The 57671-nt window shown below is 61.2% G+C and carries 51 protein-coding genes, 2 tRNA genes and 2 pseudogenes (1 of these 55 running past the window's edge); 25 read left to right on the top strand and 30 right to left on the bottom strand.

Annotated features, from left to right (window positions below; genetic code table 11):
- Positions 1–537, bottom strand: the 5' portion of a protein-coding gene (locus tag C5748_RS08140) for an ABC transporter substrate-binding protein (protein ID WP_105741681.1). The gene continues 783 nt to the left of window position 1, outside the view; only the first 537 of its 1320 coding nucleotides appear in the window; its start codon is at positions 535–537; its stop codon lies beyond the left edge, outside the window.
- 167 nt (positions 538–704) lie between these two features.
- Here C5748_RS08140 and C5748_RS08135 point away from each other — a divergent pair, with 167 nt between their 5' ends.
- On the top strand, positions 705–1499 hold the full coding sequence (locus C5748_RS08135; protein ID WP_105741448.1) for an IclR family transcriptional regulator: 795 nt from the start codon (positions 705–707) through the stop codon (positions 1497–1499).
- Positions 1500–1675: 176 nt separating this feature from the next.
- On the top strand, positions 1676–2524 hold the full coding sequence (locus C5748_RS08130; protein ID WP_105741447.1) for an amidohydrolase family protein: 849 nt from the start codon (positions 1676–1678) through the stop codon (positions 2522–2524).
- A 1-nt stretch (position 2525) separates the two neighbouring features.
- Here the strand turns inward: C5748_RS08130 and C5748_RS08125 are convergent, their stop codons facing one another.
- From C5748_RS08125 to rplU, 13 genes are all read right to left on the bottom strand, one after another.
- Positions 2526–3050 (bottom strand): RNA pyrophosphohydrolase, encoded by a 525-nt coding sequence (locus tag C5748_RS08125; RefSeq protein WP_105741446.1) that lies wholly within the window; start codon positions 3048–3050, stop codon positions 2526–2528.
- A 32-nt stretch (positions 3051–3082) separates the two neighbouring features.
- Complete coding sequence (locus C5748_RS08120; protein WP_105741445.1) at positions 3083–4237, bottom strand: divergent polysaccharide deacetylase family protein; 1155 nt, start codon at positions 4235–4237, stop codon at positions 3083–3085.
- Between the two features lie 88 nt (positions 4238–4325).
- Positions 4326–5648, bottom strand: a complete 1323-nt coding sequence (locus tag C5748_RS08115; protein ID WP_105741444.1) for a S41 family peptidase — start codon at positions 5646–5648, stop codon at positions 4326–4328.
- Positions 5638–6930 carry a murein hydrolase activator EnvC family protein gene (locus C5748_RS08110; protein WP_105741680.1) on the bottom strand — a complete coding sequence of 431 codons (1293 nt, stop codon included), beginning with the start codon at positions 6928–6930 and terminating at the stop codon, positions 5638–5640. The genes C5748_RS08115 and C5748_RS08110 overlap by 11 nt, the downstream gene beginning before the upstream one ends.
- Before the next feature lie 305 nt (positions 6931–7235).
- Positions 7236–7718, bottom strand: coding sequence for a 23S rRNA (pseudouridine(1915)-N(3))-methyltransferase RlmH (gene rlmH, locus C5748_RS08105; RefSeq protein ID WP_105741443.1), 483 nt, complete (start codon positions 7716–7718; stop codon positions 7236–7238).
- A 61-nt stretch (positions 7719–7779) separates the two neighbouring features.
- Positions 7780–8250 carry a ribosome silencing factor gene (gene rsfS / locus C5748_RS08100; RefSeq protein WP_199194736.1) on the bottom strand — a complete coding sequence of 157 codons (471 nt, stop codon included), beginning with the start codon at positions 8248–8250 and terminating at the stop codon, positions 7780–7782.
- A 71-nt stretch (positions 8251–8321) separates the two neighbouring features.
- On the bottom strand, positions 8322–8909 hold the full coding sequence (locus C5748_RS08095; protein WP_105741679.1) for a nicotinate-nucleotide adenylyltransferase: 588 nt from the start codon (positions 8907–8909) through the stop codon (positions 8322–8324).
- Positions 8910–8965: 56 nt separating this feature from the next.
- Positions 8966–10249 (bottom strand): glutamate-5-semialdehyde dehydrogenase, encoded by a 1284-nt coding sequence (locus C5748_RS08090; RefSeq protein ID WP_105741678.1) that lies wholly within the window; start codon positions 10247–10249, stop codon positions 8966–8968.
- A gap of 16 nt (positions 10250–10265) precedes the next feature.
- A complete protein-coding gene (gene proB / locus C5748_RS08085; protein WP_105741677.1) occupies positions 10266–11420 on the bottom strand; it encodes a glutamate 5-kinase in 1155 nt (384 codons plus the stop codon).
- A gap of 10 nt (positions 11421–11430) precedes the next feature.
- Entirely contained in the window at positions 11431–12462 is a 1032-nt protein-coding gene (gene obgE / locus C5748_RS08080; RefSeq protein WP_105741441.1) for a GTPase ObgE, read from the bottom strand.
- Positions 12463–12574: 112 nt separating this feature from the next.
- The gene (locus C5748_RS08075) at positions 12575–13171 is read right to left on the bottom strand and encodes a GNAT family N-acetyltransferase (protein WP_105741440.1); all 597 of its coding nucleotides are present in this window, start codon (positions 13169–13171) and stop codon (positions 12575–12577) included.
- A gap of 122 nt (positions 13172–13293) precedes the next feature.
- Positions 13294–13563 (bottom strand): 50S ribosomal protein L27, encoded by a 270-nt coding sequence (gene rpmA / locus C5748_RS08070; protein WP_105741439.1) that lies wholly within the window; start codon positions 13561–13563, stop codon positions 13294–13296.
- Positions 13564–13588: 25 nt separating this feature from the next.
- Positions 13589–14071: a 50S ribosomal protein L21 gene (gene rplU / locus C5748_RS08065; protein ID WP_105741438.1), complete on the bottom strand. Its 483-nt coding sequence runs from the start codon at positions 14069–14071 to the stop codon at positions 13589–13591.
- Positions 14072–14415: 344 nt separating this feature from the next.
- On the opposite strand from rplU, the gene C5748_RS08060 reads away from it, so the two are divergent.
- The 13 genes from C5748_RS08060 to C5748_RS08000 all read left to right on the top strand — a co-directional run bounded on the left by C5748_RS08060 (position 14416) and on the right by C5748_RS08000 (position 25902).
- Positions 14416–14505 (top strand) — tRNA-Ser (locus C5748_RS08060).
- Between the two features lie 401 nt (positions 14506–14906).
- Entirely contained in the window at positions 14907–15611 is a 705-nt protein-coding gene (locus C5748_RS08055; RefSeq protein WP_105741437.1) for a lytic transglycosylase domain-containing protein, read from the top strand.
- A complete protein-coding gene (locus C5748_RS28160) occupies positions 15592–15903 on the top strand; it encodes a TrbC/VirB2 family type IV secretion system protein (protein WP_158259826.1) in 312 nt (103 codons plus the stop codon). Before C5748_RS08055 ends, C5748_RS28160 begins: the two co-directional genes overlap by 20 nt.
- Positions 15904–16197, top strand: coding sequence for a VirB3 family type IV secretion system protein (locus tag C5748_RS08045; protein ID WP_105741435.1), 294 nt, complete (start codon positions 15904–15906; stop codon positions 16195–16197). It begins immediately after the preceding gene.
- The gene (locus C5748_RS08040) at positions 16194–18596 is read left to right on the top strand and encodes a VirB4 family type IV secretion/conjugal transfer ATPase (protein WP_105741434.1); all 2403 of its coding nucleotides are present in this window, start codon (positions 16194–16196) and stop codon (positions 18594–18596) included. The genes C5748_RS08045 and C5748_RS08040 overlap by 4 nt, the downstream gene beginning before the upstream one ends.
- Positions 18597–18641: 45 nt before the next feature.
- Positions 18642–19358, top strand: a complete 717-nt coding sequence (locus C5748_RS08035) for a hypothetical protein (RefSeq protein WP_146119492.1) — start codon at positions 18642–18644, stop codon at positions 19356–19358.
- A gap of 277 nt (positions 19359–19635) precedes the next feature.
- On the top strand, positions 19636–20643 hold the full coding sequence (locus C5748_RS08030; RefSeq protein WP_158259825.1) for a TrbL/VirB6 family protein: 1008 nt from the start codon (positions 19636–19638) through the stop codon (positions 20641–20643).
- 64 nt (positions 20644–20707) lie between these two features.
- A complete protein-coding gene (locus C5748_RS08025; RefSeq protein WP_245428891.1) occupies positions 20708–21436 on the top strand; it encodes a VirB8 family type IV secretion system protein in 729 nt (242 codons plus the stop codon).
- 11 nt (positions 21437–21447) lie between these two features.
- The gene (locus C5748_RS08020) at positions 21448–22254 is read left to right on the top strand and encodes a TrbG/VirB9 family P-type conjugative transfer protein (protein ID WP_158259824.1); all 807 of its coding nucleotides are present in this window, start codon (positions 21448–21450) and stop codon (positions 22252–22254) included.
- Positions 22254–23570, top strand: a complete 1317-nt coding sequence (gene virB10 / locus C5748_RS08015) for a type IV secretion system protein VirB10 (protein ID WP_105741430.1) — start codon at positions 22254–22256, stop codon at positions 23568–23570. Before C5748_RS08020 ends, virB10 begins: the two co-directional genes overlap by 1 nt.
- A 10-nt stretch (positions 23571–23580) precedes the next feature.
- Positions 23581–24627, top strand: coding sequence for a P-type DNA transfer ATPase VirB11 (gene virB11, locus C5748_RS08010; RefSeq protein WP_245428889.1), 1047 nt, complete (start codon positions 23581–23583; stop codon positions 24625–24627).
- Positions 24624–25076: a hypothetical protein gene (locus C5748_RS08005; protein WP_105741429.1), complete on the top strand. Its 453-nt coding sequence runs from the start codon at positions 24624–24626 to the stop codon at positions 25074–25076. Before virB11 ends, C5748_RS08005 begins: the two co-directional genes overlap by 4 nt.
- A 55-nt stretch (positions 25077–25131) precedes the next feature.
- Positions 25132–25902, top strand: coding sequence for a class I SAM-dependent methyltransferase (locus tag C5748_RS08000; protein WP_105741428.1), 771 nt, complete (start codon positions 25132–25134; stop codon positions 25900–25902).
- A 6-nt stretch (positions 25903–25908) separates the two neighbouring features.
- Here C5748_RS08000 and C5748_RS07995 read toward each other — a convergent pair whose 3' ends face one another.
- From C5748_RS07995 to C5748_RS07955, 9 genes are all read right to left on the bottom strand, one after another.
- Complete coding sequence (locus C5748_RS07995) at positions 25909–27492, bottom strand: FGGY-family carbohydrate kinase (RefSeq protein WP_105741674.1); 1584 nt, start codon at positions 27490–27492, stop codon at positions 25909–25911.
- Positions 27493–27591: 99 nt separating this feature from the next.
- Positions 27592–28281: an HAD family hydrolase gene (locus tag C5748_RS07990; protein WP_105741427.1), complete on the bottom strand. Its 690-nt coding sequence runs from the start codon at positions 28279–28281 to the stop codon at positions 27592–27594.
- 4 nt (positions 28282–28285) lie between these two features.
- The gene (locus C5748_RS07985) at positions 28286–29062 is read right to left on the bottom strand and encodes an SDR family NAD(P)-dependent oxidoreductase (RefSeq protein WP_105741426.1); all 777 of its coding nucleotides are present in this window, start codon (positions 29060–29062) and stop codon (positions 28286–28288) included.
- A 12-nt stretch (positions 29063–29074) separates the two neighbouring features.
- Positions 29075–29851 carry an L-iditol 2-dehydrogenase gene (locus C5748_RS07980; RefSeq protein ID WP_105741425.1) on the bottom strand — a complete coding sequence of 259 codons (777 nt, stop codon included), beginning with the start codon at positions 29849–29851 and terminating at the stop codon, positions 29075–29077.
- The gene (locus tag C5748_RS07975) at positions 29848–30846 is read right to left on the bottom strand and encodes an ABC transporter ATP-binding protein (RefSeq protein ID WP_105741424.1); all 999 of its coding nucleotides are present in this window, start codon (positions 30844–30846) and stop codon (positions 29848–29850) included. The genes C5748_RS07980 and C5748_RS07975 overlap by 4 nt, the downstream gene beginning before the upstream one ends.
- A gap of 28 nt (positions 30847–30874) precedes the next feature.
- On the bottom strand, positions 30875–31705 hold the full coding sequence (locus C5748_RS07970; RefSeq protein ID WP_105741423.1) for a carbohydrate ABC transporter permease: 831 nt from the start codon (positions 31703–31705) through the stop codon (positions 30875–30877).
- Positions 31706–31707: 2 nt separating this feature from the next.
- Complete coding sequence (locus C5748_RS07965) at positions 31708–32580, bottom strand: carbohydrate ABC transporter permease (protein ID WP_105741422.1); 873 nt, start codon at positions 32578–32580, stop codon at positions 31708–31710.
- 222 nt (positions 32581–32802) lie between these two features.
- Positions 32803–34119: an ABC transporter substrate-binding protein gene (locus C5748_RS07960; RefSeq protein WP_105741421.1), complete on the bottom strand. Its 1317-nt coding sequence runs from the start codon at positions 34117–34119 to the stop codon at positions 32803–32805.
- Positions 34120–34286: 167 nt separating this feature from the next.
- Positions 34287–35243 (bottom strand): sugar-binding transcriptional regulator, encoded by a 957-nt coding sequence (locus tag C5748_RS07955; protein WP_105741420.1) that lies wholly within the window; start codon positions 35241–35243, stop codon positions 34287–34289.
- A 296-nt stretch (positions 35244–35539) separates the two neighbouring features.
- Between C5748_RS07955 and C5748_RS07950 the strand changes: the two genes are divergently transcribed.
- From C5748_RS07950 to C5748_RS07925, 5 genes are all read left to right on the top strand, one after another.
- On the top strand, positions 35540–36424 hold the full coding sequence (locus tag C5748_RS07950; RefSeq protein WP_105741419.1) for a helix-turn-helix domain-containing protein: 885 nt from the start codon (positions 35540–35542) through the stop codon (positions 36422–36424).
- Positions 36425–36597: 173 nt separating this feature from the next.
- A complete protein-coding gene (locus tag C5748_RS07945; RefSeq protein ID WP_105741418.1) occupies positions 36598–38757 on the top strand; it encodes a TonB-dependent siderophore receptor in 2160 nt (719 codons plus the stop codon).
- A gap of 216 nt (positions 38758–38973) precedes the next feature.
- Positions 38974–39873, top strand: coding sequence for an ABC transporter substrate-binding protein (locus C5748_RS07935; RefSeq protein ID WP_245428887.1), 900 nt, complete (start codon positions 38974–38976; stop codon positions 39871–39873).
- Positions 39866–41854 (top strand): Fe(3+)-hydroxamate ABC transporter permease FhuB, encoded by a 1989-nt coding sequence (gene fhuB, locus C5748_RS07930; RefSeq protein WP_105741417.1) that lies wholly within the window; start codon positions 39866–39868, stop codon positions 41852–41854. The genes C5748_RS07935 and fhuB overlap by 8 nt, the downstream gene beginning before the upstream one ends.
- A 78-nt stretch (positions 41855–41932) precedes the next feature.
- A complete protein-coding gene (locus C5748_RS07925) occupies positions 41933–44206 on the top strand; it encodes an acyl-CoA dehydrogenase (RefSeq protein ID WP_105741416.1) in 2274 nt (757 codons plus the stop codon).
- Positions 44207–44213: 7 nt separating this feature from the next.
- Here C5748_RS07925 and C5748_RS07920 read toward each other — a convergent pair whose 3' ends face one another.
- Positions 44214–44966 (bottom strand): DUF4336 domain-containing protein, encoded by a 753-nt coding sequence (locus C5748_RS07920; RefSeq protein ID WP_105741415.1) that lies wholly within the window; start codon positions 44964–44966, stop codon positions 44214–44216.
- A gap of 100 nt (positions 44967–45066) precedes the next feature.
- Between C5748_RS07920 and C5748_RS07915 the strand changes: the two genes are divergently transcribed.
- Both C5748_RS07915 and C5748_RS07910 read left to right on the top strand, forming a co-directional pair.
- Complete coding sequence (locus tag C5748_RS07915; protein ID WP_105741414.1) at positions 45067–45555, top strand: MgtC/SapB family protein; 489 nt, start codon at positions 45067–45069, stop codon at positions 45553–45555.
- A 189-nt stretch (positions 45556–45744) separates the two neighbouring features.
- Positions 45745–47346: a BCCT family transporter gene (locus C5748_RS07910; RefSeq protein WP_199194735.1), complete on the top strand. Its 1602-nt coding sequence runs from the start codon at positions 45745–45747 to the stop codon at positions 47344–47346.
- 44 nt (positions 47347–47390) lie between these two features.
- Here C5748_RS07910 and C5748_RS28815 read toward each other — a convergent pair.
- Both C5748_RS28815 and C5748_RS07900 read right to left on the bottom strand, forming a co-directional pair.
- A pseudogene (locus C5748_RS28815) lies at positions 47391–47492 on the bottom strand (universal stress protein); the annotation flags it as partial.
- A gap of 54 nt (positions 47493–47546) precedes the next feature.
- The gene (locus C5748_RS07900) at positions 47547–49154 is read right to left on the bottom strand and encodes an NTP transferase domain-containing protein (protein WP_105741413.1); all 1608 of its coding nucleotides are present in this window, start codon (positions 49152–49154) and stop codon (positions 47547–47549) included.
- A gap of 275 nt (positions 49155–49429) precedes the next feature.
- Between C5748_RS07900 and cueR the strand changes: the two genes are divergently transcribed.
- The 3 genes from cueR to C5748_RS07885 all read left to right on the top strand — a co-directional run bounded on the left by cueR (position 49430) and on the right by C5748_RS07885 (position 52238).
- On the top strand, positions 49430–49888 hold the full coding sequence (gene cueR / locus C5748_RS07895; protein ID WP_105741412.1) for a Cu(I)-responsive transcriptional regulator: 459 nt from the start codon (positions 49430–49432) through the stop codon (positions 49886–49888).
- A 403-nt stretch (positions 49889–50291) separates the two neighbouring features.
- Positions 50292–51077, top strand: a complete 786-nt coding sequence (locus C5748_RS07890) for a ThuA domain-containing protein (protein WP_105741671.1) — start codon at positions 50292–50294, stop codon at positions 51075–51077.
- A gap of 9 nt (positions 51078–51086) precedes the next feature.
- Complete coding sequence (locus C5748_RS07885) at positions 51087–52238, top strand: Gfo/Idh/MocA family protein (protein WP_105741411.1); 1152 nt, start codon at positions 51087–51089, stop codon at positions 52236–52238.
- Between the two features lie 80 nt (positions 52239–52318).
- Here C5748_RS07885 and C5748_RS07880 read toward each other — a convergent pair whose 3' ends face one another.
- The 4 genes and pseudogenes from C5748_RS07880 to C5748_RS07860 all read right to left on the bottom strand — a co-directional run bounded on the left by C5748_RS07880 (position 52319) and on the right by C5748_RS07860 (position 57621).
- Complete coding sequence (locus C5748_RS07880) at positions 52319–53638, bottom strand: HlyD family type I secretion periplasmic adaptor subunit (protein WP_105741410.1); 1320 nt, start codon at positions 53636–53638, stop codon at positions 52319–52321.
- 17 nt (positions 53639–53655) lie between these two features.
- Positions 53656–55377 carry a type I secretion system permease/ATPase gene (locus C5748_RS07875; protein WP_245428882.1) on the bottom strand — a complete coding sequence of 574 codons (1722 nt, stop codon included), beginning with the start codon at positions 55375–55377 and terminating at the stop codon, positions 53656–53658.
- A 328-nt stretch (positions 55378–55705) separates the two neighbouring features.
- Positions 55706–57085: pseudogene (eglC, locus tag C5748_RS07870) on the bottom strand (endo-1,3-1,4-beta-glycanase EglC); the annotation flags it as partial.
- A 459-nt stretch (positions 57086–57544) separates the two neighbouring features.
- Positions 57545–57621, bottom strand: a tRNA-Met gene (locus tag C5748_RS07860).
- Positions 57622–57671 lie beyond the last annotated feature (50 nt).

The following is a 57671-nucleotide window of genomic DNA, read 5'->3' as shown; positions in this document are numbered from 1 at the left end:
CCACGTATCGGGCGGAACCAGATCCTCGCCATATTTCGCCTTGTAGGCCTTCTTCTTCGCCTCGTCCTGATAAAGGCTCTTCTGGAAATAGAGCGCCGAGACGTCGAACTGCGCGCGCGGCAGCATGATGAGCTTGCCATCGAGCGTCGCCGCCTTGATGACCGACGGCACGAAAGCGTCGATTTCCTCTTTCGGGATAAAGGGCGTCAGGTCGGTATAGATGCCAGGATATTGCGGGGCGAAGGACGAGTGGTTCGATCCCACGCACCAGTTCAGGCTATTGGCCGCGATGTCGGACTTGATTTCCTTGTCGAGCTCGAAATGGTTCTTCTTGGAGAGAATGTTGACCTTGGCGCCGGTCAGCTTTTCCCATTCCCCGATGCGCTGATAAAGCGCCTCATATTGCTGCCCGCCAATGAGCTTGGCGTCGATCGTCTGTCCCTCGAATTGACCGGGCAGTTCCGCAGCCGACGCACCGGCGCTGGCCAGTGCGACAACAATGGCTGCTGCCGAGGCGGCAGTAAGCAATCTCTTCATGACTTCCTCCCTTTGGGCGACCGCTCCGCCGATCCCCATGAGCACTCTCACATATGGGCGCTTCATTCATATGCAAACATTTAATTTACCAGCCGTCAAGCGACGAATTTGCTTTTCGCCCAAACCGTTCTTCGTATATGACAGGGTAAATTCACAGGGGAGGAATCATGTCCGACGACGAGGACAGCGATCGATACCGTGCGCCAGCGCTCGACAAGGGACTGGATATTCTGGAACTCCTTGCCGGCATCGACGGTGGGCTGACACAGGCCGAAATCGCCAAGGAGCTCGGCCGCAGCCCGAATGAATTCTACCGTATGCTCGATCGGCTGGTACGCCGCGGCTATGTCACGCGCCTCGACGGCGACCGTTTCTCGCTGACATTGAAGCTGTTCGGCCTGGCGCAGCTCCATACACCGGTGCGCCGCCTTGCCTCCTACGCCACGCCGATCATGCGCGAACTCGCCATGAAGACCCGGCAGGCCAATCAGCTCGCAGTGTTCGACCGCGGCGCCGCCGTGGTGATCGCCCAGCAGGAGGCTCCCGGTTATTGGGGCATCTCGATCCGCGTCGGCTCCCATATCGGCCTTTTCAATACCGGCTCCGGTCATGTGCTTCTCGCCTTCCGCTCACCGGAGGAACGCGCCATGATGATCACGGAATATGAGCGCCGGGCGGACGACACGGTCCAGCCGCCTGATTTCGATGCCCGCCTGGATACGATCCGTGAACGCGGCTACGAAATCATGGCCAGCGCACAGACGGCAGGGGTCTATAATCTTTCAGCCCCCATCCTCGCGCCCGACGGGCGGGCGCTGGCCGCGCTCACCTGCCCCTATATCACCCTCGTCAACGCGCCGAATGCGCCCGATATCGGACAGACCACGGAGCTGCTGGTGAAGGCGGCAAAGGCGCTTTCAGAGCTTGCAGGAGCGGGGGGTAGGGTAAACCGTGATGCATAGATTTGTTCGTTCAGCCGTTCACCCTCGTCCTTCGAGGCTCGCTTCGCTCGCACCTCAGGATGAGGGTGAAGAGACGCCGCGCTTCAGTAGCCCTCATCCTGAGGTGCGTAGTGAAGCGAAGCGGAACGCAGCCTCGAAGGACGAGGGCGCTTGGCCCTGATTTCTAGGGAGAGAGCATGTTCATAGACACCCATCTGCATATCATCGACCGGCAGGCGCTGCGCTATCCCTGGCTCGCCGGCGTTCCCCCTCTCGATCGGGATTTCCTCTACCGCCAATATGCGCAGGAAGCCCAGCGGGTCGGCATTAAAGCCGCCCTTCACATGGAGGTCGATGTCGCCCCTGAGGCAATCGGTGCCGAGACCGACTATATCCGCGGACTTTCGGCCGAACCTGGCAATCTAATCGTCGGCGCGATCTCCTCCTGCCGTCCGGAAGAGGCCGATTTCCCGGCTTTTCTCGAGCGCTGCAAGGCCGATCCCTTCGTCAAGGGCTTTCGTCGCGTGCTGCACGTCATGCCCGACGAACTTTCCGAGCAGGCGCTGTTCCGCGAAAATGTAAAGCTGCTCGACGGCAGCGGCCTCACCTTCGATCTCTGCGTCCTGCCGCACCAGATCCCGCGCGCCGCGGCTCTGGCCGACCTGGCCGCGGGGACGCAATTCGTGCTCGATCATTGCGGCGTCCCTGCCATCGCCGCCGGAGACCCGCACCCGTGGCGGGAAAATATCGCCGAAATCGCCAGCCGTCCCAATGTCGTTGCCAAAATCTCCGGCGTCGTCGCCTATGCCGATGCAGAAACCTGGAAAATCGAAACGCTCGCGCCCTATGTCGAGCATGTCATCGACTGTTTCGGCTGGGATCGCGTCGTTTGGGGCAGCGATTGGCCGGTCTGCACGCTGGGCGGCGGGCTTTCCACATGGGTCGCCGCCACCCATGCGCTCTTTGCCGGTGCAAGCGAAGACGAGCGGCGCAAGCTCTATTCGGAAAATGCGCGGAAGCTTTGGAAGCTCAGCCTGCCCGCCTGATCTATCCCGCCAGATGCCGGAAGGTCGCAATGACCTTTTCATAGAGGCCGCGCTTGAAGGGCACGATCAGCGAGGGCAGTTCCGCCATCGGCTTCCAGGCCCATTCGTCGAACTCTGCCGTGTGCCCTTGCGGCGGCGGATTGATGGCGATCTCGCTTGTCTCGCCCTCGAAGCGATAAGCGAACCATTTCTGTTTCTGACCGCGATATTTTCCCTTCAGCGCCACGCCGACCAGATGCGGCGGCAGATCGTAATGGATCCAGTCCGGCGCCTCGGCGAGAAGGGAAACCGTGTGGATGCCGGTCTCTTCGTAAAGCTCGCGCCGCGCCGCCACCTCGGCATCTTCGCCCTTGTCGATGCCGCCCTGCGGCATCTGCCAGAGCTGTAGCGCCCCATCCATCTCGTCGCCGGGGATGACGATGCGCCGCCCGGCCCAGACAAGGCCGTCACGGTTCAATACCATGATGCCGACACACGGCCGATAAGGCAGCGTCTCGGGATCCATGAGATCCTTGTTCTTTGCCATTGGAATCTCCGCCACAAAATCAGAAGCCTGTGCTAGTCCCTTTCGGGATCGCGGACAAGCGCGGAAACCGGCACGATCTCGATCCCGCGCGCCTTGGCCTCGTTCGCCCATGCCGCCACCGCCTCGACGGTCACGCCAAAGGCCGAGCCGGTTCCAATGGCGGCTCCCTTGGCGCGGGCGATGCGTTCCAGCTCGTCCAGTTTCTTCAGGATGGCGCCGCGCTCCTGCACCGTATCGATCGACAGATCGGCGGCTGCAAACGGCGTTGCCTGCTTCGATGCCACCGTCTCCGCCCGGCTGCGCGCCGAACCCCCATCGTCGAGATAAAGCAGTCCGCGCCGGCTGATCTCCTCCATCACCGGGGCCAGGGCTTCCGCATCCGCGGTGAACCGAGCGCCCATATAGTTCATGACGCCGGTGTAATTGGTGATGCGCGACAATGTCCAAAGCAGATCCGCGATATTCTTCTGCGCGCCGCCATCGATTGTCAGCGTGTGGCGGCCGGGATCGACTCGCGGATAGTCGAAAGGCTCGAGCGGAACCTGCATCAGGATCTCATGTCCGCGCCGGCGTGCGGCCTGCATCCAGCGCTGGAGGCTGTTTCCCTGCGGCGCGAAGGCAAGCGTCACCTCATCGGGAAGCTGGCGGATGGCATTCTGCGTGCCGGTCTGCGAGAGACCGAGCCCGCCGACGACGATGGCGATGCGTGCACCGCGGGCGCCCGACCATCCGCTTGCATAGACATCGAGAGGACGGCGGCCGTCGGGGCCGCGTATCGGCAGTGGCCCAAGCGACGAAGCCTCGACCAGTTCCGGATCAGGGAGATGCGCCACGCGCAAATTCTGTCCCGACTTCGACGGATCGCTGACGATGATATGGGACGGCGCCGCCATATCCGGCGTCACCTTGATGATTGCCGGACCGGACCGGGAGCCCTTGCCGCCAGTGGCGCTACCACCGGCAAGGGACCCTTTCGCCTCTGCCGCGGTGATTTCAGCGTCCGCAGCCGGTTGGATGGTCGAGGATTTGCGGAAATACCCGCTATTGCTGCTGGCAAAAAAGCTGGCGCTGAGGAGGATCACCGCCACGGCGCCGACAGAACCCAACCAGCGAAAAGCGCGGGACCGATCGGTCCCGCGCTTGTCCTGCTTCTTGTTTTGCCCCAGCGGGCTGTGGATGTCCGACATGCCCTTCAGCCAACCGCCCCCTGAGGCTGAATGGAAGCATGGCAATTAAGCCACGCTTCCGATGCTCATTTGTCCAAACCGACGGCGATCAGTTCGGCACGCCCTTGTTCGGATTGGGCGGGAAGGCCGCATTGGCCATTTCGCCGCGCAGAAGCTTGTAAGCTTCGTTGAGCTGGACGTCGTCCTTGGGATCTGGCGGCACATAGGCCGGCGAACCCGAGCCCTTGTCGTCTTCCTGAACGCCCTTGATGTGGCCTTTCAGCGCCGATTCGCCGCGCGTCACGTCCTGCCCCTTGAACTCATCCGGCAATGGCTGTTCGACGACGATATCCGGCGTGATGCCCTTGCCCTGGATCGACTTGCCCGACGGCGTGTAATAGAGCGCCGTGGTCAGCCGCAGCGATCCGTTCTCGCCGAGCGGGATGATCGTCTGGACCGAACCCTTGCCGAAGGACTGGGTTCCCAGAACCGTGGCGCGGCGGTGATCCTGCAAGGCGCCTGCGACGATTTCCGACGCGCTGGCCGAGCCGCCATTGACCAGAACGATCAGCGGCTTGCCATTGGTCAGATCGCCCGGACGGGCATCGAAGCGGGTAACATCCTGCGGATCACGGCCTCTTGTCGAGACGACCTCGCCCTTGTCGAGGAAGGCGTCGGAAACCGCCACCGCCTGATCGAGGAGCCCCCCCGGATTGAGGCGCATATCGAGCACAAAGCCCTTCAGCTTGTCCGCCGGAATCTTCGACTGGATGTCCTTGATCGCCTTCTGCAGATCGTCATAGGTCTTCTCGGTGAACGAAATCACCCTGATATAACCGATATCGTTTTCCACGCGGTAGCGCACGGCGCGCACCTTGACGATATCCCGCACGATCTTCAGCTTGATCGGCTTGTCCGCGCCCTGACGCACCAGCGTCAGCTCGATCGGTGTATTCACCGGACCGCGCATCTTGTCGACGGCATCGGTGAGGCTCATGCCGCGCACTTCGGTTCCGTCGATCTGGGTGATCAGGTCACCAGCCAGGACCCCGGCCTTGGAGGCCGGCGTATCGTCGATCGGCGCGATGACCTTGACCAGATCGTTTTCCATGGTCACTTCGATGCCGAGACCGCCGAACTCGCCCTTCGTCTGCACGCGCATGTCCTGCGCGGCCTCGGGGTTCAGATAGGACGAATGCGGATCGAGCGAAGTCAACATGCCGTTGATCGCGTTTTCGATCAGCTTCTTGTCCTCCGGCGGCGTGACATATTGGGCACGGACACGTTCGAAGATATCGCCGAAGATTGCGAGTTGCTTATAGGTGTCGCTGCCCGCCGCGTTGGCCGAAGAAGCCGGGGCTCCCTGCACCACAACCATCGCCGACGCTCCCAGAAGGGCGCCAGCGAAAAGAAGCGATAGTTTACGTATCATTTTGGGTCCTTCCAGAAAGCCGCACCGTCCACCACGGGGCCGGATCGACAGGTTTTCCATCTTTTCTAAACTCTATGTAGAGCATAGGCGCGCCATTTCCCACATCCATAGAAGCGGCATTTGCCAAAAGCTTTTCTCCCATGGTGCCTACCGGTTCGCCTGCCAACACGAACTGCCCCTGCGTCACATCGATTCTTTTCATCCCCGCGAGTACGACATGATACCCACTGCCCGCGTCCAGGATCAAGAGTTGTCCGTAAGAACGGAATGCACCAGCATAAAGTACAACGCCATCGGAAGGTGACGTAATCGTGGCATTGGCCGCAGTCTCGAGCATTTCTCCCATGCTGCTGCCTGTAATTTCGTCCTTATCGCCGAATTTTCTGCTGATCCTGCCCGCCGCCGGCAGCACCAGACGCCCGCGCAACGATGCGAAATCGGCCTGCGCCATCAGGCGGTTGGCATCAGGCTGGCGCTGCTCGGCCCGCTCCTGCCCTTCGGCCAGCCGCTCCTTTTCAGCCAGTCGCGCCGCCTCCGCTGCCTCACGCACCGCGTCCATCTGACTATCGAGCGATGCGATCAGGTCCTTCAGGCTCGTCGCCTTTTTTGCCAATTCTTCCGCATGCTTGCGCTCGGCGGCAAGCTCACCCTCCGACTGCACGTGAAGTTTCTTCTTTTCCTCCAGAAGCAGCGAAAGCCTGCGCTGTTCCTCGATCTGTGCGTTGCGCGTATCGGAAAGCCGTGCCTGCTCCTGGGTAATCGAGGCGGTGATGCGGCTCATCTCCTTCAGATCGCCCATCAGTTCCTGGGTCTGCTGGCGCATCTCCGGCACCACGGCTCCCAGAAGTACGGCGCTGCGAACCGATGCGAGCGCGTCATCTGGCCGCACCAGAATGGCGGGCGGGGGATTGAGTCCCATGCGCTGCAAGGCGGCAAGCACTTCGGCCAGAACCCCGCGCCGCTCCTTCAGCGAAAGTTTTATCCCATCCTCCTGCTCGCGCAGCGACACCAGCTTTTCGCCGATATCCTCTATATCCTGCGCCAGCTTCTTCTCGGTCTTGGCGGATTGGATCAGCGCGGCGGTGATGGTCACCTGGTCCTTCTTCAGCGCACCGATTTCACTGTCGAGCTTGGCGAGCTTTTCCTGCGAGAGCGAAAGCTCCCCGGTGACCCGCTCCAGTTCGCCGTCGGTTTCGGCGCGCCGCGTCTGCAGCGGCGCATCCTGTGCCAGCCCCGGGGCTGGAAGACCGATGCTCAGCCATGCCGCGCACAAGAATACCATACCGGTCACGCTCTTTCGCAAGGCGCGATTCCCGGAAGCGGTCTTCAATCGGTTCGGCGAACGGCAATTCATCTGTCATCATCGCCGCCCTGTATGGACGGCCCGGTCATGGTTTGTGGATTACATTATGCCCGGTTTCGTTAAGGAAGCATCAACCATAGTGCTCGGACAGCGACAATTTGCGAGCATGGAGGTCCGCATCACTCGACAAGCGCCGTGCGGATATTCCATCCCCCGAGATACGCCGGTCATTCTTGCGTTCGAATTTCACTCTTGCACAAGGAACCCGGTTGAAATGCGGGCACTCAAGCGCGATGATAGGGATGACCGGAGAGGATCGTCGCGGCGCGATAAAGCTGCTCGGCGACCAGGATGCGGGCGATCTGGTGCGGCCATGTCATGGCGCCGAGCGCCAGAACCAAATCGGCGCGGGCGCGCAGGCGCGGATCATGTCCGTCCGGTCCGCCGATCGCCAAAATGAGCTGCCGTTGTCCATCGTCGCGCAGCCGGCCTATCCGGCCCGCAAAATCTTCCGAACCCAGCATCTTGCCGCGCTCGTCGAGCAGGATCAGCCCGGCGCCGGCATCCAGCGCCTCGAACAGTCTCGCCGCTTCCTCCTGCTTGCGCTGGTCCGCGGTGGCGGCGCGACTTTCGACGACCTCCCCCACCCCGGAAAATTCCAGGCCGAGCGAAGACCCCGCCTTGGCGAAACGGTCGAAATAGCGGCCGGCCAATTCCCGTTCGGGACCGGCTTTCATCCGGCCCACGGCAAAAATACTGATACGCATGGCCTTCCCAACCTGATCCGGGCCAACCTGATCCGGAGCCGGCGCGAACGCCGGCGGCGTATCAGTGAACGGTTTCCGCCTCAAACTCACCGTCGAGATCGGGCGCGAGCCACATCTTTTCGATGTTGTAGAACTCGCGCACTTCCGGACGGAAGAGATGGATGATGATGTCGCCGGTATCGATCAGAACCCAGTCGCCATTCGTCAGCCCCTCGACCTTGGCATTGCCGTATCCGGCTTCCTTGAGGGTACGTAAGAGATGATCGGCGACGGCCGCAACATGACGATGCGAACGGCCCGATGCGATTACCATGTAATCGCCGAGCGCCGATTTTCCACGAATGTCGATGGGGATGATGGATTCCGCCTTGGAGTCTTCGAGACTGGCGAGGACCATTTCGAGGGCGTGGGATACGGACGCAAGCCCGCTGACCCCAGCCGTTGAAGGCGCAAACGCGTCCTTCTTCTGAATTGCTGTTCTCAGTGTCTTTCCTTTCCAATAAGAACAACGCCGCACGGCAAATACAAGCACCGCACCTGCTTAAGATAGGCAGAGTCCCATGGCGGTTTCAAGACCTATCGCGGATCAACATTACTTTCTGCTTATCTGATTTTGCCGTTGCGGATCGCAGTGGAGGAGAGCGACGAACGCGGGCCGTGGATGAATGTCCAGGCGGGAGCGCGGGAGCGTGCCAAAAGTGGCGCATCGGCCTCATCGACGCGGGCATAATAGAAGGTCTTCGTCAGGCGCGACGAGAGATAGGCAAGCGTCGAGCCCGGCCGGTCGACGACGGCGATCGGAAACGTCATGGCGATCTGGCGCCAGCGCTGCCAGCGGTGGAAACCCGCCAGGCTGTCGGCGCCCATGATCCAGACGAAATGAACGCCCGGATTGCGCGCCTTGATCAGTGTCAGCGTATCGGCGGTGTAGCGCACATGGTAAGCCGCCTCGAACGCCGTCACCTTGATGCGCGGGTCCTTGGCTGTTTTCTCGCTTTGCGCCAGGCGCTCTGCCAGCGGCGCAAGTTCGCTTGCATCCTTCAGCGGATTGCCTGGGGTCACCATCCACCAGATCTGATCGAGATCGAGCTGGCGCAGCGAGATTTCCGCCACCAGCGCATGGCCGGCATGCGGCGGATTGAACGATCCGCCGAACAGGCCGACCGCCATGCCTTTCTCGACATGCGGCATCCGCAGATAGGCCTGGTCTATGCCGGGATACTGCCGATGCAGCGGTAATCTCTGCGTCACGGTCGCGTCTGGCCGTTGCCGCGCACGCGGTATTTGAACGAGGTGAGCTGCTCGACGCCGACCGGCCCGCGCGCATGCATCTTGCCGGTGGCGATGCCGATCTCCGCGCCCATGCCGAACTCACCGCCATCGGCGAACTGGGTCGAGGCATTGTGCAGGAGGATAGCGGAATCGATCTCGTTGAAGAAGCGTTCCACCATCTTCGCATCCTCCGCGATGATCGCCTCCGTATGATGCGAGGAGTACCGGTCGATATGCCCGATCGCGCCGCTGATGCCGTCGACCAGCGCTATCGCGATGATCGCATCGAGATATTCGGTCGACCAGTCTTCCTCGCTGGCCGGCTTCGCATCGGGGAACAGGGCCCGGACCTCCGCGCTGCCACGGATCTCGCAGCCGGCATCCCGCAAATCTCCAAGGATCGGCACCAGATGCGTCGAAGCGACGGCACGATCGACCAGCAGCGTCTCCGCCGCGCCGCAGATCCCTGTGCGCCGCATCTTGGCATTCACGGCGATGCGCCGTGCCATGGCGAGATCGGCAGAACGGTCAATGTAAAGATGGCAGAGGCCTTCGAGATGCGCGAAGACAGGCACGCGCGCTTCCGCCTGGACACGCGCCACCAGGCTCTTTCCGCCGCGCGGGATGATCACATCGAGATTGCCGCCGAGCCCCTTCAGCATTTCACCGACCGCGGCCCGATCCGTCACCGGTACGATCTGGATTGCATCTTCCGGCAGCCCCGCTGCTTTCAAACCCTCAATCAACGCCGCATGGATGACAGCCGTCGATTGCGCCGAATCCGACCCGCCGCGCAGGATCACCGCATTGCCGGATTTCAGGCACAGCGCCCCGGCATCGGCGGTTACGTTCGGACGGCTTTCATAGATGACGCCGACAATGCCGAGCGGCGTGCGCACGCGCTCGATATGCAATCCGTTCGGACGGTCCCATTCGGCGATGATTTCGCCGACCGGATCCTTCAGTTCCGCGATCGCCCGCACACCATCGGCCATGGCGCGGATCCGGCCATGATCGAGCTTCAGCCTGTCCAGCAATGACGCCGCCAACCCCGCTTCCTCGGCATTGGTGATGTCGATTGCATTGGCGGCAAGGATTTCGTCCTTTCGCCGGATCAGCGCTTCCGCCATGCCGACGAGGGCGGCATGCTTGCGCTCGGCCGACGCGACGGCGAGTGGTCCGGATGCGGCCCGCGCTTTCGCGCCGATCTTGGCCATCAGGCTTGCGATATCCGTTCCGACTTCTGCCTTCGTCAGCATCATCCTGCCCTTCCGCCTATCCCTCGGCCATGCGCGGTTGGTCGCGCATTTTCATTCCACGCACCACAAGATCGTTGCGGTGGATCATCGCGGCACGCGCATCATAGCCGAGGATGGCCGTAATCTCATTGCTCTTGTGTCCCGCAATCCTTACGGCATCAGCCGCGTCATAGGCAACAAGGCCGCGCGCGACCTCCTGCCCGTCGAGGCTTAAGACCGCGACGGTATCGCCGCGCTGGAAGTTTCCCTCCACTGCGCGGACACCCGCCGGCAAAAGCGACTTGCCTGATCTGAGCGCCGCCAGTGCCCCCTCATCCACCACGAGACGGCCCGCCGGTTCCAGATTACCCGAGATCCACGTCTTCCATGCGCTGACCGGCGCCGTGCTTGGCTTGAACAGCGTCGAGCGTTCGCCGCCGTCGATGGCGGCAAGCGGATTGAGCCGCGTTCCAGAGGCGATGATCATCGCCGTTCCCGCCGCATTGGCGATCTTGCCCGCATCGAGCTTGGTCTTCATGCCGCCGCGCGAAAACTCGGAAGCCGCGGCGCCCGCCATCGCTTCGATCTCCGGCGTGATCGCCTCCACCACGGACAGAAACCGCGCATTCGAATCCATATGCGGCGGAGCGCTATAGAGCCCGTCGATGTCAGAGAGCAGGATCAGGAGATCGGCGCCCATCATCGTCGCCACCCGCGCCGCCAAGCGGTCATTGTCGCCATAGCGGATTTCGGTCGTCGCCACCGTATCGTTTTCATTGATGATCGGAACAGCCCCGAACTTTATCAGCGTCTCGATCGTGGCGCGTGCATTGAGATAGCGCCGGCGCTCTTCCGTGTCGGAAAGCGTCAGCAATATCTGCCCTGCGCGGATATTGCTGCGCTCCAGTACGTCGGCATAGGCCCTGGCGAGCGCGATCTGGCCAGCGGCCGCCGCCGCCTGGCTTTCCTCGAGCTTCAACGCGCCTTTCGGCATGGCAAGGACGGTGCGGCCAAGCGCAATGGCGCCCGAGGAAACCACGAGAACCTCGACGCCGGCAGCAGCAAACGCCGCTATATCCTGTCCAAGGCTTTCCAGCCATTGGCGTTTGAGCCCGCTTACGCGGTCGACCAGCAGCGCCGAGCCGATCTTCACCACAATCCGGCGATAGTGCTTCAGCGCCTTCAGTGTCATGATCGCCGTCTCACTCACCAGCTGCGGCGGCGGTGTCGCCTGCCTCAAGGGCCCTTGCCGCTTCGATGATCGCGGCAAGCTCCCGTAGCGCCTGCTCCAGCCCCTCGCGGCTGACGGCGGAGAGCAGAAGCGGCGTCCGACCGCAGGCCTTCTTCAGCGCCGCCAGCTTCTCCTTGCGTGCATCCTTGTCGAGCGTATCGATCTGCGACAAGGCGACGATCTCGGTCTTGGTCGTAAGCCCATGGCCATAGGCCTCCAATTCGCCGCGCACCGTTCGGTATGCCTTGGCGACATCCTCCTCCTGCGCCGAGACCAGATGCAGCAGGACCCGCGTCCGCTCGACATGGCCGAGGAAGCGGTCGCCGATGCCCACGCCCTCATGCGCGCCCTCGATGAGGCCCGGAATATCGGCGATGACGAATTCGCGCCCATCGATCCGCGCCACACCGAGATTGGGATGGAGCGTGGTGAAAGGATAGCCCGCGATCTTCGGCTTGGCCGCCGTCACACTCGCCAGGAATGTCGATTTGCCGGCATTGGGCAGGCCGACCAGCCCTGCATCGGCGATCAGCTTCAGCCGCAGCCAGATGGTCCGCTCCTCGCCCTCAAGCCCGGGATTGGCCCGGCGCGGCGCCCGGTTGGTCGAGGTGGTGAAATGCAGATTGCCGAACCCGCCATTGCCGCCCTTGGCGATGCGGTAACGCTGGCCGACCTCGGTCAGGTCGCAAATCAGCGTCTCATTGTCTTCCTCGAAGATCTGCGTGCCGACCGGCACCTTCAGCACCACATCGGCACCCTTGGCGCCGGTCATGTTGCGGCCCATGCCGTGTATTCCGGTCTTGGCCTTGAAATGCTGCTGATAGCGATAGTCGATCAGCGTGTTCAGCCCGTCGACCACTTCGGCCCAGACATCGCCGCCACGACCGCCATCGCCGCCATCCGGACCGCCGAATTCGAGAAACTTCTCGCGGCGGAAAGACACCGCCCCCGCCCCGCCATCGCCGGAGCGGATATAAATCTTTGTCTGATCGAGAAATTTCATGGTGTTGCAACCTTTTTGTTCGCCGACGCCTTACAGGAAAGAGGGGAGTAAGGGAATAAGTGAGTAGGGGAGTATGTTTTATTGTCACCTACCGCCCTATTCCCCTACTCCCTTACTTGTGCCAGCTGCGAAGGCCGATCCAGGTGCGCCGGTCGAGCGTGTAACGCTCTGTGGGCACATTTCCGGCGGCAAGCGAATCCATCATGCCCGTTCCGGCATACTGAAACCCGCTCTTGTGGATCACCCGGCGCGAGGCGGCATTGGTCACCCGGCAGGAGACATGCAGCCTTTCGATATCCGTGGCCCGAAATGCCAGATCGATCAGCGCATGCGCCGCTTCCGTGGCATAGCCCCGCCCCCAGAAGGGCTCGCCCAGCCAATAGCCGATCTCCAGCCCCTCGCCGTGCTTGTGGGAATGGATGCCGCAGCAGCCCATGAACACCCCGTTCTCCGCCATGGTGATGGCATAGACGCATTTGCCGATTTCGCCCGTTTTGGCACGGTTGACGAAATCGACCGCATGAGCGCGCGTATAGGGATGCGGCATACGTGAAAGCATCTCCGCCACGCGGATATTGTCGGCGAGATCGGCAATTGCATCCACGTCCTCATCGTGCGGCGGGCGCAGGACGAGCCTCTCGGTGACAAGAACGGGACAGTCGATCCGCCTTGAACTCTCTTCGTCTTCGTCCATTATTTCGGCAACCATTTTCAGTCCTCCAGATGCGAAAAGGGGAGATGGTGGCGTCCCATCTCCCCTTCGATCTTTTGGCTTGGATGCCAGACACCGGGTCCGATGGGACGCCGGTGCTTGGATGGAGCGCTACCGGCTTACTCCGCTGCCTCCGCCATCGGGTTTACCGATACGAAGGTACGTCCGTTGGTTTTCGTGCGGAAGGAAACCGAACCGTTCGACAGCGCGAACAGCGTATGGTCCTTGCCAACGCCGACATTGTCGCCGGCGTGCCACTTGGTACCGCGTTGACGCACGAGGATGTTGCCGGCGATAACCTTCTCGCCGCCGAACTTCTTCACGCCAAGGCGCTTGGATTCTGAATCGCGGCCGTTGCGCGACGAACCGCCAGCTTTCTTATGTGCCATCGGTGTTCTCCTTTAAACTCTTGGTTCACTCGGCCGACTTGGCCTTGGCTGCGGCCTTCTTCGGCGCTGCCTTGGCTTTCGGTGCGGCTTCGGTTGCCTCGGCGGCTTTCGCCGTCACGGCCTCTTCCTTCTCGGCTGCGGGCTTAGCAGCCTTGGCGGCAGGCTTCGCGGCGGCCTTCTTCGACGGCTTGGCACCGCCGGTGAGGATCTCCGAGATGCGGACCGTCGTCAGTTCCTGGCGATGGCCGCGGGTGCGCTTCGAATTCTGCCGGCGGCGCTTCTTGAAGGCGATGACCTTGCGGGCACGGCCCTGCTCGACGACCTCAGCCGTCACCAGGGCGCCTTCGACGACAGGCACTCCGACCGTGGCGGAAGCACCTTCGCCGACCATCAGCACTTCGCCGAACTCGACGATATCACCGGCAACGCCTGTAACTTTTTCGACCTTCAGGAGGTCGTTGGCGGCAACGCGATACTGCTTGCCACCCGTCTTGATGACTGCGAACATTTTTTATCCTTTCGGGTCGTTCGGTCCAGCTCTCATGCGCAAAACGCACGGGCTGTCTTTTTGTCAGTCGTGACAGTTTATTCGGAAAGGCCATCGGATTTCCGATATGGAAACCCTGAAACCCGCTAAAAAACGATCGGCGCGGAATCTCCCACGCCTAAAGTCGCGCGCTTATAAAAAGGAAACGGGCGGAGAGTCAAGAAATTTCCCTGCGGCCAGCGCACAATAGCACTTGTATATCGCGCCCATGCCCGCTATCTAGCCCACCGCACATTCAGCAGTCGCGTGAAACTGCCTGAGCGGACATTAGGAAGCAAATTGTTTCGTGATGCCCGCCGCACCGCGGAGAGGTGGCTGAGTGGTTGAAAGCACCGCACTCGAAATGCGGCATAGGGGCAACTCTATCGGGGGTTCAAATCCCTCCCTCTCCGCCATTAAATCCCGTAATATCAATATATTACATAGAATCCCCCTATATGAATCCGACTGGTGGCACGGTCCAGCGATCACATTTGATCACAGGGCCACGAAAGAGGCGCGCGCTATCGCAATCGCACGAAATGATTCCTCACGCTATACGCATTATATCCCTTTGATCGGCTGATCTAAGCATCATACCTCAACGCCTTGCGCACCTCATCATGGCATTCCAGCAAGATAGCTGGACAACATTTCTCAGATTACTGCCAATCATCTCGCACGACCAGATGCTGCAATGCAGCACCGGCCCTCTATTACATTGCCTCCTCACAATAAACGGCTAGGTTGTATGTGTAATTGACCAAATCAATTACAGCGCGTACTTCCATTGCACGTTTTCAACCGGGACGGCGCAATGCGAGATTTCGCGATTTCAGGAATACTTGCCGGAAGTCTGATGCTGCTGCCGAGTGCTCATGCGCAGGAGGTCGCCTCGGCGGCGGTCGCGCCGCCGCTGGATGTCAATGGGAGAATCACCCGCGCATTCGAAGCCGTGCCGGCCACTTTGCCACGACCCGCAATAGACGCGACCGTCGCCGCATTGAGGCCCGACGCCGGATGTCCGCCGGCCGACGGCGAAAGCGTCAAAAAGGCGGTGCGCGCCATCGCGCGGGAGGAAGGTGTCGACCCTGACATGGCCGACGCTGTCGCATGGGTTGAAAGCCACTACGGCACTATCCGCCAGCCATCGCCGGCGGGCGCGGTCGGCATCATGCAGCTCATGCCGCAGACGGCGAAGGAATTCGGCGTCACTGACCGCTGCGATATCGAAGCCAATATCCGCGGCGGCATCAGATATCTCAAGCAGCTCGGCGCTGAGTTCCGCGATCCCCTGCTTGTGCTGGCCGCCTATAATGCCGGTCCTGCCAATATCTACAAGAAGCGCGGAATTCCCGAGTTCAGCGAGACCGAGAACTACATCGTCAAAGTTCTCAACCGCTGGAAGTTTTCGACAAAGCCCGCTGCGGCAAATCCGACAATTCCCGAACCGATCAATTCCCAGAACGGAGAAGCGACAACAGATGCCTGGAAAGACGGTCATGTTATCGAAGTGGAGTAAATTCGTGCTCAAGCTCGCCGCCGCTTCGGCCATTGGCCTGTTGCTGCAATCAGCCAATTCCTTCGCCCAGAGCACCGGTTCGACGCCGATCGATAGCGTACTGACATGGATCATCGGCACCCTTGAAGGGGGTATCGCCAAATCCTTCGCCATCATCGCGGTAAGCTTCCTCGGCTTCATGGCCATGACGGGACGCCTTTCATGGCAGCTTGCCGGCTCCATCATCATCGGCATCGCGCTGGTCTTCGGCGCCGAGAAGCTGGTGATCGCCGTCAGAGATACGGTATCCTAAATGGAAGACGACCTCCCCATCCTGGAGCCGGTCAGCCTGGCGCTCACCCGTCCCCCGGTGAAATGGGGAGTGCGCTATGAAGTTTTTGCCCTGAACGGCATGGTCAACGTCATCGTCTTCATCGCCTCCGGCAGTTTTCTGCTGCCCATTGCTACGGCACTTCTGGTGCATGGGGTCGCTGCCTATCTGTGCCAGCGCGATCCCTACATGTTCCACATTCTGGAACGCTTTCTCATGTCGAAGCGCGCCATCAGAAATCTCCGATTCTGGGGCGCCAGGAGCTATTCGCCATGAGCATCGATGCCGACCTGAAATTCGGCAGGCAGCGCGCCCGGGAAATGGGCGTCAAGGAGCATGTCCCCTATCTGCGCCACGTCGACGATCACGTGCTGGTGACCAAATCCGGCTTCCTCGCCTGCGTCGTCCAGATGGGCGGCTTGCCCTTCCAGACCATGGACCAGGCCGAGATCAATGCCCGCGCCTTCAACAGGAACACCACCTTTCGCAATCTGTCGACATCGCGCTTCGCGCTCTATGCGACGGTGATCCGCCGCCATGTCGAGCCGAAGCTGGACGGCGATTTCGACAATGTTTTCGTGGCCGATCTCAACCGCCGCTATATGGACGAACTCGCCCGCAAGAACCTCTTCGTCAACGAGGTCTATCTGACGGTCGTCCGCCGCACCATGATCGGCAAGATCGGCTGGGTCGACAAGGCCTTCGACGCGTTCAGGCTTTCTTCCGCCGGCGAGGAGACGCGTGAGGAAGCGCTGAAGGAACTGCATGACATGGCGGATGGCATGGTGCAGGATTTCCGTGCCTATGGCGCGCGCAAGCTCGGCCTGATCGAGCGGCGCGGCTCCATCTTTTCCGAGCCGGCGGAATTCATCGCCAAGATTCTCGCCGGTGGTGCGGAAGTCGAGATGCCGCTGCCGCGTATGAGCCTCGCCGAAGCGGCGCCGACGCGGCAGCTCTTTTTCGGCCGCAACGCCATCGAGATCAAGAATGCCGGCCAGACCGCCTCCAAGGTCGCCGCCATGATCTCGGTGAAGGAATACCCCCCCTTTACGGCGCCGGGCGGGCTCGACGGCCTCTTGCGCCTGCCGCACGAATTCATCCTGACGCAGTCCTTCGCCATCGAGGACCGTGTGACGGCGATGAAGACGATCCGCAAGATCGGCAATCAGGTCATGGGATCGGACGAGGGCGGCACCTCGGTGGAGGATTCCGTCCATGACGGCCTCGACAAGCTCGCACAAGGCGAGGTCGTCTTCGGCTATCATCATCTGTCGGTCTGCGTGCTGGCGCCGACGATGCAGGGCCTCAACCGCGCGATCTCCGACGTGCAGTCGGAATTGTCGCGGCTGTCGATCGTGCCCGTTCGCGAGGCGCTCAATTCCGAAACTGCGTTCTGGGCGCAGCTACCAGCCAATTTCAGCTATATCGCACGCCGGGCGCTGATCTCTTCGATGAACTTCGCCGGCCTTTTCTCCGGCCATAATTATCCCTCCGGCCAGAAGGACGGCCTTCACTGGAAGCGCCCGATCGCGCTTCTTGAGACGACCAGCCAGACAGCCTATCACTTCAATTTCCATGTCGATGATGTCGGCAATTTCACCGTCATAGGGCCGACCGGCTCCGGCAAGACAGTGGCCCTGTCCTTCCTGCTGGCGCAGGGCATGCGCATAGAGCCCAGGCCCAGATGCGTCTTTTTCGACAAGGACCGCGGCGGGGAAATCTTCGTGCGCGCGCTCGGCGGACGCTATGAGATCCTGCGGCCCGGCGACCCCACCGGCTTTGCGCCCTTGCAGCTGGACGATACGCCTGGTAACCGCACCTTTGTCAACGAGTTGCTGCAATATCTCCTGAAACCCGATCACGGCTCGCTCGATGCCGCCGAGATCCGGGTGATCTCCAACGCCGTCGACCAGATTTTCAAGATCGAGAAAACCGAACGCGTCCTTTCCATGCTGCCCGAGGTCCTGCGCGGCCGCCTCAAACCGGGGATGAACGATCTGTCGCAACGCCTGGAGCCATGGATCGATCCGAAATCCAAGGGCTGGCTGTTCAACAATACGCGCGATGCGCTCGATTTTTCCTCGCCGGTCATCGGTTTCGACATGACCGATATCCTCAACGACCCGAAGACCCGCACGGCGGCGCTGCTCTATATGTTCCATCGCATCCAGGACGTGCTGACCGGCGACCCCGCGATGATCTTCCTCGATGAAGGCTGGAAGCTGCTCGACGATGACGTCTTCGTACAGTTCATCAAGAACATGTTGAAGACCATCCGCAAGCTCAACGGCATCATCGGTTTCGGCACGCAATCGGCCGCAGACGTGGTCGATTCGGCCATCGCCAACACGCTGATCGAGCAGACGACGACGAATATCTTCTTTCCCAACGCCAAGGCCGATACGCGGTCCTACCGCGACTATTTCAAGCTGACGGCCAAGGAATACGGCTTCGTCAAGAACACCGCCAAGGAGAGCCGCTCGTTTCTCGTCAAGCACGCCAGCGATTCCATCGTCGCCAAGCTCGACCTGTCGGCAATGCCGGAACTGATCAAGGTCCTGTCCGGCCGGGCCGAAACCGTGCGCGAATGCGAGCGGCTGCGCAGCGAATATGGAGACGACCCTGCAGCATGGCTGCCCCATTTCTGCGGATGGTCGGCGGAAGAAAGCGACTGATACGGACAATATAGTTTTCACTATTTCATAGGAGTAACGACATTGATGAACAAGATATTTTGCTCAGTATTATTTTCCTTCCTCGTAAGCGGAAGTGCAAATGCACAGGTTGCCGTTTTTGACGGTCCAGCGGAAGCATCTCTTGGGTTAATTAACGGAGATACAAAACAAATAAAAACAGACACGACATCAATTATGAGCAATACGGACGACATCAAGAAAACCAACAAAAATATACTTAAAGGAATCACAAAAGGTAGAGATACGAAGATGAAATCCAGCGGTAAATCGACGGGAAAGACACCCTCGGCCAAAGCAGCTACGCAGGGCTCCGCGAGATGGACCAAGCAGCAGATCAACGCTGCGAAAGGCATCATGTACGGCCTCAGAGCCGGGGACCAGATCATCGATCTGACGGTGCCGGAGGGTTCAGCCCTTGCCAAGGCGAACAAGGTCTACACCGGTTCCGTAGACCTTCTCGAAACGCTCATATTGATCGCCGAGGTAGTATCCAATGACATTGCTTTCCGTGAGCAGGAGATGCAGCAAGCATCCCAGCAGGTCGGCAAATCGGACGACATCAAAGGCTCCATGGACCAAAACACGTTTATGCTGGTTGAAACCAACAGGACGCTCAACCAGTTGGCCAGCCTGCAAAACTATTCGCTTTCTTCGGCAAATGCGCAGATGCGCAATGATCTTATCAGACGGCAAGACACCACGAAGATGCTTACCTACAAAGCTGTAAACCCATTTTACTAGAAGTATTCTCCGGAGAAACCTCCACCCCCCCCCCCCATGGATTCTGCCATATTTTAAGCAATTTGAATCGGAAAGGCGTACATGAAACATCTTTTTGTTCGTCGGCGAAAAGAGTTACCACTTCGCATTTTCATTCTCTTGATATTGGCTGCAGCCGCGAGCTCATGCGCCGGAAGAGAGCTGAAGGCGCCGTGCGGCCCGTTGACGAGCTATGCCGAGGCCGGGTGCGGGCCGGCCAAGCCGGTCAACGCGATCTTCAGTCTCGCGGATGCAGATCATGCCTGATACCGGCCCCACGATCATCGCTTCTTTCCTTTCCGCGGTCGATCGCGCCGACAGATCTTTTGTCGAAAAGCTCTATTCCGGCATCGCCACCGAGTTGACCGGATTTTTCACCGCCCTGCTCACGATCTATGTCATCTGGTGGGGCTATTCGATCATATCCGGCACCGCGACGGCCTCGCCGCTGGAAGCGGCAGAGCGCCTTGCCAAGGCCGCCTTCATCTATTGGATCGCGCTCAATTGGGCGCCGTTCTCCGACACGCTTTACACACTTACGCAGAGTATACCTGAAATATTGTCTAGATACGTCGTGAAGATAATCTCATTAACGGTAGACACAGAGGTAAACAATACTGATATACACGAAATGCTTAGCTGGATCTACACGACGACGCTCCAGCTTCCGAACAGTCTTTACATTGGGACGGCGCAAGATACGTTTGCCGGCCTTTTATCTCTCGCTGTCATCGTGCTGACCCTGCTGTTCCTCGGCGCAGCGCTTGCGGGGATCATCATCGCCAAGGTCATGCTCAATATCGTGCTGGCGCTCGGCCCCGTCTGGATCATCCTGGCGCTCTATAATTATTCCTCGCGGTTTACTGCCGGCTTCCTTGCGATCATCGCCAATCTGATGATCCAGCAGATCCTGATCTACGGGTTTCTCGGATTTTACCATCCCCTCGTCATCAAATCGCTGGAGGCGACGAAAATGGCCGTAAGCGGCGAATCCGCGTTCGCTTACGTAATGCCGCTGATGCTGGTCATGATGGTCGGTTTCTACGTCCTCATCCGGCTCCCGGCACTCGCTTCGGTCATCGCCGACAGGGCGCAGCATGCCGGTTCGCTCATGACCGCCGCCATCGCGCGTTCCAGCACCGGCTGGTGGCACCGCGCGTCGGATGCGGATGCCGTCAGGCCTATATTCGTTTCCGCCGCCGACCGTGAAGCGGCCCGCACCAGCATCCAGCGCGAAGCAGCACGCAATTCAGCCGCAGCACTTTGATCTCAGGACATATTTTTCGAAACCACCAAATCGATTTTCAGAAGAATAATGGGGAGCCCCCAACGTGCAAAATCCGGACGTGCCGAATGAAAATACGACGTCTTCCGTCGACCCGCGATATTACAGCGCCGGTGCAGCCTGGGAGGATGAAACCCACCGCAATCTGCGGCGCTCGCGCACATTTGCCTGGCTGCTGACCACCGCATCCTTTCTCATTGGCATCGCGTCGCTCTCCGCGCTCGTCATGCTTCTGCCGCTTAAGCAGTTCGAGCCCTATGTGGTCGAGGTCGACAAGACGACGGGCTATCTGGAAATCGCGCGTGCGCTCAAACCCGGCGATCTCTCGCAAAACGAAGCCGTCACGGCGGCAAATATCGTGCGCTATATCAGAGCGCGCGAGACATATGATCCAGGGCAGCTCAAATATAATTTCGATCTGGGGCAGCTTTTATCCACCAATATCGCCGCCGCCGATTTGTATAACGAGTTCTCGCCCGGCAATCCCTCCTCGAAGGACAAGGTCTATGGAACCGAGACGCAAGTCGCGGTTTCCGTGAAGTCGCTGTCTTTCCTCAACAAGAACACCGCGACAGTCCGCTTCTTCACCGATGAAAAGCGTGACAACAGCACCCGTCGGCAGCATTGGGTGGCTGTGGTGAAGTTTCGCTACACCAGCGTACCGCTCAAGAACGAATACCGTTTCGACAATCCGCTCGGCTTTCAGGTCGTGGAATATCGTCGCGATCAGGAATCCCTTCCCGCCGAGCATCCAGCCGGAGGGACCGGACGATGAGGCGTATGCTCATGAGACACGCGGTTGTCAAAACGGTGCTTGCGGCAGCCATCGGTCTGGCGCTTCCCGCAGTTGCATCGGCGCGCGACCAGCGCATCCGCTATGTCACCTTCAGCAACGACAATGTCGTCGGCATCGATGCCGGGCTCGGCGTGTCGACCATGATCCAGTTGAGCCCGAACGAACATATCGAAACGGTCTCTGCCGGCGATACCGTCGGATGGTCGATCGTGCCCAAGAAGGGTTCGGCAATTCTCTTCGTCAAGCCGCTGGTCGAGAGGGCCGAGACCAATGTCAACATCGTCACCGACAAGCGGCTCTATTCGCTGCTCCTCAGGAGTTCGCAAAGCGCCTCGGTCCGGACGGCCTTCCAGGTCCGGTTCAGATATCCCGATGAGGATGTCAACGCCCGCCTTCTGGCGCTCGCCCAGGAAAGCGCCCGCAATCCGTCGCTGAAGAACATCAATCGGGCCGATCTCAATTACGACTATTCCTACAAGGGCGATGACACGCTGAAACCGCGTGTCGCCTTCGATGACGGCAAAAAGCTGTTCCTGCAGTTTTCAGGCGATGTGCCGGCGATTTTCGTGGTGGAGTCCAAGCGCCGCGAATCCCTCGTCAACCTGCGCACCGAAGGCGAATACACCATCGTCGACAAGGTGGCGCCGCAATTCACCCTGCGCGCCGGCGACAAGACGCTCTGCCTCTATAATCGCCAGTCGCGGCCGCTGAATGCCGATCCGATCGAGCAAATCTACGGCCCGACCAGGATCGGCAAACCGGGCAGCGGACCATTGTTCGGAAGGAGGGATCGCTGATGCCGGATATCAATCACAATGATCTTGACGGCGGCAGCGTCGTCTCCCGCCGCAATGCCGGCTTTGCCGGAAGGATCGGCGTCGTCGTCATCGGCATCCTGCTCGCCGCCGGCCTTGCCTATATCAACTGGCCGGATTTCTTCGGTCACGATACCCTCAACGGCGATGATGAATTCGGCACGGGCCAGTCCTCCGTCAGCGATCTGCGCCCGTCATTCGAACAAAGCGAGGCGCCCGCCACGCTCGCATCTCCTTCCGCCAATGTGGACCAAACGGTCGAGGCCGGCAGGGATCTCGATGCCGAGCGCCGGCTGCTCGAGCAGAAAATGCGCGAAGCGGAGGAGGCGCGGCTGCGTGAAGAGGCGCGGCAAAAAGCGGAAGCCGAGCGGCTGCGGCGTGAAAAAGAGCAACAGGCGCTATGGGAGCGCCTGCGCTCCAGCCAGATCATCACCGACGCAACGGAAGCGGCCCGACCTGATAACGCCATGTCGCTCCTGCCGGACGGGCAGCTTGTCCCGGTGCCGGGCGCCGACACCGATGCGAACAAGGCCTTCCTGGCGCAGGCCGAAGCGCACAGCAACGCCATGGCCAAGGCCACGCGCAATCAGCGCACCGATGCGCTCATCGCCGAGGGCACCGTCATTCGCGGCTTCCTCGAAACCGCCATCAATACCGATCTGCCCGGTCTGGTGCGGGCTGTCGTGCGCGAGAATGTCCGCTCGCTCGACGGCAGGCGCATCCTCATCCCCAAGGGCGCCCGGCTGGTCGGCGAATATAAATCGGGTCTGGAACAAGGGCAGACCCGCGTCTTCATCGTATGGAACCGCATCATCCGCACCGACGGCGTCTCGGTCGATATCGGCTCGCCGGGCGCCGATAATCTCGGCCGCGCCGGCATGCCCGGCCGGGTCGACAAGCATTGGCTGCAGCGCTTCGGCTCGGCCATCATGCTTTCGGTCATCGACAGTGGGATCGGCTATGTCTCGTCGCTCGGCAACAAGAACAACAGCGGCACGCAAATCACCGTCAATACCGGCCCGCAAGCGGCCGGATCAGCGACATCGAGCCTCGGCAAGATCGCTGAACAGGATTTCAAGCGAGCCTCGAAGATCCCGCCGACGATCCACGTCGACCAGGGCTCGCCCGTCGTCATCCTCGTCCACCGCGATCTCGATTTTTCGGAACTCTATGCCGATCCGGTGCAGCAAGAACTGGCCCGGCTCAGGCGAGGCGGCAGGCCGCGCCGGGCCATCGACCCGGTTCCCCTCTATATGACGCCGAAAGACAATTGGTTTCCACCGATACCCGAGAACTGAGGCTGACGCGATGAACATGCTCGCCGGCGCACGGCACGAGATCGACATATGGGCGCGCTTCCCCATCCTGCGCATGGAACTGGAACCGCTGCAGCGTTTCCTGCAGGAGGAAAACGTCTCGGAACTGTCGATCAACCGGCCCGGCGAGATATTCATCGAACGTCTCGGCGCAAACGAGATGGAGCGGATCGGCGACAGGAGCCTCTCGGCGAAATGGATCGCCAATCTCGCAACACTCGTCGCCGGTTCGACCGACCAGATCGTCAACGAGGAAAGGCCGGTTCTGTCGGCGGCGTTGCCGAGCGGCGAGCGCATCCAGTGCATCCTGCCGCCGGCTGCGCCCGATGGCGGCGCCATATCGATCCGCAAGCAGGTCATCAAGGATATGACGCTCAACGATTATGCCGCGGCCGGCGCATTCGACGATACCCGCATGGGCGGCCATCTCGGCCTTTCCGCCGAGGAGCATGAATTGATCGGTATGCTTTCGGGCGACCCGATGTCGTTCATCGCGCAGGCCATCCGCAACCGCATTTCCATCGTCGTGTCGGGTGGAACCTCCACCGGCAAGACCACTTTCCTCAATGCGCTTTTAAAGCTGATCCCGCCGGGCGAGCGGATCATCACCATCGAGGATACCCGCGAACTGAAACCGGTGACCGCGAATTCGCTGACGCTTTTGGCATCGAAAGGCGACCAGGGGCTCGCCAGGGTCGATGCCCAGAGCCTGCTCGAAGCAGCCCTTCGCATGCGGCCGGACAGGCTACTGCTCGGCGAATTGCGCGGCGCCGAGGCCTTCGCCTTCCTGCAGGCGATCAACACCGGCCACCCCGGATCGCTCACGACGGTGCACGCCAACTCGGCCCGTTCGGCCTATGAGCGCCTGGCACTGATGGTCATGCAGGGCGGGGTAAAGCTCTCGCGCGAGGAGATCATGGATTACCTCAAGGAGGTGATCCCGATTGTCATCCAGCTTTCCCGCCGGGAAGCCGGACGGCGCGTCATCAGCGAGATCAAGTTCACCAAGGCCGAAACATTCGGAGCCCACCAGGAATGACGATACGCTTCATCTGGCTCCTGTCGCTGCCGATCCACATCATCCCGTTTCCGCTCCAGGCAGCGCCTGGCGAGGCCGGCAATCCGATGTGGCCGTCCGGCTATGTCTGGGACTGCACGGCGGTGTCGAAAACCGTCTGCGAACGCGACAATAAATGCCATGCCGCCAAACCGGATCAGAAAGGAATCTTGCTTGATTACAATCGCAGTCAGATAAGCTTCGGCCCGGATGCCGTGAAGATCAGACGCCACTACGCCCAGACGGTCACCGGCAGTCCCCTTCAGGCGGAAGTCAAGGTCGAACTTGCAGACAACCGCGTGCTCTGGCTGACCCCCGTCGACGCCAGCCGGGTATTCTCGACTATCTGGGCCGGAGCGCTGATCGAGCCAAAAGGCGGGGTCGTTCTTTCCATCACCTCCAGCATCTTGTGCAGCCCGATGAAAGACTAAGGGGGAGATATTTCCACCACCAAAACATATTTCATAATTATAATGAGTAATATTGATGAAAGATCGAAGAAAATTACTTCCAACGGAAGTTTACTATGATTCCATCTCCAAACAATATGATAGTATATTCACTGATCCCATCAGTCGATCGGAAGATGCTGTCGTAAAGGCTATCCTCGACAGAACCATAATGCCTGATGCAAGCGTGCTCGACTGCGGCTGCGGCACCGGCCTTGGAAGAGCCATGACCGCTGATATCACAGATGATTATCTCGGGATCGACATCTCGGAGGCGATGTTGATGCAGGCCCGCCGAAATCATCGCCTCAATGATCGGCGCGAACGCATGTTCTTGAATGCCGACATGGCCAAGCTGGATTTTCTTGACGACGACAGCTTTGATTGCGTCATATCGCTCAACGGTGCTTTCTCTCACGTGACGGACGCACAAGCGGCGGCTGCCGAAATGATGCGGGTGCTCAAACCAGGCGGCACGCTTCTGGTGATGGTCTATTCGCGTTATGCGCTGTCACGCCTGAGAAAATTCTGGCGCAACGGGCTATGTGGCGCAGAAGGCCCATACGCCATCAGGAATGCCGATAGGGACTGCACCTCCTGGGCCCGGTTTTATACGCCGAAAGAACTGAAACGCTGTTTTGGCGCGCTGGTGGAGGTGAGGACCATTCCGCTCAATATCATCCCCGACAATTTCTGCCGCCGCCGCCATATGCGCAAGCTCATTGCGCTGATGACGTTCGAAGCCAGGCTTCCCGGCTTTCTGCACGGCCTCGGCCATGCCCTGATATTGACGGGTGTGAAACGGTAGGGCCAATCAGGCCATCTGATCCAAAGCCTCGCGCTGTTTGTGCATGGCGAGGAAAATGCGGTAGTCGCGATCCAGCGCTTCACGCGCCTCTGGCGATGGGTTGCGCTCCAGTCCGCCTTTCTGCATTCCGGCGCAGGCGGCGGCCAGATCGGGATAGAGCCCGGCGGCGGTTGCCGCAACCATGGCGGTGCCGAGCAGCATGGCATCTTCGGCCTGCGGCTCGATCACCGTACAGCCCGTCGCATCGGCATAAAGCTCCATCAGGAGCGGGTTTTTGATATGGCCTCCGGTCACATGCAACGTGTCGATCGTATAGCCCTTGGCATTCAGCGCTTCGAGAATATGGCGGACACCCAGTGCGATCGCGACGGCGGTCCGCCAATAAAGCCGGCAGAGACTGTCGAAGGAGGCGTCGAGCGTCAGGCCGCTGATCACGCCGACCGCATGCGGGTCGGCAAGCGGTGAACGGTTACCGTGGAAATCCGGCAGCACATGCAGCCGCCCTGCAAAGCCGGTGCCTTCCTCGGTGCGCAATTGCTGAACCCGCTCGGTGATGCGCTGATGCATGGCGGCATCAGGCTCGCCGCCCGCCCCATGCCAGCGGATGATATGATCGAGAAGCGCACCTGTGGCCGATTGGCCGCCTTCGTTCATCCAGCAATCGGGAAGCACGACACCGGAATAGGGCCCCCATACGCCCGGCGTCGGACGCGGCGCCTGCGAGAGCGCCATGACGCAGCTCGACGTTCCGGCGATCAGCGCCAGATGCCGGTCGATCTCGGCGATATTGCCGGCAAAGCCGCCGAGCACGCCCAGCGCACCGGCATGCGCATCGATGAGACCTGCACCAACGCGGGCTGTACGGCTCAAGCCCAATTCCCTGGCCGCCTCCTCGGTGAGCGATCCTAAATCCTTACCGATGGGGCTTGCCTTTTGCGGCAGGCTGCCCTTCTCCCGCATGTCGGCGATGCCGACCTTATCGAAGAAATCTTGGCTCCAGCCCGGCTCCTCATGGGCGAGAAAGGCCCATTTGCAGGTCAGCGTACATTGCGAGCGCTCAAGCGAACCGGAAGCCTTCCAGCTCAGATAATCGGCAAGATCGAGGAAATATCCGGCCTCCTCCCAGGTTTTCGGCAGATTGCGCTTCAGCCACATCAGCTTCGGCGTCTCCATCTCGGGCGACATGACGCCGCCGATATAGTCGAGGACGCGATGCCCCGTCGCCGTGCATTCGTCAGCCTCGGCCAGCGCCCGATGATCGAGCCAGACGATGGTATCCCAGCGGTTCTCGCCGCTGGGCGAAACGGTCAGTGGATCGCCCTCTCGGTCGCGCACCACCAGCGAGCAGGTGGCATCGAAACTGATGCCGGCCACATCCTCCGCCGCGATCCCCGCCTTGGCGACGGCGGCGCGCACGGCCTGGCAGACTGCCTGCCAGATATCCTGCGAATCGTGCTCGGCGAAATCCGGCTTCGGCCGATTCATCAGGATCGGGTGTTCGGCGCGGCCGAGAAGGTCGCCGCTGCGCGAGAAAACGCCCGCCCGCGCACTTCCGGTCCCGACATCGACCGCCACGAGTCTATCGCCCATCATCAGACCTCCTCAAATGATTCAAAGGAACATAACGCATGCATGTGAAAGGTGGGAACTGTTTGCGCCGCGGCCGGGGAATAAACCCGATATACCGCGCTATGCCCTGAGGGAAGAATGCAGCATGTCAGGCAGGCGCGCCATCTCGTCGAACATGCAATCAGGTGCCAGCAGTCGCAGCGTGTCGCGATGGCTCTTTCCGCCCGCATGTCCGCCGCCGACGAAGGCGAAGACATCCATCCCCGCAGCCTTTGCCGCCTGCACCCCCGCCGGGCTGTCCTCGATGACGAGACAATCCTGCGGCGGCACATTCATCATACCGGCCGCATGAAGAAACAGATCCGGCGCGGGCTTGCCCTTTTCGACCATGGTGGCGCTGAAAATATTCGGCTCGAAACGATCGAGCAGGCCCGTCACCGACAGGGAAAGACGGATACGCTCCGGCTGGCTGGAGGACGCCACGCAGAACGGCACATCCAGCCGGTCGAGCGTATCGGCGATCCCCGCAACAGGCTTCAATTCGGCGTGGAACACCTCGTAGAGCCTCGCCCGGCCATTCTCCAGCGCCGCATGGGTGAGATCGACCTGGAACTCCTCGCTCAATATCGCAGTGATGGTGCCAAGGCTCCTGCCGAGGAAGCGTTCATAGGCCTCTTCGGCATCCATCGTTAGGCCGGCATCGGCGAGCGTTTCGATCAACACCCGTATCGCCAGCGGCTCGCTGTCGACCAGCACGCCGTCGCAATCGAAAATGACAAGACCAGGATCGATCGCCTTCACATCCCTCATATGATCACCAGCAGGTATAGCCGCCATCGGCGTTGACGATGGACCCCGTTAGCAGGCTTGCCGCATCGGAGGCAAGAAAGTGCACCACCGACGCGATTTCGTCGGGCTGGCCGACCCGCGCCATCGGCGTCATTTCGATCCATGTCTTGTACATCTCGGGATTTTCCTCAATGCCGAAGGCGGTGAGCGGCGTTTCGATATAGGTGGGCGCCACCGCATTGACGCGCACGCCGCGCGCGCCCCATTCGGCGGCAAGCGATTTGGTCAGATGATGCACCGCCGCCTTTGATGCATTATAGAAAGCCTGCGGCTGCGGCTTGTTGACGATGAAACCCGACATCGAGCCGATATTGACAATCGATCCGTTGCCCTGCTCCAGCATCTGCCGCCCGAAGGCGCGGCAGCACCAGAACACGCCGTCGAGATTGACATCCATGTGAAAGCGCCAATGTTCGTCGCTCGTATCTTCGGCGCGCACGTCGCTCTTCGCCACACCGGCATTGTTGACCAGGATATCGACGCGGCCATGCTCCTTGACGATCTTGGCCACAACCGCATCGACATCCCCCGATTTGGTGACGTCGAGCGTCACGCCATGCGCCTTGATGCCGAGCTTCTTCAGTTCAGCGACGATGGCCTCGACGCGTTCGGGCAGCATCTCGGCGACGATGACGGTCGCGCCGGCCTCGCCCAACGCCTGGGCGCAAGCCGCGCCGATGCCCTGCCCGCCGCCGGTCACGACGGCGACCCGACCATCGAGTTTCAGTTTTTCCATATACATCGGTATGCCCTTTCAGCTCATCCAATTGCCGCCGTCGACATTGTAGGTTTGTGCGACGACGTAATCACTCTCAGGCCCGGCGAGGAAAATCGCCATGCCCGTCAGATCTTCGGCCTGCCCCATGCGCCCGAACGGCACGGCCGCTCCGGCCAAGCGCTTCTTCTCGCCCAGCGGCCGATTCTCATATTTGGAAAACAGCGCATCGACGCCCGCCCAATGCTCGCCATCGACCACGCCCGGCGCAATCGCATTGACGTTGATGCCGTGCTTGATCAGGTCGAGCCCTGCCGATTGCGTGAGGCTGATGACGGCAGCCTTGGTCGAGCAATAGACCGCCACCAGCGCCTCGCCGCGCCGCCCCGCCTGGCTCGCCATGTTGATGATCTTGCCGCCGCGGCCCCGCTTAATCATTGACCGCGCCACGGCCTGCATGGTGAACAGCACGCCATGCACATTGACCGCGTAGAGACGCTCATAGCTTTCCCTGGTGATCTCGACGATTGGCGCCATGTCGAACAGGGCGGCATTGTTGACAAGAATGTCGATGCCGCCGATCTTCGCCTCGGTCTCCGTGACAGCACGCTCGATGGACGCGATATCGGTCACGTCGATATGCACGGCATGGGCGCGCTCGCCGAGCTTGGCAGCACTTTCCCGCGCCCGGTCCAGATCGATATCGGCAATGACGACGGTGGCCCCTTCGCGCACAAAGGCCTCGGCAAAGGCAAGACCAATGCCGCGCGCGGCCCCGGTGATGAGCGCGGATTTCCCTTCAAGACGCCTGCTCAAAGCGCATCCCCATCTGCTCCGAAGCGATAGATCTTTTCAGCGTCCGGGGTGAGAAACACCCGCTCGCCATGCTTGACCAGAAATTCACCCGGCGCCCGCGCCGTCACCGGGCCGACATCATCGACATCGGCGTGAACGAAGGTATCCGCCCCCAGATGCTCCACGACCGTGACCGTGCCTTGCCAGGGGCCTTCCGTCTTCGACAGGCCGATATGCTCCGGCCGCGCGCCAATCGTCGTGGCGTTCTCCTTCGCCGCCGCCGCGCCGGCGATCAGATTCATCTTCGGCGAGCCGATGAAGCCGGCGACGAACAGGTTTTTCGGGCTTCGATAGAGATCGAGCGGCGAGCCGACCTGCTCGATGCGGCCCGCGTTGAGCACCACGATCTTGTCGGCCATGGTCATGGCTTCCACCTGATCGTGGGTGACGTAGACCATGGTGGTTTTCAGTTGATGATGCAGTTCGCTGATCTCCAGCCGCATGTTGACGCGCAGCGCCGCATCGAGGTTCGACAGCGGCTCATCGAAGAGAAAAGCCTTGGGCTGGCGCACGATGGCCCGTCCGATGGCCACGCGCTGGCGCTGCCCGCCCGAGAGCTGGCGCGGCTTGCGGTCGAGATAATCGGTGAGGTTGAGGACGCCGGCGGCGGAGCGTACCTTGTCGTCGATGGTGGATTTCGCCTCGCCCGCCATCTTCAGCGGAAAGGCGATATTGCCGTAGACGCTCATATGCGGATAGAGCGCATAGGACTGGAACACCATCGACAGGCCGCGCTTCGCCGGCGCCTCCCGCGTGGCATCCCTGCCGTCGATGTGAATCGCCCCGCTCGTCGCATCCTCCAGCCCGGCGATGATACGCAGCAGCGTCGATTTTCCGCAGCCCGAAGGCCCGACGAAGACCACGAACTCGCCATCGGCGATCTCCAGATCGATTTCCGGAATGACCTTGGTGGTTCCGAAGGATTTCGAGACCTTTTCGAGTGTTATGCTTCCCATGAAACCCTCCCTGTTTTGATTTTGGCTCTCATTTCACCGCCCCGAATGTCAGTCCGCGCACAAGCTGGCGTTGCGAGAACCATCCCAGAATCAGGATCGGCGCGATGGCGAGCGTTGAAGCGGCGGAAAGCTTGGCCCAGAATAGCCCTTCGGGGCTTGAATAGGAGGCGATAAACGCGGAGAGCGGCGCGGCATTGGCCGCCGACAGGTTCAGCGTCCAGAACGCCTCGTTCCAGGCGAGGATGATGTTGAGCAGCAGCGTCGAGGCAATGCCCGGCACCGCCATCGGCGTCAGCACATAGATGATTTCCTTGGCCAGCGACGCGCCGTCCATGCGCGATGCCTCTAAGATCTCGCCCGGAATTTCCTTGAAATAGGTGTAGAGCATCCAGACGATGATCGGCAGGTTGATCATCGTCAGAACGATGACGAGGCCCAGTCGCGTGTCGAGCAGGCCCCAGTCGCGGAACAGCAGATAGATCGGAACGAGCACCCCCACCGACGGCAGCATCTTGGTGGAGAGCATCCACATCATGATGTCCTTGGTGCGCTTGGTCGGCGAGAACGCCATCGCCCAGGCGGCGGGAATGGCGATCGCGAGCCCGATGAAGGTGGAGCCGAACGAGATCACCACCGAATTCCACATGTGCTTGAAATAGTTCGAGCGGCTCTGCACCTCGAAATAGTTCTGCAGCGTCCAGTCGAAGAACAGGAAATGCGGCGGCGAGGCGATGGCCTCGCCCTCCGTCTTGAAGCTGGTCAGAACCGTCCACAGGATCGGAAAGAAGATCACGAGGCCGACGAGCCAGCCGATGGCGGTGAAGGCGAGCTTTCTGCGTGTGGAGATAGCGCGGGCCATTGTTACGTCTCCAGATTCTTGCCGATCAGGCGAATGAGGAAGATGGCGACGACATTGGCAAGGATCACCGCGACGATGCCGCCGGCGGACGCCCCGCCCACATCGAACTGAAGGAGCGCCTGCGCATAGACGAGATAGGTGAGATTGGTGCTCGCAGTGCCAGGCCCGCCATTCGTCGTCACCAGAATTTCGGCAAAGACGCTGAGCAGGAAGATCGTCTCGATGAGAACCACCACCGTCATGGCGCGCGCCAGATGCGGCAGCACGATATGGATGAAACGCGAGACCGGCCCGGCGCCGTCCATCTCGGCGGCTTCCTTCTGCTCCTCGTCGAGCGATTGCAGCGCGGTCAAAAGGATGAGCGTGGCAAACGGCAGCCATTGCCAGGCGACGATCATCGTCACCGAAAACAGCGGCAGATTGTTGAGCCAATCCACCGGTTGCAGGCCGAAGGTGCGCGCGATCCAGGCGAAGATGCCATAGACCGGATGCATCAGCATGTTCTTCCAAACCAGCGCCGAAACCGTCGGCATGACGAAGAACGGCGCGATCACCAACAGCCGCACGATGCCCTGCCCGAAGAAGGGCTGATCGAGAAGAAGCGCCAGCAGCGTGCCGCCGACAAGCGTAATCAGCAGTACGCCGCCGACCAGCAGAAGCGTATTGACGAGCGCCGCGCCGAAGGCCGGATCGGTGAGGAAATAACGATAATTGAGCGTGCCCGCCCATTCCTCCATCCCCGGCATCAAAAGATTGTACCGCAGAAACGAGAAATACAGCGTCATGGCCAGCGGCACGATCATCCATATGAAAAGCATAAGGACGGCCGGGGTCATCATCAGACGGGCGGCGGACCGCGTTTGCAGGGTTGCCATGAGGTGGTCCCGTTTCTATCAGTTGGATGGAATCGCGAGGCAACCCCCCTCTGGCTTGCCAGCCATCTCCCCCACAAGGGGGGAGATTAGGCCTTCATAAACGTTCGGTACCAATCGCCGACGTTGCAGAATGGGCGGCGTGAACCATGTCAGCCAATCTCCCCCCTTGTGGGGGAGATGCCCGGCAGGGCAGAGGGGGGTGCTGCCAAAGCGCTCCGCTGACTACTTAATATACCCGCCCTTCATCATCTCACGCTCGCTCAGCTGCTGCGCATTCTTCAGCGCCTGATCGACCGTCGTCTGACCCGCAAGTGCTGCCGAGAACTGCTGCCCGACCGCCGTGCCAAGTCCCTGAAATTCAGGAATGGCGACGAACTGCACGCCGACATAAGGCACCGGCTTCACCGTCGGCTTGGTCGGATCGGCGGAGTTGATCGAGTCGAGCGTCATCTTGGCAAACGGCGCGACCTTCAGATATTCCGGATTTTCATAGAGCGAGGTGCGCGTGCCGGGGGGCACGTTGAGCCAGCCATCCTTGGACGCGACGAGCTTGAGGTAGTCTTTGGATGTCGCCCAGTTGATGAACTTCTCGGCAGCCTCGGTCTTCTGCGAGCCAGCCGGAATGGCGAGGGTCCATGCCCACAGCCAGTTGCCGCGCTTGCCGAGACCCTTGTCGGGCGCCAGCGCGAAGCCGACCTTGTCGGCCACTTGGCTTTCCCCAGGATCGCTGACGAATGACGCGGCGACCGTGGCGTCGATCCACATGGCGCATTTGCCTGTCTGGAACAGCGCCAGATTTTCATTGAAGCCGTTGGAGGACGCTCCGGGAGGCCCTGCATCCTTCATCAGATTGACGTAGTATTCGAGCGTCTCCTTCCATTCCGGCTGGTCGAATTGCGGCTTCCAGTCCATGTCGAACCAGCGGGCGCCGAAGGAATTGGACATGGCGGTCAGGAGTGCCATGTTCTCGCCCCAGCCGGCCTTGCCGCGCAGGCAGATGCCGTACATTTCGCTGCCCTTGTCGGTCAGCTTGCGGGCGGCATCGGCGATGAAATCCCATGTCGGCGCGTCCGGCATGGTCAGCCCCGCCTTCTCGAACAAATCCTTGCGGTACATCGTGAAAGAGCTCTCGCCGTAGAACGGTGCAGCGTAGAGCTTGTCCTCATAGGTAAGGCCGCTGCGGATCGGCGGCAGCAGATCGTCGACGTCGTAATTCGCGTCCGAGACAAGCTTGTCGAGCGGAAGCAGCCATCCCTGCTTGGCCCAGATCGGAACCTCATAGGTGCCGATGGTCATGATGTCGTATTGGCCACCCTTGGTGGCGATGTCGGTGGTGACGCGCTGGCGAAGGACGTTTTCCTCCAGCGTCACCCATTGCAGATCGATATCGGGGTTCTTCTCCGTGAAGTCACCGGCCAGCTTCTGCATGCGAACCATGTCGCCATTGTTCACGGTGGCGATCGTCAGCGTCTCGGCCTGCGCGAAGCCGGCCATGGCGATGACCGAGCAGGCGCCAAGCATCAAGGATTTCATTCTCATCTGTTCCTCCCAAACATTAGAGCATCGTGCATCCGGAGGGACGCACGGATTCGAGCAATTGCTATTAATATGGGCAATTACTCATTAAATGACATGGAGTGTCAAGCCCCTTTCGTCGCGGCACTGCAGCAAACGGAATGTCCTCTCCGCCGTCATTGGTGGAACGTTTACGCTTTCAGAAGGGCGGCGGCCGTCGCCTCGTCAGTGATCAAACCATTGATCAGATGGCCTTTTACAGCCGCTGCGATGGCCGGCCGTTTCTTCGCGCCTTTGGCCAGCGCGATGACAAGGGAATTTCCGCCGCTCGGGATGGGAGCGCTGGCGACGCGCTCATTGGTCAGCCCTTCGAGCATTCGGCCTTCGCTGTCGAACGACCAGCCGAGAATTTCGCCGACGCCCCCCGCCTTCTGCAGCGCCTTCAGCTCTCCTTGCGAAACGAAGCCGTCGAGATAAAGAGGCGCGTCGTCGCCCAGGTCGCCGATGCCGAGGAACGTCACATCCGCCTTGGCCGCCAGTTCGAGCACCGGGCGGATCATCGTTTGGGCATGCAGAAGCTCGCGCTCCTCCGGCGACGAGGCGATGACCGGCAGCGGCATGGGGAAGCTGCGCGCCTTGATCGCGTCGGCGATATTGAAGATGACGTTATAGAAGGCCGCTGAACCATCGGGCGCGATACTGCCGGTGAGCGAGACGATCTTGTGCTGCGGGCATTCCATCGGCGACAATTGTTCGATCGCCGCTTTCAGCGTGCGCCCGGTGCCGATCGCCATGATGATCGCCTCCGGCGATTTCAGCCAGCGCGCCATCTCCTCCGCCCCCACTTCGGCCACGCCGAGTGTCGTCGAGGACGATGCGGGATCCGTCGGCACCACCTCGGCGAACCGCAGGTCGAATTGCTTTTTCAGCCGGGATGCAAGTTCGAGGCAATTGGCGATCGGATGGTCGAGGCGCACCTTGACCAGCCCCTCGGAAACGGCGAGCGACACCATGCGCTGCGCCGACTGGCGGGAAATACCAAGCTTGGCGGCGATCTCGTCCTGCGTATTGCCGGCTATGTAATAGAGCCATCCCGCGCGCGCCGCATCGTCGAGCTTGGTGGTGGTGTTGTCGCGCCTTGAACTCACCGGGTATCCTCTTTGGCTGTTTTGATGGAATCGCCAAGCGCCCTCGTCCTTCGAGGCTCCGTTGCGCTTCGCTCCACTCCACACCTCAGGATGAGGGCTACTGGAAGCGCTGCTGCCCTTCATCCTCATCCTGAGGTGCGAGCGAAACGAGCCTCGAAGGACGAGGATGAAGGGCTCAGTCTAGCTCCGATACGCCAAGATGCGACAGGCGGTTGCCGGATGCAACTCCTCCGAAATCTTGACTTTTCCATACATATTTTGTTTGTTGCGATATTCACCCCCATGGCACCGGGCTCATGACGTTCCATCCCCAGATGAAAAGCAAGGTCGAAGGCGTCTCCGTTATAGGCGGTCTTCGCTGGCGCGCATGGAACGGCGTGATCGCAGATGTGTGGTCCGTCGTCTGCGCCGACGGCGCGTCGGGCGAATACGTCTCCAGGGCCCCGCGCCTTTTCGTCGTGCTCGACAATGACGGCGCGGGCCGGTTCGCCATCAGACAGAGCGAGCACCAGCAGGCCGTGGCCACGAAAGCGGGCCCGTACCGCATGAGCTATATTCCCGCGGGCATGCCGATCTGGAGCCAGGTGGAGAGCACCGGTTTCCTTCGCCATCTCGATCTGCATTTCGATATCGAAACGCTCTCCCGGCGCTTTGCCGGAGAGCTCGACATGCGGAAGCTTTCGGTCCCCCGCCTGATGTTTTCCGACGAGCGCATCGCGGCCTTGGCCAACCTCATCGCCGCCGAATGCCTCAACGACGATCCGTTGCACGATCTCTACGGCGACGGCCTGGTGGCCGCACTTTTCGCCGATCTGTTCAAGATCGGGCAAAAGCCGGAGCGAAAACGCAGCCAGCTTTCGCCACGCCAGTTGCGCCGCGCCATCGATTTCATCGAGGAGAATTGCCTGCGCTCTATCCGGCTGCGGGAACTGGCCGACCGCGCCGGCCTGTCGGAAACCTATTTCAGCCATGCCTTCAAGGCCTCGACGGGCATACCGCCGCATCAATGGCAGATGCAGGCGCGCATCAGAAAGGCGCAGGAGTTCATGAACCGCAAGACGGTGTCGCTGACCTCCGTGGCATCGGCGGCCGGTTTTTCGGATCAGGCGCATTTCACCAGGGTTTTCAAGCGTTTCGTCGGTGTGACCCCGGCCGCCTGGCTGCGCGGGCAAAGTCACTGATGGCTTTCCGATAAAAGCTCAAAACCATTCAATACGCAGCAAGAACCGACAATCCACACCCACATAGTTGATATAAACAGTCATATTTATATTCGACAGGGTTAAGGGGTAGCGCCTTCCGATTGCCGCATCGGAACCGGAGGCGGGAACCCCTCAAGCAGGGGCTTATTGCAATGATCACATCGCGCCGGAAGGTCATCCTCCGTATTCTCCTCGGCAGCGCGGCGACGCTTCCCGTTTTCCTCTCTTCGCCGCTTCGCGCACAGGAAAACGGCAACCCTATCCAGCTGCAGCAGATCGTCGTCGACAGCGGTGAAGATGGAGAAGCGAGCGCCACCGGCCCGGTTGAGGGATTTGTCGCAAAGCGCACGGCGACCGGCTCCAAGACCAACACGCCGATCGAGCAGATCCCGCAATCCGTATCCGTCGTCGGGCGCGAGGAGATGGACGCAACAGGCGCGCAGAAGGTCGATGAGGCGTTGCGCTACACCGCCGGCGTCTTCGCCCAGCCCTTCGGCCCTGATTTCGATACCAACTGGCTCTATATCCGCGGTTTCGACGCCACGCAGTCGGGCACCTATCTCGATGGCCTGCAGAATTTCGGCTATGGTTTCGGCGCGTTCCTGACCGACAGCTTCGGCCTCGAGCGTATCGAAGTGCTGAAAGGCGCCGCCTCCGTCCTCTATGGCGGCAGCAATCCGGGCGGCATCGTCAACTATATCAGTAAGCGCCCGACGGCTAAGCGCCTGCGCTATGTCGAAACCGGCGTCAACAGCTTCGGCAATGGCTACATGGGCTTCGATATCGGCGACAAGGCATCAGACGTCGTCGATTACCGCGTCAACGGCATCATCTCCGGCGGCGACGGCTACACCGATTTCTCCGAGGATTTCCGCGGCGTCATTTCGCCGAGCATCTCATGGAGCCCGGACGCGGCGACGAAGCTCACCGTGCTTGCCAACTATACCCACCTCGACGGCACGCATAATGGCGGCGCTTTCCTGCCCTATTTCGGCACGGTGGTCGATGCGCCCTTCGGCAAGATCTCACGCAAGGCGAATTTCACAGAGCCGTCCATCGATTCCTATGACCGCGAACAGGTCTCGATCGGCTATGAGCTCGAGCATACCTTCGACAATGATTGGACGATACGCCAGAACCTGCGCTACGGCTTTGCCCATGTGAAGGAGCATTCGCTCTACGCCTACGGATACGATTCCTTCCTGGCGGAACCGAACGGCACCGACTATGATCTCTCTCGCATCAATTTCCGCCACGATACCACGGTCAACACCTTCCTCGTCGATAACCAGCTGCAGGGTACGGTAACGACAGGCGCCATCGAGCACACGCTTCTCTTCGGCGTCGAATATAAATATTTCGAAATCGACCAGATGCAGCAGACGGGTGGCGCCACGCCGATCAGCGCCATAGATCCGGTCTATGGCGCCCCGCAGGGACCGATGTTCGATCCCTATATCGACCAGGACCTGAGACGCAATCAAATCGGCATCTATGCGCAGGATCAGCTCCGCTTCGGCGATGGCTGGATCATGACGCTCAATGGCCGCTACGATTACGTGTCGGACAAATCCGCTGGTCTCCCCGCCTATCGGGACCATCAGGGCGAGGCAAGCGGACGTGCCGGTATCGCCTATGAGTTCGAAAACGGCATCACGCCATACGCAAGCGTCGCCACCTTCTTCAATCCGGTTATCGAGAACCTCCGTCTGGGCGAACAGGCGAAAGCCGAGACCGGCCAGCAATATGAAGTTGGCGTCAAGTACCGGCCAGAAGCATTTGACGGACTTATCACTGCATCCTTCTTCGATTTGACAAAGCAGAATGTTGTGACGGGCCCGTTCAACGACAAGACACAGATCGGTGAAGTCAATTCGCGTGGGCTGGAACTGGAACTTCAGGCCAACATCACCGAAGCGTGGCGCGTGACGGCGGCCTTCACCACATATAAACTCGAAGTGACCGATGATGACAACGCGGCCATCGTCGGCAACCGGCCCTACCTCCTGCCGGAGACGCAGGCTTCGGTCTTCGCACAATACACAGTCCTCGACGGCACGCTCGAAGGGCTCCAGCTTGGCGCCGGCGTGCGCTATGTCGGCTCCTCCTATGCCGACGCAGAAAATCTCTACAAGGTTCCCGATGTCGCGCTGGTCGATCTCAAGCTCGGCTATGAGAAGGACAATTGGGGTGTAGACCTCAATGTCACCAACCTCTTCGACAAGGACTATGTGGCAGGCTGCCAGACGGTCTTCTCCTGCGGCTATGGCGAGGGCCGCAAGGCGCTGTTGAAGGCGCATGTGAAGTGGTGATAATAGATAGAAACGCTGGCGGGGCATTCCCCCCTCTGCCTTGCCAGGCATCTCCCCCACAAGGGGGGAGATTACGCCTTCATGAAGGTCCGGCACCAATCGCAGATGTTGCAGAATGAATGCCGAGCGCCGTGTCAGCCAATCTCCCCCCTTGTGGGGGAGATGCCTGGCAAGGCAGAGGGGGGTGCCTTGCGGTTCCATCAAAACAGGAACCTGATGGCCCTCACCCGCCCCCATATAACCCGCCGCACCATGCTCGCCCTCGCAGCGAGCGCACTCGCATACCCGAGCCGCCTATCCGCCACGCCCCTCCCCCGCATCGCGGCAATCGACTGGGCCATGCTGGAAACCGCCCTTGCCATCGGCGCTGTTCCCATCGCCGCCACCGAGCTCATCCAGTTCCGCCAGATCGCCATCGAGCCCGAAGTGCCGCAAAGCGTTACCGATCTCGGCCTGCGCGGCGCGCCCAATATGGAGCTGCTGCGCATCATCGCACCCGATCTCATTTTAAGCTCCAGCTTCTATGAATACCGCCGGGAAAGCTTCGAGCGCATAGCGCCGGTCTTTTCCGCAACCATCTACCAGACCGGCACGCCGCCCTTTGCGCCGGCGCGCGACGCCATGCTGGCGCTCGGCCAAAAGCTCGGTCTCAACGATGCCGCGCGCACCTATGTGGCGGCGGCCGCGGAAGAAATCGCGGCAATGCGGGCGCGCGTCCAAAACCGCATCCACCGTCCGGTCTTCCTCATCAGCATCGGCGACGCCCGCCATTTCCGCGCATTCGGCGGCGACAGCATGTTCGGCGATGTCCTCACCCGTATCGGGCTCTCCAATGCGTGGACAGGGACCACGAGCTATTCGGCGACCGCCCCCGTCGGCATCGAGGCGCTGGCCGGCCTTCCCGATGCGGATATCGTGGTCATCGGCCCGGTGCCGCCCGAAGCGCGCGAAGTCCTGCCGCGAAGCCCCATATGGAACGCCCTGCCGGCGGTTCGCGACAAACGGGTTGCGATGCTCGATCCGATCGATCATTTCGGCGGCCTGCCCGCCGCGCGCCGCTTCGTCCGCCTGCTCGGCAAGGCAGCGCCGTTCCTGCAGGCCAATGCAAATGGCTGAAGCCGCACTCCCACGCCGTTCCCTGGTCTTCTGGGCGCTCCTGGCGCTGCTCGCCGCCATTCTTTGCGCCGTCGGGATCGCAACGCATCTTTCCCCCAGCACGACCCCAGCCGGCACGGCGGCGCTGCAACGCGTCATCCTGCTCCAGGCCACCTTGCCCCGCGCGGCGATGGCCGTGCTTTGCGGCGCAGCCCTCGGCCTTTCCGGCCTGCTGCTGCAGCGTGTGCTGCGCAATCCGCTCGCCGAGCCCTCGACGCTCGGCATCTCGGCCGGCGCACAGCTTGCCATGGCCGCAGCCGCCATCTACGCGCCATTTCTCCTCGAAGCGGGCCGTGAAGGCGTGGCGCTGGCGGGTGGGCTCGTGGCGGTGGCGCTCGTCCTGGCGCTCAACTGGCGGCGCGATCTCGAACCGGTTTCGGTGGTGCTCGCCGGCATGATGGTGTCGCTGACGGCGACCGCCGCAAGTGCGGCGCTCATCCTCGCCAATGGCGAATACATGTTTTCGCTCTTCATCTGGGGCGGCGGAACCCTCGCGCAGCAGGGCTGGGAGCCCACGCTTTCGATCGCGCTGCGGCTGGTGCTGGTCGCCGGCGCATCGCTCCTGCTGCTGCGTCCGCTGACGATTCTCGGCCTCGACGAGGCCAATGCCCGCAGTCTCGGCGTAGCGCTCTACGCCACCCGGTTCATGGTGATCGGGCTTGCCGTCTGGCTCGCGGCAAGCGTAACGGCGCAAGTCGGCATCATCGGCTTCATCGGCCTGGCCGCGCCGGCCCTCGCGCATCTGAGCGGCGCCCGCTCACCGCGCCAGAAGCTCATCGCAGCACCGCTCCTCGGCGCGATCCTGCTGTGGCTGGCCGATGGGCTCGTGCAGCTTTTTGCAGGTTCCGGCGGCGAACGCATCCCCACGGGAGCCGCGACGGCCTTTCTCGGCGGGCCGCTGCTCCTATGGCTGCTGCCACGCCTCAGAATGCTCGAATGGCCCTCGCTGAGCGCCAGGCCGCATGTCACGCGGCGAGCGGCAAGACCCGCCTTCCTGCTCGGCCTTCTCCTGATCCTGGCTCTCGTCGCTTCAGCCATGGCGCTGGCGCTCGGACGCGGACCGGAAGGCTGGAACCTCGCCCATGGCGCGCTATTTCACGACCTTCTCGCCTTCCGCGGCCCACGTGTCGCGATCGCTGCTGCTGCCGGCGCAATGCTGGCCGCCGCCGGCACGATCATGCAGCGGCTGACGGGCAATCCGCTCGCCAGCCCGGAAATCCTCGGTGTCGGGACCGGCGCCGGCGTTGGCCTCGCCGCCGTCCTCTATTTGAGCGCCACGCCGGGAAACGGCGCGCAGCTTGCCGGCGCCGCGGTGGGCGCGTTGACAGTGCTCGTCATCATGCTGGTGATTGCCGCGCGCAGCGGCTTCGGACCGGAACGCCTGCTGCTTGCCGGCATCGCCATGAGCGCCCTGTGCAGCGCCATTCTGACCGCGGCCATCGCCACGGGCAACCAGCAGGCCTTCAGGCTTCTCGAATGGATCGGCGGCTCCACCAACGAGGCCTCGGCCAGTGAGGCCTGGCTCGCCTGCGTCGCCGCCGCTCTCCTCATTGCACCGCTGTTCTTTACCTTCCGATGGCTCGATATCCTGCCGCTCGGCCAGACGGTGGCGCACGCGCTTGGCCTGCCGCTGGCGATGAGCCGCCTCCTGCTTGTCATCTTCTGCGCCGGCCTGACCGCCGTCGCCTCGCTGCTCGTCGGCCCGTTGAGCTTCATCGGCCTGATCGCGCCGCATCTGGCCCGGCTCATCGGCCTTCACCGGCCCTTGGCCGGTCTTGCCGGCGCTATTGCGATCGGCAGCGGACTGATGATCCTTTCCGACTGGCTGTCGCGCATGGTGGCCTTTCCCTATCAGTTGCCGCTCGGCCTTTTTGCCTCGCTCATCGGCGGCACCTATCTGATCTGGATGCTCGGACGCGGAGAAAGCCGCGAAGCCGCATAAGCTCGAATATGCTGATTTCCGCCGTTTCCATCGAAACGCGAACCGCTCTATGATGGCGATTCAACCGGGAGCTTGATCATGAACCTTCGCACGTTCCGCCGCGACATCATCACAAGACCACTGTTCAAACAGGCCTCGCGGGTCATGCCGCCGATCTCCGAAACCGAGCGGGAGGCGATCGATGCGGGGACCGTCTGGTGGGACGGTGCGCTCTTCACCGGCAATCCCGACTGGAACAAGCTCCTCGCCATGCCGCCGGCGAAGCTGACGACTGAGGAGCAGGCCTTCATGGATGGCCCGGTGCGCGAGCTCTGCGCCATGGTCGATGATTGGAAGATCGTCTGGCAGGACCATGATCTGCCGGCAAAGGTCTGGAATTTCATGCGCGAGAAGAAATTCTTCGGCATGATCATTCCGAAGAACTATGGCGGCCTCGGCTTCTCCAACACCGCCCATTCGGAGGTGGTGCGCACCGTTTCGTCCTGCAGCGTCGTCGCCGGCGTCACCGTGATGGTCCCCAATTCGCTCGGTCCGGGCGAACTTCTCATGCATTTCGGCACCGATGAGCAGCGCGATTACTGGCTGCCAAGACTGGCCGACGGACGGGAAATCCCCTGTTTCGGCCTGACCTCGCCCGATGCCGGTTCCGATGCGGCAGCGATGACCGACACGGGCATCGTCGAATATGGCAAATGGAAGGGCAGGAAGGTCCTCGGCATCAGGCTGAATTTCCACAAGCGTTACATCACGCTCGGGCCGGTGGCGACCGTCATGGGCTTGGCATTCAAGATGCATGACCCGGAGAACCATCTCGGCCGCGGCGAAGATCTGGGCATCACCGTCGCTCTCCTGCCGACATCGACGCCTGGTGTCAGCCATGGCGAGCGGCATATCCCGCAATTCACCTATTTCCAGAACGGGCCGCTCTACGGCGAGGATGTGTTCGTGCCGCTCGACCATATCCTCGGCGGCGAGGAACGGATCGGCCATGGCTGGAAGATGCTGATGACCGCACTTGCTGCCGGCCGTGGCATCTCGCTGCCCTCGCAATCGGCAGCCTCGGCCGCGATCTGCGCCCGTGCCACCGGCGCCTATTCCCGCGTCAGAACACAGTTCAACGTACCGATCGGCATGTTCGAGGGCATCCGCAAGCCGCTCGCCGATCTCGCCGCCAACGCCTATTTGATTGATGCCGCAAGGCGGCTCACCGTCGCCGCACTTGATGAAGGTCACCGTCCCTCGGTGATCTCGGCGATCATGAAATTCCACGCCACCGACCGCATGCGCGAATCCATAGAGAAATCCATGGATATCCACGGCGGCAAGACCATCATCGACGGGCCGAAGAACTATCTCGGCGGTCAATACCGCTCGGTGCCGATCGGCATCACCGTCGAAGGCGCTAACATCCTGACGCGCAATCTGATGATCTTCGGGCAGGGTGCGATCCGCTCCCATCCCTATATGCTCGAGGAGTTGCTGGCCTTATCAGACGAGGACAAGGCGCGCGGCATAGAGCACTTCGACAAGCTGTTGTGGAAGCATGTCGGCCATGCCTTCGCCACCGCCGGGCGGTCCTTCCTGCGCGGCTGGTCCGGTGGCCGCCTGGGTCCGGCGCCGGACGGCGCGGCGATGCCCCATCATTGGAAGCAGCTCTCCCGTTATGCCGCCGCTTTCGCGCTCCTCACCGACCTGTCGCTGCTGACGCTCGGCGGCGCGCTCAAGCGCAAGGAAATGATCTCGGCCCGCCTGGGCGATATCCTCTCCGAGCTCTATCTGCTCGGCGCCGTCCTCAAGCGCTTCGAAACCGAAGGGCGGCAGGAGGAGGACAAGCCGATCGTCGACTACATCATGGGACAGGGGCGGAACCGTATCGCGACGGCCTTTGCCGGCGTGCTCGATAATCTGCCGGCGCGCTGGGCGGCAATCCTCGTCCGGTTTCTCGCCTTCCCCGTCGGGCTCCCCGATACGGTGCCCTCGGACAGGTTGACGAACGAGGTAGCTGAGACATTGATGCGCAATTCCCCCCAGCGCGACCGGCTGACCCCCGATATCTATCTCGGCGAAGGCCCCAGGGACCATCCGCTGAAGGATCTCGAACAGGCATTCGCACTCGTCCATGCCGTGGAGCCCATCGAGAAGAAGATGCGCGAAAAGCATGTGCGCGATGCCGAGGAGGCCCGCGACAAGGGCATCGTCAGCGAAGCGGAATTCACGCAGTTGGCCGAGGCCAGGGCCGCGGCAGCCCGTGTCATCGCCGTCGACGCCTTTCCCATGGAAGAGATTTCGCCGATCGCCGCGCAACATCACGAAAAGAAGCCGCCGCGCGCCAGGCGTGCCGTGCAGCGTTAGGGTTGCTCTATTCCAGCACCCACCGGAATGCCCGGCGCAGTTCATCAGCGCCGTTCTTTTCATACCATCGGCCATGCGCCAGGATGATGCGCTCGGGTTGCCATGCTATCACCGTTTCGATTGCTGCGCGCAATTGCGGCTTCTGCTTGGAAAATGTCAGCCGCATATCCCGCGGCATCTGGCCATCCGGGTCCTGCACGCCGCCGAACCGGGTCAGCCAGCGCATGAGCCAGGAATCAAGCTTGCGCGGCTCGAAATTCTCGATGAAATCGGTCAGGATCAGCGTCCGGCTCGGCCGGTGGAAGAACTCCACCTCGGTCATGAAGCTCCCCGCGATCGGAAGCGTCGCGATCTCCGCATCCCAGGGATAGCCATTGTCACGGTCGAGCATGGTGTAGCCGAAATCGATGCGGCCCTTGGCCTGCGCCTCGATGCGCGGCGCGAGATAGACATCCGCATCGGCAAAGGCATCCCGCCAATCCGGTACCCACCAGTAATGGATGCGATTGGGACCGATGATCCAGCGCGGCCTGCCGATACCGTCGATCTCGGCTTTCAGCGACGGCACCAGCGGCGTGGGAGAGTGGATGAAGAGCTCGTCATTCCCAAGGCGGATCACTGTCATCCGTGTCGGAAAAGGCATCTTCGGCCATGGCATGCCGAAACGGATCACCGGACCATCGACGATCCAGACATTGTCGCAGACCGCCTTGAGCGTGTTCAGCGGCGGATACGTCACATGAGCGTCTTTACCCATCATTGCTCCCGGATTGTTCAAAGTCTTGAACGCAATCTAGCGAAGTTCGATCAGTGGCACCACGCCTGGCGGAACCAAACCGCCATTCCCGCGGTTTTCCGGCATGGAGAATATCCTGACCGATATCGCCGCGGATATGCTGCCGGATACCGCCATTCCGTATCATGTCATCCTGGCGCGGATCTGCGGCGCCCTGATCCTCGTCTCGATGATCGGCATCGATCGGGAAACCCGCAACCGTCCGGCCGGCCTGCGCACCCACCTGCTGGTGGGGTTGGCCGCGGCCGTCTTCGGCATTCTCGCCGGTGAAATCACCAGGGCTCCGCTCTACCAGATCGAGCAGGTCAGGATCGATCCGCTACGCGTCGTCGAGGCGGTGACGGCAGGTGTGGCATTCCTTGCCGCCGGACTGATCGTCTTCGGCAAGGGTCAGGTGCATGGGCTGACGACCGGCGCGGGCATGTGGCTTGCCGCTGCGATCGGTCTTTCGACGGGCTACGGCTTCTGGATCATCGGCTTTTTTGCGACAGCGGCCGGTGCCGTCGTTCTGCGCTTGCTCTACCGCGTCGAAAGGTTGCTGGAATGGAAATAGCCTCAGGCTCTCCACCGTGAATCTCAACATGCGGTCACGGTGAAAAGCGTAGCGATCTTCACCTATCAACAGGACAGGCGGACAAGATGGCCTCGCTGATTTGCATCCTGTTTGCGACGCTGGCAGTATCGTTGTTGATTTGCATAAGTTTCATATTTTCACACAACGATTCGAGGGGGAGAAAAAATAATGACAGATACACAGATGCCGGCACCACCGCCGGAGTTCGAGGACCATGGGATGGAGGCGGGTCAGGACAATGTCCAGATTGCCGGTCTTGATATCCATAATCCGGTCTTCTTCATCTCCTCGGTCGCCATCGTGGCCTTTGTCATCATCGCTCTCATCTTTCGTGAATTCACCGGGACGGCGCTGGAAGGCCTGCGGGTATGGCTGACCTCGACATTCGACTGGCTGTTCATGATCTCGGCCAATCTGTTCGTGCTGTTCTGTCTTGTGGTGGCCGTTTCGCCGCTCGGTAAGGTCAGGATCGGCGGTGCCGGTGCGGTGCCGGATTATTCCTATTCCGGATGGTTTTCGATGCTGTTCGCCGCCGGCATGGGTATCGGGCTGATGTTCTTCGGCGTGCTCGAGCCGATGTTTCACTTCAACAATCCGCCGCTCGGCGCGGCGCCACCTATTGTCGATGGGGTTCTGGTCGAAAACGCCGTCGGCCGCGCCCGTGAACTCGGCATGGCGGCGACCATCTATCACTGGGGACTGCATCCCTGGGCGATCTACGCGCTCGTGGGCCTGGCCCTGGCCCTGGCAGCCTATAATAAGGGTCTGCCGCTATCCGTCCGTTCGGCCTTCTATCCGATTTTCGGCGAAAGGATCCGTGGATGGCCCGGCCACATCATCGACACGCTGGCGGTGCTCGCCACGCTTTTCGGCCTCGCTACCTCGCTTGGCTTCGGCGCGTCACAGGCGCTCGCCGGCCTCAATTATCTCTATGGCGTGCCCAATACCGACACGATGAAGGTGCTTTTGATTCTGGGCGTCACGGCAATAGCACTCGTCTCGGTGGTCGCCGGTCTTGATGCGGGCGTCAAGCGGCTGTCGGAAATCAACATGGTGCTGGCCGTCGCGCTGATGCTGTTTGTCATCGTGCTTGGACCGACAATGTCCATCATCACCGGGTTCTTCACCAACACCTTCAACTACATCAAGGACATACCGGCGCTCTCCAACTGGATCGGCCGCACTGACGAATCCTTCGTACATGGCTGGACGACCTTCTACTGGGCATGGTGGATATCCTGGTCGCCCTTTGTCGGCATGTTCATCGCCCGCATTTCGCGCGGCCGCACTGTGCGCGAATTCATCACCTGTGTTCTGATCATCCCGACGCTGGCATCCATCCTGTGGATGACGACCTTCGGCGGCACGGCCCTGGAGCAGTTCCTCAACGAGGGCTATATGGGCGTGCAGCAGACAGTGGTCGATTACGTTCCGGAGCTCTCCCTGTTCAGGATGCTGGCGGATCTGCCGCTCGCTTCCATCACCTCTCTCATCGGCATCGTGCTTGTCATCGTCTTCTTCGTCACATCGTCGGATTCCGGCTCGCTGGTGATCGATACGATCACCGCCGGCGGCAAGGTCGATGCCCCGGTCAGGCAGCGGGTCTTCTGGGCGATCTTCGAAGGGCTCGTGGCCATCGCGCTGCTCCTCGGAGGGGGACTTGCCGCGCTCCAGGCGGGTGCTATCGCAACCGGCTTCCCGTTTGCGATCCTGCTCCTGCTGATGACTTATGCGACCTGGAAGGTGCTGCGCAGCGAGCCGCATGGATAAAGCCGATGACGGGTCGCCGAACAAGGCGACCCGTCAAAGCGGGTTTATCGAAACAGCGCGACGGGGATCTTGCAGGAACGGATCATCTCCGTCGTGGTCGAGCCGATGAACAGGTTCCTCAGCCGTGAATGGCTGTAGGCGCCTAGAGAAGCCACTCGAAAACGGGCCCGGTTGAAGGCGGCAAAGCTGCCGAAAATTCCTTACGCGATGACCCCGCCGGCGGTGCGCAGATCATCCGGCGTGTCGACGTCCACCATCGCCGCCGGTCCGATTTCCACGTCGATGACGGGCGTGTCGCCGGTTTCGATCAGATGACGCGCGCCGACATCCCCGGTAAGGCGCTCGATCGCGCCAAACAGGCTTCTGGGCAGGATGACGGGATTGCCGCGTTTCCCGTCGAAAGCCGCGCGGACCACAGCGCCGCCACCCGCTTTGGCAAAGCTACTGATGAGGCGCCGCAGATGCTCCGGGCCGAGCGCCGGCATGTCGGCCAGAAGCACCATCATGCCGTCCGCATCGGCTGGCACATGCAGCAATGCGGCCTTGATCGATGAGGCGATACCCGTGGCATAGGCAGCGTTATGGGCGATCACCAGGTCCAGCCCGGCCAAAGTAGCGGTAATCTCGTCGGCCATGTGCCCGCATACGGCGATGACTGGATTGCCGCCAGAACGCAACGCCCGGTCGGCTGAGAGCCGGACGATCGGTTCGCCGTCGATGCGGGCCAGGAGCTTGTTGGGGCCGCCCATCCGGCTCGACTGGCCGGCGGCAAGCAGCGCGATGGCGACGCAAACGGGGCGGGCGGCAGGCTCCGCCTGGCGCGGCTGCGGCCGCGACGGGATCTCCATCAAAAGCCCGCCGACACCCATGCCGATAATATCTTTCGGCGTGACGCTGACATCGGCCATCAGCCGGTCGAACACCCAGTCGAAGCCGTTTTCCTTGGGGCTGCGCGCGCAGCCGGGCGCGCCGATCACCGGCTTGCCATCGAGTTCCCCCAGAATGAGCAGATTGCCCGGATCGACCGGCATGCCGATATGATGCACTGTACCGCCCGCCTCGCCGATCGCCTGCGGCACGATATCGGCCGGATCGGCCACGGCGGAAGCGCCGAAGACGATAAGCACGTCGGATTTAGCCGACATCTGCCGGATGGCCTCCGTCAGATCCGCCATGCGGTGCGAAACGCGCATTTCGCCTGAGATCACACCGGCATTGCGCACGACCCGCGCCTCCATGACACGCTTGGTCTTGTCGAATACGCCAGGCTTGACCGACGGCATGACCGTTTGGATGAGACCGACGCTCTGCTTGTGAAACGGACGGATTCCGAAAGCCATGCGACCCGAGATTTGCGTCTCGATCTGCTCGATGACGGCGGCACTGACTGCAAACGGAATGATCTTCACCGTCGCCACCATCTGACCGGGCTGCACCCGGTCGTAATTCTTCAGCGTCGCGATGGTAACGGCGGGATCGACCGCATTGATGCCGTCGATGACGGCTGGGTCGACCGTGAAGAGCCCGCTTGCAAGCGCAAACAAGTTCACTCGTCCGGTGGTAGCGGGACCAACCCGCACGCCCTCGATTCCGAGTGCGCGGGCAAGGCGCGAGGCGGCATCGTTTTCATCTATGTCGCCCGCCTCCAGCCGCGCCACCGTCACATGCTGGACGCCGGCCGTGCGAAGGGCGGCGATGTCATCATGCGTCAGCACATGACCTTTCCTGAGGCTCGATGCGCCTGCGGAGACTGAATGGGCGAGGATCGCGCCTTCCGCCTCGCCGACCGGTGTCTCGCCGAATATCATGCAGCGCGCCTTTCGTGCGCGGACGGGCCTGTGTCGTTATGCAGGACCGTGCCCAAGACCATATTGGCAATCATCCTCGATTTTCGCCCCGTCATTGGCCGGATAGAAACTTTCATTTCTTTTTTGAAATATCCCGGAAATGAAGCGCATCATAGACCCAAAACTTATTGTGATCGATCTTGCCGCTCCGGCGGCGGGAGGGATCGCTCCTGTCCGTTTGGCGAAAGGCCACTCCGCCACTTATATATGGCAGGACGAATGACAGGAGAATACCCATGAATATCGGAGAAGCGGCGGCAGCATCGGGTGTCTCGGCGAAGATGATCCGCCATTATGAATCGATCGAACTGATCGAGCCCGCGGGCCGCACCCTATCGGGTTACCGCATCTATTCCGATAATGATCTCGAGACATTGCGCTTCATCCGTCGCGGTCGCGATCTCGGCTTTTCGATCGAGCATATCCGCCAGCTTCTGGCGCTCTGGCACGACCGCAGCCGTGCCTCGTCTGACGTGAAGCGCATAGCGCTGCAGCATGTCGAAGAATTGGAAGCCAAGATGCGGCAGCTTCGCGAAATGGCCAACACGCTTCGCCATCTCGCCACGCACTGTAACGGCGATGAAAGGCCGGATTGCCCGATTATCCAGAACTTGGCGCATTCCGATGCCGACGATCTTGCGCCGGCGGTTTTATCGAGGCGGTCCGGCGTGCTCAAGGGGACATTGGCCAGCTGATTTCCGCCCTCCGCATGCTTTGCGCACCAGATTATCGGGCCTGATATATCGGGCCAAATATCGGGATTGTGCGGTAGGCGCCGCTCTGCTACCTCGACTTATCGGAAGTTTCCGTCACGGCAGCGACGCTATCTCGGTAATGGGAAGCGAGACGCTGATCGTCCGGAAAGCCATCAATCCCAGCCATCAGCCGGGCCGGAAGCTCGGCTTGGCGCTTGTTAAGTAGGGGTGTCGGCAAGAGCGCCATCATTTCGGCCAATCAGGGCATTGGATGGCCGCTCCGTGCGGTACCGTCTGATCCCAACATGTCACCGATCGGCCGTTTCCGAACGGACGGATGCGGTCCTCGCGTAATCCAGTCCTCATCAAAATCAAGGCCCATCAAAATCAAAGGATGACGAAAGTGCCTGTTCGCACAATTGTATGGGGTGAAAACATCCACGAGAATACCGATGCCCTTGTCCGGAGTATCTATCCGGACGGCATGCATATGACGATCGCCGATGCGCTCAACAGCGATCCCGCGATTCATGCAACGACCGCAACCCTGCAGGAGCCGGAGCACGGCTTGACCGAGGCCCGGCTTGCCGAAACCGATGTGCTGACATGGTGGGGGCATAAGGCACATGGCGAGGTTTCCGATGCGGTCGTGGAGCGTGTCGCCAAACGTGTATGGGAGGGCATGGGGCTCATCGTTCTGCACTCCGGCCATTTCTCCAAGATTTTCAAACGGCTGATGGGAACGCCCTGCGCCCTGAAGTGGCGCGAGGCAGGCGAGCGCGAACGCCTGTGGACGATCAATCCCCGCCATCCGATCGCAGCTGGCCTCGACGAGAACTTCGTCCTCGAAAACGAGGAGATGTATGGCGAGCAGTTCTCGGTCCCCGAACCGCTGGAGACGGTGTTCATCTCCTGGTTCCAGGGCGGCGAGGTGTTCCGCTCCGGCCTCACCTGGCGCCGTGGCGCCGGCAACATATTCTATTTCCGTCCAGGCCATGAAACCTACCCGACCTATCATGACGCCAACGTCCGGAAGGTGCTGATCAATGCGGTCAAATGGGCCCATAACCCGCAGGGCGATCTGAAAAGCATTACCGATGCGCCGAATGTGCCTGTTGAAAAGGCGCACGAGTCGATCACCGAACGTGGACCGAAACTCCACAAGGCCGGCGAAGCCGGATATCGCTAAGGAGCGAAGATGAGACTACTTGTTGTTGGCACCGGCTCGATGGCCAAAAGTCAGATCAACCATTTCAAGGCGATAGAGGGCGTTGAAATCGTCGCCGCCGTCGATACCGACCCGATCCGGCTCACCGAATTTGCCGACCATTTCGGCATTGAAAGGCGCTTCCTGAGCCTCGATGCGGCGATTGCCTGGGGCGAATTCGATGCGGCAAGCAATGTCACGCCCGACCGCATGCATCATGCGACGTCGCTGGCGCTGATTGCCGCCGGCAAGCATGTTTTCTGCGAAAAGCCCCTCGCCGAAAATTATGCCGACGCCATGGAGATGACGCATGCCGCCGAGGCGGCCGGCGTCGTAAACATGGTGAACCTGACCTACCGGAACGTGGCGCCGCTGCAATTTGCCCGCGAGATGGTGCTGGCCGGTGAGCTGGGTGCGATCCGTCACGTCGAAGCCTCCTATCTCCAGAGCTGGCTCGTTTCTCGCGCCTGGGGCGACTGGCGCAGCGAAACGCGTTGGCTCTGGCGGCTGTCGACGAGCCATGGCTCGAACGGTGTTCTGGGTGATGTCGGCATTCATATCCTCGACTTCGCCGCCTATGGCGCCGCGACCGACATCGATCACGTCTTTGCCCGTCTGAAGGCTTTCGACAAGGCGCCGGGAGGCCGGATCGGCCCATATATGCTCGACGCCAATGACAGTTTCACCATGTCCGTCGGCTTTGCCAACGGCGCGCTCGGCGTCGTCCATGCCAGCCGCTGGGCGACGGGCCACCTCAACGAGTTGAAACTTCGCATCTATGGTGAACGCGGCAGCCTTGAGATTACCCACCGCCCGACCGATTCCGAACTGCGCGGCTGTCTGGGGGAAGACATCGAAACGGCGACCTGGAGGAATATCGAGGTCCCCGCGGTGCCGACCAATTACGAGCGTTTCGTCGAGGCGGTCCGGACCGGAAAGCAGCTCGACCCAAGCTTCCGCCATGCCGCCGACCTGCAGAAGGTGATTGACCTCGCCATCGTCTCGGAAAAGGAACGTCGCGAACTCACTCTCCTGCCCCCGGTCGAAATCGTCACCGTGCCTGATCTGCCGGTGCCCGAACTAAGGAACGAATTACAGGTGACTGCGGATCTCGAAACGCGGCCGATCGCCGGAGAGTGCTGACCTGCTGCAGCGTCATTCTTTCAATAACTTACAGCGGCTTGGGCCTCGCCTTACCTGCCAAAATGCTGCGGCAATATCCCCTACTCCTCCGTGAAGGCTCGGTTGAACGAGTCGAGGAGCGGGCGGACGAGATAATCGAAGAATGTGCGTTCGCCGGTGTTGATGAATATCTCGACCGGCATGCCGGGATGGATCTGCCCGGCGGTGACGCCGTCGGGCAGCCGGTCCGCGATCTTCAGCCGGGCGCTGTAATAAGGCTCTTGCGTCGCCTCGTCCATCAGCCGGTCGGCTGAAACGAGGGTCACCGTTCCACCCACCTCCGGCGTCTTGCGCATATTGAGCGCCGAAAGCCGAAGGCGCGCGTGCTGGCCGACATGAACGGCATCGATATCCTGCGGCCTGAGCCGGGCATCGACCACGGGTACCGCTGCTGTCGGTAGCATCTCCATCAGCTTCTCACCTTGCCCGACCACACCGCCCGTCGCGTTGTGGACCGCGGAAACGACGACCCCGTCCACCGGAGCGCGGATGACGGTTCGGCCGAGCGCCGCTTCGGCGACCCGCCTCTGCTCCTCCACATCGGCAAGCGAGCCGCGCACCTCGGTCAGTTCGGAGACGGCCTTTTCGACCCGCTGCGTCGCAAGCCGCGCGATCTGCTCGCGGGCCTCCATGATCTGTATCGTGGAAGAGGCGATCTGCGCCTCGATCATGCCCGCCTGGCCGATGAGATCGGCCTGGCTGCGCAGAAGCACGGTATAGTCGGAACGGCCGGCAAGGCCTTGGTCGAGCAGGCCCTTCTTCCGGCCCAGCTCTTCTTCGACGATCGCGATTTGATGATGGATCGCCTGCTTCTGCGATTGAAAGCCGATGGCGGTCTGCTTAAGGGCTGCGACACGCTGGTGAAGGATGTCCTGCTCGGAGCGGAACCGCGCCAGCCGTGCGGCAAATTCCTTCTGCTGCTCGGCTATGAGCTTGCCGATGCCGTCGATCCCGGCGCCAAAATCGGCCTCGTCGGGAAGGACGAGCTCAGCCGCTCCGTCGCGTTCCGCCTCGAGCCGCAAGGCGCTGCTGGTGAGCGTCGCGGTCCGCTTTATCAGCCGGTGGAGCTGTGTTTCGGCGATTGTCGGATCGAGGACGACAAGCTCCTGCCCCGCCCTGACCCGGTCGCCCTCGCGGACGAGGATGTGCTCGATGACCCCGCCATCGAGATGTTGGACGATGACATTGCGGCCGGGAGCGGCAATCACGCCGGAAGCCACGGCAGCGCCCGCGAGAGGCGCGGTGGCCGCCCAATAGCCGAAGCCCCCGGCAAACAGCGCCACCGCCGCATAACCGGCAAGGGCGATCCTGCCGGCCCCGCGTCCGATCCCCTTCTCCCACAGAAAACCCCGGTCCGTCATGACGGGCTTCTCCCCGCTCATGTCCGCTGCCTGGCGCGGATGACCGGAACGAACGACGCCGCGCCATATCGCGGCTCCGGCGCCGGCATTGATCTACCAAACACATCCCCACTCGACCCGAAGGCTTCGATGGCGCCGTTTTTCAGCACCATCACGCGATCGCAGGATGCGGCGAGCGCCGGGCGGTGCGTGATGATGATAAGCATGGTCTTCGCCCGCCGCGCCTCGGAAAGCGCTTGCAGCAGCGCCGCCTCTCCTTCGCTGTCGAGATGGGCGCTGGGTTCGTCGAGAACGAGAATGCGCGGATTGCCGTAGAAGGCGCGGGCGAGGCCGATCCGCTGGCGCTCCCCTCCCGAAAGCACCGCCGAAAGGCCGATCTCCGTCCGATAGCCGTCGCGCTGCGCGAGGATGAGTTCGTGCGCCTGCGCACGCTTCGCCGCTTCGATGATCTTCCCGTCATCGGCTTGCGGATCGAAGCGCGAGATGTTGGCGGCGATCGTTCCAGGCATCAGCTCCACCTCCTGCGCCAGATAGCCGATGGCCTCCCCGATCTGTTCGCCGTCCCATGAGCGCAGTTCCGCACCGTCGATCCTGACGCTGCCGCCGCTCGGCAAAGCCGCGCCGACGAGAAGCCGCGCCAGCGTCGATTTCCCGGCCCGGCTCGGGCCGATGATGGCCACCGCCTCGCCGGCCTCGATACGGAAGCTCAGTTGCCTGATGACCGGCTCGGCGCCCGGCAGTGCATTCGGCGCGAAATAGACGAGGTTCTTCACATCGACGACGCCGCGCGGCTCGGGCAGCCGGATCTTTTCCGTCCCGCCGGAATGCCGTTCGAGCGCTGCCCGCAATCGGCGCCAGGCGCGCCCCGCCTGAACGGTCTGCCGCCAGCCGCCGATGAGCTGATCGATCGGCTGCAGCGCCCGCCCGGAAATGATCGAGGCGGCGAAGATCATGCCCGCCGTCATCTCGCCTTTCAGGACGAGCCAGGCACCGAGCCCGAGAATGCCGAGCTGCAGCATCATGCGGAAAGCCCGCGCGACACCGCCGAAGACAGCGTTGACGGCAAGCGAACGCGTCTGCACCCGCAGCGCTTCGGCAAAGCCTCGCCCCCATGCCTCGGTCGCGCCGCGGACCATGCCCATGGCGAAAAGCGTATCGGCGTTGCGCGCAAATGCCTGGGCCGTCGCGTTGCCGGAGACGAAAAGCTCCGCCGCCCGCGTCTCGCTCTGGCCGTTCGCAAGCTGGTTCAGGCCGGCAAGCAGGACCATCAGGAGCATGCCGCCGAGGGTCAAAAGACAAAGATCGGGATGGACGAAATAGAGAAGCAAAACGAAAAGCGGCGTGAAAGGCAGATCGAAAAGCGCTGAAAAGCCGCGCGATCCGATGAACGACCGAACGATCGCCAGATCGCGCAGCGGCCCTATATCACCGGAGCCGTGACGCCGGCCGATGATCGACGCCGCGAATGCCCGGGACGCAAGCCTGCTGTCGAGCCTTGCGGCAACGCGCTCGGCATAAAGCGCGCGGATGATGTCCAGGCCCCCGAGGAAGCCTAGGGAGAGAAGAGCGATCAGCGACAGGTAGACGAGCGTTTCCCGGCTTGATGACGGGATTACCCGGTCGTAGATCTGCAGCATGTAGAGCGGCGTCACCAGAAGCAGGGCATTCAGTGCAAACGAGAAGACGCCGATATGGACGATGCTGCCGGCTATGCCTGCCTGAGGCCCGGCCGGCCGCACGGCGCTAGACCAGGGTCCCGATCGGCTCCGGGTCGAACCAGTAGTCGCCCGGCACGTCCAGCGTCCCTGCACCTGCGCCGAAGTCGGCCGCATCCGCCGCCGAATATTGGGCCTCGGCGGAAGAGCCATAACCAGCTGTGCCGACTTCGCTTGCATCGGTGCCGCCTACCGTTTCCGCATAGGTGCTCTGGCTGATAAAGACGGGGATATCAGTTTGCCGATTCTCCGTCATCGAAGCGGTTTGCGCTGTGGAAGAGACCGTGCTGTCCGTCGCCGCGAGAGCCGTTTCGGACGTGTCGATCAGGGTGCTTGCCGACGCCTGCACCAGGCTGTCCAGCGAGTAGGCGCGGATATAGTCGATCTTCATTTCGCCGGGCGTCGTGAGGCCGTCCGCCGGTGTGCCCGCCAATCCGCCGACCGCCAGGTTGGCGATCATGTACATCGGCTCATGCATGTCATCAGGCGTATCGGTGCTCGCGACCTCCGTGCCGTCGACATACCAGGTGAGCGTTTCCGGCGTCCACAGAACGCCATAGGTGTGAAAGCCTTCCGTATCGGCGACATAGACGGTCGAACCGTCCTGCGTGTGTTCGCCGCTTGCGTCCGAATGGGCGGTGAGCTGAAGCGTGTTCGGCTGCTGGCCGATCATTTCCACGACATCGAGTTCGGGCGGCCAGGCGCCGCTTTCCGGCAGGAGCCAGAAGGCCGGCCAGAGCCCCTGGGTTTCCGGCAGATCCGCCCGCATCTCGAAATAGCCGTAGGTCTGGGCGAAGGATTTGTGCGTCGTCAGCATGCCCGACATATAGTCGTAATCGTTGATATAGGGCTTGATGTCATCCGGGGTTTGCGCAGCCGTGATGGTGAGAACGCCGTTTTCGACACTGAACGGATTGACGGAGCTCGTCGGCTCGTAGTTCACATCGATATACCACTGAAGCTCGCCGTTTCCATGCAGCGTATTACCGTTCTCACCGCCCCACCAATAGTTGGAATGCCAGGTACCGCTTTCGCCATCCGACATGTCCAGCGTATCGAAATCATCGGCGAAGGAGAGGCTCATCCCTGATTTGTCGAGACCATATTTGAACTGGCTGGAATCGAGCTCGGCGATGGTCGTGCCGGCAAAGACGAGGCTCTCCCCATCTCCCATATCGACCCGCACGTCGTCGCCGGTCTGGGACATTCGCGCCTGGATTTCGGCGAACGAGGTAAAGCCGTAACCCGTAAGGCGGGCCGTATCGCCTGCTTCGAAATCGAGGATCAGGTCGCTGCCGTCGCCCTCGGTCAGCGCGAAGACGTCGTTATCAGCACCGCCTATGAGAACGTCATCTCCCGCCCCGCCGTCGATCGTCTGCCGACCGGAACCGCCGGTGATGATGTTGTGGCCATCATTGCCGAATGCATATCGGTCGCTGCCGGTGACGATCAGGTTTTCGAAATTGTCGGGCAAGCGGTAGCTCATCCAGGTGTCGATCGTATCGACCCCTTCACCCGCCGCCTCGAAGGCTTTGTTCCTCGATGAATAGAGGTGATAGATATCGTCACCCTCACCGCCAAGCATGGTGACATACACACTGCTGTCGCCCCACAAGGCGTCGTTTTCCGCAGTTCCATAGAGTTCCGGGCCGGAATCGGTCGCCGAAAAATGGTGGATAGGGGTTCCACTGTAAGAGAGTTCGACCCCCTTGGCGTTCACGACCGTACCCATGGAATTTTCCCTGTTCCGGATTTGCTCTGATTGATCGAGCCCGATCGGCGATGCTTGCGATAGCTCTGTCCGCCCGAAATACTGCGGCGGACGATGTGTGCAGCGCAACAAGGTGAATGGTCGTAGTTTCAGAAGATCAAAACAATCCCAAATTATTGCCGTTAGGGAAAGAAAACGTCTCGTGTATCAAGAATTGCATAAATCAAAATACTATCAATGATAAGTTGCGGAAAAATGGGATTTCGACGCGGTAGGAAAACGCATGCTTGTCTCAACCTGAAAAATTCACGACGGATTCAGGCGATATGTCAGAAGATAGGAGACGAAGTCGGGCAAGGAGGGCGCACACGCGCGGCGTTCGGGTGACACGGGGGAATCAAAACGCCCTCTGATCCGCCGGAAGGGCAGCCGCAAAAACAAAAACTCCCGCGGCTTTGGCCACGGGAGTGTCGGTCTCATTGGTTGCGGGGGCAGGATTTGAACCTGCGGCCTTCAGGTTATGAGCCTGACGAGCTACCGGGCTGCTCCACCCCGCGTCAAAGGTTTGACTGTATGCGACTGCGTAGGCTTTTCGGGTCATGTATGA

The sequence above is a fragment of the Phyllobacterium phragmitis genome (assembly GCF_002980495.1).
Taxonomy (GTDB): Bacteria; Pseudomonadota; Alphaproteobacteria; order Rhizobiales; family Rhizobiaceae; genus Paramesorhizobium; species Paramesorhizobium phragmitis.
This window is presented reverse-complemented; position numbering and strand designations above follow the sequence as displayed.

Excerpts from the sequence above, each read along its gene's own strand:
- C5748_RS07885 (WP_105741411.1), top strand. The coding sequence starts at position 51,087 with ATGAGACTACTTGTTGTTGGCACCGGCTCGATGGCCAAAAGTCAGATC.
- proB (WP_105741677.1), bottom strand. The coding sequence starts at position 11,420 with ATGACACTGAAGGCGCTGAAGCACTATCGCCGGATTGTGGTGAAGATC.
- C5748_RS08120 (WP_105741445.1), bottom strand. The coding sequence starts at position 4,237 with ATGTCGGACATCCACAGCCCGCTGGGGCAAAACAAGAAGCAGGACAAG.
- C5748_RS08020 (WP_158259824.1), top strand. The coding sequence starts at position 21,448 with ATGAGACACGCGGTTGTCAAAACGGTGCTTGCGGCAGCCATCGGTCTG.
- C5748_RS08115 (WP_105741444.1), bottom strand. The coding sequence starts at position 5,648 with ATGATACGTAAACTATCGCTTCTTTTCGCTGGCGCCCTTCTGGGAGCG.
- C5748_RS08045 (WP_105741435.1), top strand. The coding sequence starts at position 15,904 with ATGGAAGACGACCTCCCCATCCTGGAGCCGGTCAGCCTGGCGCTCACC.
- C5748_RS08125 (WP_105741446.1), bottom strand. The coding sequence starts at position 3,050 with ATGGCAAAGAACAAGGATCTCATGGATCCCGAGACGCTGCCTTATCGG.
- C5748_RS08030 (WP_158259825.1), top strand. The coding sequence starts at position 19,636 with ATGCCTGATACCGGCCCCACGATCATCGCTTCTTTCCTTTCCGCGGTC.
- C5748_RS07960 (WP_105741421.1), bottom strand. The coding sequence starts at position 34,119 with ATGAGAATGAAATCCTTGATGCTTGGCGCCTGCTCGGTCATCGCCATG.
- virB10 (WP_105741430.1), top strand. The coding sequence starts at position 22,254 with ATGCCGGATATCAATCACAATGATCTTGACGGCGGCAGCGTCGTCTCC.
- C5748_RS08040 (WP_105741434.1), top strand. The coding sequence starts at position 16,194 with ATGAGCATCGATGCCGACCTGAAATTCGGCAGGCAGCGCGCCCGGGAA.
- C5748_RS07915 (WP_105741414.1), top strand. The coding sequence starts at position 45,067 with ATGGAGAATATCCTGACCGATATCGCCGCGGATATGCTGCCGGATACC.
- rplU (WP_105741438.1), bottom strand. The coding sequence starts at position 14,071 with ATGTTCGCAGTCATCAAGACGGGTGGCAAGCAGTATCGCGTTGCCGCC.
- C5748_RS08075 (WP_105741440.1), bottom strand. The coding sequence starts at position 13,171 with ATGGTTGCCGAAATAATGGACGAAGACGAAGAGAGTTCAAGGCGGATC.
- C5748_RS07900 (WP_105741413.1), bottom strand. The coding sequence starts at position 49,154 with ATGATATTCGGCGAGACACCGGTCGGCGAGGCGGAAGGCGCGATCCTC.
- C5748_RS08090 (WP_105741678.1), bottom strand. The coding sequence starts at position 10,249 with ATGCTGACGAAGGCAGAAGTCGGAACGGATATCGCAAGCCTGATGGCC.
- C5748_RS08005 (WP_105741429.1), top strand. The coding sequence starts at position 24,624 with ATGACGATACGCTTCATCTGGCTCCTGTCGCTGCCGATCCACATCATC.
- C5748_RS07975 (WP_105741424.1), bottom strand. The coding sequence starts at position 30,846 with ATGGGAAGCATAACACTCGAAAAGGTCTCGAAATCCTTCGGAACCACC.
- C5748_RS08055 (WP_105741437.1), top strand. The coding sequence starts at position 14,907 with ATGCGAGATTTCGCGATTTCAGGAATACTTGCCGGAAGTCTGATGCTG.
- fhuB (WP_105741417.1), top strand. The coding sequence starts at position 39,866 with ATGGCTGAAGCCGCACTCCCACGCCGTTCCCTGGTCTTCTGGGCGCTC.
- C5748_RS08110 (WP_105741680.1), bottom strand. The coding sequence starts at position 6,930 with ATGGTATTCTTGTGCGCGGCATGGCTGAGCATCGGTCTTCCAGCCCCG.
- C5748_RS28160 (WP_158259826.1), top strand. The coding sequence starts at position 15,592 with ATGTTATCGAAGTGGAGTAAATTCGTGCTCAAGCTCGCCGCCGCTTCG.
- C5748_RS07925 (WP_105741416.1), top strand. The coding sequence starts at position 41,933 with ATGAACCTTCGCACGTTCCGCCGCGACATCATCACAAGACCACTGTTC.
- C5748_RS07995 (WP_105741674.1), bottom strand. The coding sequence starts at position 27,492 with ATGGGCGATAGACTCGTGGCGGTCGATGTCGGGACCGGAAGTGCGCGG.
- C5748_RS08095 (WP_105741679.1), bottom strand. The coding sequence starts at position 8,909 with ATGCCGCATGTCGAGAAAGGCATGGCGGTCGGCCTGTTCGGCGGATCG.
- C5748_RS07935 (WP_245428887.1), top strand. The coding sequence starts at position 38,974 with ATGGCCCTCACCCGCCCCCATATAACCCGCCGCACCATGCTCGCCCTC.
- rpmA (WP_105741439.1), bottom strand. The coding sequence starts at position 13,563 with ATGGCACATAAGAAAGCTGGCGGTTCGTCGCGCAACGGCCGCGATTCA.
- obgE (WP_105741441.1), bottom strand. The coding sequence starts at position 12,462 with ATGAAATTTCTCGATCAGACAAAGATTTATATCCGCTCCGGCGATGGC.
- cueR (WP_105741412.1), top strand. The coding sequence starts at position 49,430 with ATGAATATCGGAGAAGCGGCGGCAGCATCGGGTGTCTCGGCGAAGATG.
- C5748_RS07910 (WP_199194735.1), top strand. The coding sequence starts at position 45,745 with ATGACAGATACACAGATGCCGGCACCACCGCCGGAGTTCGAGGACCAT.
- C5748_RS07880 (WP_105741410.1), bottom strand. The coding sequence starts at position 53,638 with ATGACGGACCGGGGTTTTCTGTGGGAGAAGGGGATCGGACGCGGGGCC.
- C5748_RS07920 (WP_105741415.1), bottom strand. The coding sequence starts at position 44,966 with ATGATGGGTAAAGACGCTCATGTGACGTATCCGCCGCTGAACACGCTC.
- C5748_RS08135 (WP_105741448.1), top strand. The coding sequence starts at position 705 with ATGTCCGACGACGAGGACAGCGATCGATACCGTGCGCCAGCGCTCGAC.
- C5748_RS07945 (WP_105741418.1), top strand. The coding sequence starts at position 36,598 with ATGATCACATCGCGCCGGAAGGTCATCCTCCGTATTCTCCTCGGCAGC.
- virB11 (WP_245428889.1), top strand. The coding sequence starts at position 23,581 with ATGAACATGCTCGCCGGCGCACGGCACGAGATCGACATATGGGCGCGC.
- C5748_RS08130 (WP_105741447.1), top strand. The coding sequence starts at position 1,676 with ATGTTCATAGACACCCATCTGCATATCATCGACCGGCAGGCGCTGCGC.
- C5748_RS07990 (WP_105741427.1), bottom strand. The coding sequence starts at position 28,281 with ATGAGGGATGTGAAGGCGATCGATCCTGGTCTTGTCATTTTCGATTGC.
- C5748_RS07965 (WP_105741422.1), bottom strand. The coding sequence starts at position 32,580 with ATGGCAACCCTGCAAACGCGGTCCGCCGCCCGTCTGATGATGACCCCG.
- C5748_RS08000 (WP_105741428.1), top strand. The coding sequence starts at position 25,132 with ATGAAAGATCGAAGAAAATTACTTCCAACGGAAGTTTACTATGATTCC.
- rlmH (WP_105741443.1), bottom strand. The coding sequence starts at position 7,718 with ATGCGTATCAGTATTTTTGCCGTGGGCCGGATGAAAGCCGGTCCCGAA.
- C5748_RS07985 (WP_105741426.1), bottom strand. The coding sequence starts at position 29,062 with ATGTATATGGAAAAACTGAAACTCGATGGTCGGGTCGCCGTCGTGACC.
- C5748_RS07950 (WP_105741419.1), top strand. The coding sequence starts at position 35,540 with ATGACGTTCCATCCCCAGATGAAAAGCAAGGTCGAAGGCGTCTCCGTT.
- C5748_RS07970 (WP_105741423.1), bottom strand. The coding sequence starts at position 31,705 with ATGGCCCGCGCTATCTCCACACGCAGAAAGCTCGCCTTCACCGCCATC.
- C5748_RS08035 (WP_146119492.1), top strand. The coding sequence starts at position 18,642 with ATGAACAAGATATTTTGCTCAGTATTATTTTCCTTCCTCGTAAGCGGA.